Raw genomic sequence first — 56,299 nt, 5'->3', positions numbered from 1 at the left:
AGCGGGTGATGTGGGGCTATGCCCGCCACCCCAACCATGCCGGGGTGCTGATGGTGGGCCTTGGGTGCGAGATGAACCAGATTGATTGGCTGCTTGAGGCATGGGGGCTGAAACAGGGGCCAACGTTTCAGGCGATGAACATTCAGGGCGTGGCCGGGTTGCGCCGAACCATTGAGGCGGGCGTTGAAAAGGTGCGCGCCATGTTGCCCATCGCCAATGAATGTGTCCGCACCGAATGCCCGGCGTCGGAACTGAAAGTGGCCCTGCAATGTGGCGGGTCCGACGCCTGGAGCGGGATCACCGCCAACCCCGCGCTGGGCTATGCCTGTGATTTGCTGGCGGCCCAGGGGGGCACTGGCGTGCTGGCCGAAACGCCCGAGATTTACGGCGCCGAACATCTGTTGACCCGCCGCGCGACAGACCGCGCCACCGGCGATAAACTGATCAACCTGATCAGGTGGTGGGAGGATTACACCGCCCGCAACAAGGGCAGCATGGACAACAACCCAAGCCCGGGCAACAAAAAAGGCGGGCTGACCACCATCCTTGAAAAATCTCTGGGTGCGGCGGCAAAGGGTGGCACCTCGCCCCTGATGGGCGTTTATAAATACGCCGAGGAAGTCACGGCCAAGGGATTCACGTTCATGGATCTCGCCGGGCTATGACCCGGCCAGCGTGACCGGCCAGATCGCCGGGGGGTGCAACGTGGTGGTGTTCACCACCGGACGCGGCAGCGCCTTTGGCTCCAAACCGGCGCCGACGATCAAGGTCGCGACCAACAGTGAAATGTATGGCCGCATGACGGAAGACATGGACGTGAACGCCGGTGAAATGCTGTCAGGCGGCGTGACGCTGGAACAGAAGGGCCGTGAGATATACGAGATGATCCTGCGCGTCGCCTCGGGCGAGGCCAGCAAATCCGAATTGCAGGGCCTTGGCGATTACGAATTCGTCCCATGGCAAATCGGGGCGGTGATGTGAAACGGATCGCCGTTGCCGGCTTGGGTTTGATCGGGTCGCGCCATGCGGGCGCGGTTCTGGCCCATCCGGGGGCGAGCCTTGCCGCGGTGATTGATCCTGATGCCGGGATGCGCGCGGCATACGACGCACCGGGGTTTGCGCGGCTTGAGGCGGTGGATGTGCCGCTTGACGGGGTGATCCTTGCCACGCCCTCGGCGCTGCATGCCGATCACGCCTGTGTGGCGCTGGCGCGGGGCTGGCCTTGCATCGTTGAAAAACCGCTGGCCTCTGATCTGGCGGGGGCCGACCGGATTGTCGCCGCGCAACGCGACAGTGGCCTGCCGGTGCTGACCGGGCATCACCGCCGGTATCACGCCAACGTGCAGGCATTGCGCGCCATGGTTCAGGGGGGTGCCATCGGACGCCCGGTCATGGCCACCTGCCTCTGGGCGATGAAAAAGCCTGATCCCTATTTCGAAACATGGCGGCAGGGGCGCGACGGTTCCCCCGTGATGATCAACTTGGTGCATGAGATCGACCTGCTGCGCTTTGTTCTGGGCGATCTGGCCCGGGTGCAGGCCTTGGGCGGTGCCGGATTGCGCGGGGCAGACCGGGTGGAAAGCGGCGTTCTGTCGCTGTTGTTCCGTTCCGGGGCCGTGGGCAGCATCGCCTTTTCCGATACCACGCCCAGCCCATGGGGGTTCGAGGCGGCGACGGGCGAAAACCCCAACATTGCCACGACGGGGCAGGATATGTTGTTCATCACCGGGACCGAAGGCGCGGTGGCGTTCCCTTCGCTGGCCCTGTGGCGCGGCGCTGCGGATTGGTCACAGGCGCCACAGCCAGAGGTTCGAAACGCCCCCAGGACCGATGCCCTGACCGCGCAACTGACCCATTTCATCGCAGTGCTGAAGGGCGCCGAAACACCGCTGATTGACGCGGCGGATGCCCGCGAAACGCTGGCCTTCACCCTTGTCGCGCAACGGGCGCTGGAACAACAGGGCGTACTGGCATGAGCGTTGCGGTCATCGGGCGCGGGTTGTTCGGCAGCGCCGCCGCCCGGCATCTGGCCATGGTGGGGCAGGCTGTTACCCTGATCGGCCCTGCTGAACCGGTGGACAAGCGGGCGCATCGTGGTGTTTTCGGTTCGCATTACGACGAAGGGCGGATCACCCGGCGATGCGCCAGTGATCCGTTTTGGGTGGGTGTGTCAGCCGCGTCAATCGGGCGCTATGCCCGGATCGAGGCCGACAGCGGCGTGCGGTTTTTTACGCCATCCGGCGCGGTGATGGCGGGGGATGGTGCGTGGATGGGCCGGGTGCGCGATGCCTGCGCGGCCCATGGTATTGTGCCCGATTGGTTGGACGGTGAATCGCTCTCTGCGCGCTTTCCGTTCTTTGATCTGCCCGACGGATATACCGCCAGCCATGAACCCGTACTGGCGGGTCATATCAGCCCCCGGCGGCTGGTTGCGGCCCAAAGTGTCGCGGCACGCAAACACGGCGCGGCGGTTCTGGAGGCCACGGTGACGGGGCTGGAGGAACGGGGCGATCATGTTCTGGTCGCGACCGACGGCGACACCTTTCGGTTCAATCGGGTGCTGGTGGCCGCCGGCGCGATGAGCGACAGCCTGCTGGCCCGCCCGTCACGGAACGATGTTTATGCCCGCACCGTCGCCCTGTTCGAGGTGGACGAACAAGAGGCCGCCCGACTGGCCACCATGCCCTCACTGATCTGGCAGGCGCCCGAAGATCCCTATCTTTTGCCGCCGATCCGCTATCCCGATGGGCGGATTTACGTCAAACTTGGCGGTGATCCCGAGGATGTAAAGCTGCCCGATCCCGCCGCCATCGGTGACTGGTTTCGGGGCGGCGGCAATGGCGATGTGCGCGACAGGCTGGAAGAAATGATCCGCATTTTGCTGCCCGGGCTTGCCATTCGCGCCGTCACCATGGATGCCTGCGTCACCACATGGTCGCCCGACCGCCTGCCGGAAATCCGCCCGATCACGGCGCGGATCGCGGTTTGCACCGCCGGCAACGGCGCGGGCGCAAAATGCAGCGATGAAATTGGCCGTCTTGGGGCGGCCCTGATAGTGGACAAGACAGGAGAAACGACATGACACAGATCGGATTTATCGGCCTCGGGCTGATGGGGGCTGCCATGGTGCAGCGGTTGCAGGACAAGGGATATGCCGTGACGGTTCTGGGCAACAAGACCCGCACCCGTATCGACAAGGCCATCGCCAATGGCGCGACCGAGGCAAAGACGGCCCGCGATCTGGCCGCCGCCAGCGATATCGTGATGCTGTGCATGGGCACCTCGGAACAGGTGGAAAGCCGGATGTTGGGCGATGACGGCGTGATTGCGGGGCTGACGCCCGGCACCGTGGTGATTGATTTCGGCACATCCCTGCCGGGATCGACCGTTGCCTTGGGCGAAAAGGTGGCCGCCGCCGGGGGGCATATCTTGACGCGCCGCTGGGGCGTACGCCAACCCATGCGCTGGACGGCAAGCTGAACATCATGGGCGCAGGCGACAAGGCGGCCTATGACAAGGTGAAACCGGTGCTGGATGATCTGGGCGAAAACGTGTTTCATCTGGGCAAGCTGGGGTCGGGCCACACGATCAAGCTGATCAACAATTTCTTTGCCATGACCACGGCCAATGCCATGTCCGAAGCCTTTGCCATGGCCGACACCATGGGGGTGCCGCGCCAGGCGGTTTACGATGTGATGTCAGCCGGGCCGCTGCATTCGGGGATGATGGATATGGTCAAGGCCTATGCCGTGGACGGTAACCCCGAACTGTTGGCCTTTGCCGTGGCGAATGCCAACAAGGACGTTGGCTATTACGCCCGCATGGCCGAGGATGCAGGCGTGGACAGCATAATGTCAACTGCCGCGCGCAAAGGGTTGGGTCTGGCAGTGGACGAGGGCTGGGGCGACAGATTGGTGCCGGAAATGGTCGATTTCTACAGCGCCCGGTTCAAGGGCTGAACAAGTGGCATGAGGGGCGGCATCGCCCCTCATGCTGTTAAAGCGTGGCGGCCAGCCGGGTGCCCTGATCAATGGCGCGCTTGGCGTCCAGTTCCGTTGCCACATCCGCGCCGCCGATAATATGGGCGGTGATGCCGCGTTCGGCCAAAACATCGGCCAGACTGCGTTCGCTGATCTGACCGGCGCACAGAACCACCGTATCACAAGCAATCAACTGTGGATTTTCCCGCGCCTCGCCATAGGAAACATGCAGGCCGCCGCCGTCGATCCGTTCGTAATTCACACCGCCGATCATTTTCACATTCTTCATCTGCAACGTCGCGCGGTGAATCCACCCCGTGGTCTTGCCCAGCCGCTTGCCCAGCTTTTCGGCCTTGCGCTGCAAAAGGGTGATCTGGCGGGCGGGTGGTTCGGGATGCGGGCCTTCGGGCGACAGCCCGCCGCGCTGCGCCGCAGGGTCGGTGATGCCCCATTCCGCCATCCATGCATCGCGGTTCAGGGTCGGGCTTTCGCCTGCCTCGGCCAGGAATTCGGCCACGTCAAACCCGATACCCCCGGCCCCGACAATGGCCACCCGTTTGCCCACAGGTGCGCCATGGCGCAGCACATCGACGTAATTCACCACGTTCGGCCCGTCCTGCCCGGGAATCGCCGGATCGCGGGGCAAGACACCGGTGGCGAGGATCACATGGTCAAAGCCGCCCAGCATGTCCGCCGTGGCCTCGGTATTCAGGCGCAGTTCAATACCACGCTCGGCCACCATGGTTTGATACCACTCAACCAGCCCGTGAAATTCTTCCTTGCCGGGGATCACCCGCGCCATGTTCAACTGTCCACCGATCCGGTCCGCCTTGTCGAACAGGGTTACCGCATGCCCCCGCTCGGCCGCGGCCAGTGCTGCCGACAGGCCCGCAGGCCCGGCGCCGATAACGGCCACTGTGCGGGGGGTGTCAACCGGTGCAAGAACCAGCTCGGTTTCATGACAGGCGCGGGGGTTGACCAGACAGGATGACATCTTGCCGCTGAAGGTGTGATCCAGACAGGCCTGGTTGCAGGCGATACAGGGCGCGATCTGCGCCGCCTTGCCGCCCGCCGCCTTGGATACGAAATCGGGGTCGGCCAGAAACGGGCGCGCCATGCTGACCATATCGGCGCAGCCATCGGCCAGCACTTGCTCGGCCACATCCGGCGTGTTGATCCGGTTCGAGGTGATGATGGGGATCGAAACCTGACCCATCAGTTTTTGCGTGACCCATGAAAAGGCCCGGCGCGGCACCGAGGTGGCAATCGTCGGCACCCGCGCCTCGTGCCAGCCGATGCCGGTGTTCAGGATGCTGGCGCCCGCGCTCTCGATCGCGCGGGCCAGTGTCACCACCTCATCCCAGGTTGATCCCTGCGGAATCAGATCAATCATACTCAGCCGATAGATCAGGATGAAATCATCGCCAACAGCGGCGCGCACCCGGCGCACCACCTCAACCGGCAGGCGCATCCGGTTCTCATAAGCGCCGCCCCAACCGTCGGTGCGTTTGTTGGTGTGGGTGACCAGAAACTGGTTGAGGAAATACCCCTCGCTGCCCATCACCTCGACCCCGTCATAGCCCGCCTCGCGCGCCCGGGCGGCGGCGGTGGCGATATCGGCAATCTGCTTTTCGATACCTGCCTCGTCCAATTCCCTGGGCGGAAAAGGGGAAATGGGCGATTTCACCGGCGATGGCGCAACGCATTCTGGCGAATAGGCATAGCGCCCGGCGTGCAAAATCTGCATCGCGATCCGCCCGTCGGCGTCATGCACCCGGTCGGTCACAATCCGGTGGTTGGTGATGTCCTCGGGAGTGAACAGCCCCGCCGCGCCGGGAAACACCCCGCCTTCGCGGTTGGGGGCCATGCCGCCCGTCACCATCAGGCCCACACCGCCCCGCGCCCGGGCCGCGTAAAATTCGGCCACGCGGTTCCAGTCTTTCGTTTCTTCCAGACCGGTGTGCATGGACCCCATAAGCACACGGTTTTTCAACGTCAGATGTCCCAGTTCCAGCGGCGCCAGAAGATGCGGAAATTCGCCCATGCCAAACCCTTTCGAATGTGGGGGCAGCATTCCTGCTTGGCCCGCGCAAGTCACCCCAAACGCGGCGTCACCCGGGCAAATGGTGTCAGGCGGTTTCCAGACAATGACGCCGGAACGCGCGTTTGAGCATGTCCAACTCGGCGCGCAGCAGCTCGACCTCGGCGCGGATATCGCCGCTCAGGGCGTCGCCCATGGCGATGCTGAACGATCCCAGCATCACATCGCTGGCCTGGTCGCGGATCAAAAATGTCTGCACCCCGTCCGACAGGGCCGCCGCAGGGATCGGAACGCGCAGGTGCCACTGGCCCGGGTTTGCCGGATCGGCGGTCAGGGCAACATCGTCAAGGCGCTGTTCCATATGGGTGACGGCGATGTCGGGCGTTTGATCGGTGCCGGTGACGACACCTTCCCAGATGCCCTCGGAAACCCGGGTGGCGGTCAGTTGCAAATCAGACATGGTCGGTTCCCCCGATGATCAGAGTTCGGCGCGGGGCCGACGGGTGATGGCAAGATCGCGCAGGATGATCTGGTTCATTTCCGGGCCTTCAAAGATGAGATCAATCCACATCTTTTCAACCCGTTTTTCGTTCAGCCGGGTATAGGCCAGATCGAATTCCACCGACATCTCATGCGCCCCAATGGGCAGTTCACGCACGATCTGTTCGGTGTTGGGCCCGTGCTGCACGTTGAGGCGGGCAAAAACCTCAAGCGGTTTTTCGATTTCGATGATGGTATCCAGCCGCACGATATGGCGCTTTTGCAGCCCGTCAACCGCCCCGTGGGGCAGGTCGATCACCAGCGACAGGAACGAACCGTCAAAACGAAACACATCCATGCGCAGCCCGAAGGGGGCCAGATCCTCTTCGCGTTGGTTGCGCAACTGGCGATAGGTCAGTTCGGAAATCCGGCAATCGTGGAAAATCGTCGCCTCATCCCCGATCTGGGTGCGGCTTTCCACCGCCACGGCACCGGGAACAGGCAGCGACCCGCGCCATGGCTGCGGGCGATAGGCCCAGTCGGTGCCAAGCGGTTTCTGAATGGCATTGCTGCCGATACGGGGCAGGGCAAGCCGGCCATCGGCGGCGTGCAGCACCCGGTCGATCCGGTTGCGCAGGGTTGCGGCGCGGTCGCGCAACCGGCGCAGGGTGGGCAAATCCAGGGTGTTCGCCTGATTGGCCTGCCGGGTCCAGCGGCGCAATGCGCGGATATCCAGCATATGCCCAATCCGAAGTGCCAGCCGGTCTTTCATCACGCCCTTTCTTCGCCTGCCCATCTTACCCTGGCGTCAGGAGGGTGCCGAAGGGCAAACGAAATCGTTTGCCCCCGGCAGGTCAGTTCTTGCGATCACAGGTCCATATAGATGTGACGTTCCTCGTCGGCACCGGGGTGGGTAACGGCGCCTTTATAGGTCGGGCCGACCAGTTTTGCGAATTTCCAGACCGCGCCACTGCCATAAAGCGTTTCACGCGGGCCTGCCCAATCGGCGCGGCGCTGTTCCAGTTCTTCGTCGCTTACGTTAAACGACAATTCGCCGGTGATTGCGTTCAGGGTGATGATATCGCCATCCTTCACCAGCGCGATCGGCCCGCCAAGGGCCGCCTCTGGCCCCACATGGCCCACGCAGAACCCGCGTGTGGCCCCCGAGAACCGGCCATCGGTGATCAATGCCACCTTCTTGCCCATCCCCTGCCCAGACAGGGCGGCGGTGGTGGACAGCATTTCGCGCATCCCCGGCCCGCCTGCGGGGCCTTCGTTGCGGATCACGATGACCTCACCCTCTTCATAGGTGCGGGCCTGCACGGCGGCGAATGCGTCTTCCTCGCATTCAAACACCCGGGCCGGACCCTGGAACATCTGTTCCTGCCCGGTCATGCCGGCCACCTTGACGATGGCGCCTTCGGGGGCAAGGTTGCCCTTCAACCCGACAACGCCGCCGGTCTTGGAGATGGGGGCGTCCACTGGATGGATCACCCGGCCATCAGCCTCGCGGTCGATCAGGTCGAGTTCCTCGCCCACCGAACGGCCAGAGGCAGTGATGCAATCTTCGTGGATCAGGCCCGCCTTGCGCAATTCCTTCATCACCACGGGCAAGCCGCCCGCATCATAAAGATCCTTGGCCACATATTGCCCGCCGGGTTTCAGATCGACAAAATAGGGCGTGTCCTTGAAGATTTCACAAACGTCTTCGAGAAAGAAATCAATTCCGGCCTCGTGGGCCATGGCGGGCAGGTGCAGCCCGGCATTGGTCGACCCGCCGGTGCAGGCGACCACGCGGGCCGCGTTTTCCAGTGATTTCAGGGTCACGATGTCACGGGCGCGGATGTTTTTTTCAATCAGGTTCATCACCGCCTGGCCGGATGCCTGCGCATATTGATCGCGTGATTCGTAAGGTGCGGGCGCACCGGACGAATTGAACAGCGCCAGCCCGATTGCCTCGCTCACACAGGCCATGGTGTTGGCGGTGAACTGTCCGCCGCAAGCCCCGGCGCTGGGGCAGGCGACGCGTTCAAGGATGGTCAGCGCGGCATCGGACAGGGTGCCGTTCTGATGGCGGCCCACCGCCTCGAACATATCCTGCACGGTCAGATCGCGGCTGGCGAAATCTTCGGGCACATCGGCCCCCGCGGGCACCTTGCCCGGCAGGATCGACCCGCCGTACAGAAACACCGACGGCGTGTTCAGCCGGATCATGGCCATCATCATGCCTGGCAGCGATTTGTCGCACCCGGCAAGGCCGACAAGCGCGTCATAACAATGACCGCGCATGGTCAGCTCAACCGTGTCGGCAATCGCCTCGCGGGATGCGGCCGAGCTGCGCATTCCCTCATGGCCCATGGCGATGCCATCGGTGACGGTGATGGTGGTGAATTCACGCGGGGTGCCGCCCCCGGCCTTGACCCCCAGTTTGACCGCCTGCGCCTGACGGCTGAGCGAGATATTACAGGGCGCCGCTTCGTTCCAGCAGGTGGCAACGCCAACAAAGGGTTGGTCAATCTGCGACTGGTCCAGACCCATGGCATAGTAATACGACCGGTGCGGCGCCCGTGCCGGACCTTCGGTTACGTGGCGGCTGGGCAATCTGGATTTGTCGGTTTTGCCTTTCAGCATGGCGGCCTCCTTGAGCATGTGTTGCCTGTTGGAATAGGCGAGCAGGCGATTTTCCACAAGGCTGATTGCTCTGCCCCGGCAAGGCCGCTAGCGTCGCGGGCATGTGGATGAACCTCGATATCCTGACCGCCTCGGGCGTCTGCCCGTGATGCGCCCGCCCGCGTTCCGCGCCTATGTGCGCCCGGCCCGGCGCGCGCCGCAACTTTGGCGTCTGGTTCTGGGGTGTATCGTCATTGCCCTTTGTGCCGTCCTGTGGACACTGGCCCCCGTTGGCATCGCCTGGCTTTCCCTTGGGCCGGACCGGGCGTTGAACTTTGCGCAAGGGTTGCAACAGCCGGTGACGCCCCGCGCCACCCTGATCCTGCTGGGCAGTTTTGCGGGCATGGTGATGGGGGCTGCGCTGGCTGTGTGGCTGTTGCATCGCCGCCGCCCGCGCACCTTGTTTGGTCCCCGGGTGCGGGTGCTGCACGATTTCGCCCTGTCCGCCGGTGTGGTTCTGGGTATTTATGCCATCGGTGTCGCGCTTTGGCTGATCTGGTTCACTCCGCAGCCCAATCTGGCGTTTGCCCGCTGGCTCTGGCTGTTGCCACTGGCGCTGACGGGGGTCGCGCTGCAAACCCTCGGCGAAGAATTGGTGTTTCGCGGCTATCTGATGCAGCAGTTGGCGGCGCGGTTTCAAAGCCCGCTGATCTGGATGCTCCTGCCCGCCCTTGCCTTTGGGGCTGTTCACTACGATCCGGCCACGTCGGGCGCGAATGTGTGGATCATCGTCGGTTCGGCCACCCTGTTCGGGCTGGTCGCCGCCGATCTGACCGCCCGCACCGGCAGCCTCGGCGCTGCATGGGGGGTACATTTCGCCAATAACGTGCTGGCGATTCTGGTGATTTCGACGAAAGGCACGATCACCGGCCTTGCCCTGATGCTCACCCCTTATGCGGTTGATGATCCGGGCATTGTGCGCCTGCTGGTGCTGGGCGACATGGCGCTGCTTCTTGTCGCCTGGTGGGGGCTGCGCCGCCTGCTGTGATATGGGGCCGATTGCATTCCGGGTCACCGGGCCTTATGTCAGCGGCACGCGCAAAAGGGGCCACCGATGAACTGGATTTCGAACTACGTCCGTCCGACAATCAATTCGCTGTTTTCGCGCCGCGAGGTGCCCGAGAACCTGTGGACCAAATGCCCCGAGTGCGGCACCATGCTGTTTCACCGCGAGCTGAGCGAAAACCTGAACGTCTGTTCCAGCTGCGATCACCACATGACGATCGGCCCTCGTGCGCGGTTCAAGGCGTTGTTCGATGGCGGCACCTTTGTCGAAGTATCGGTGCCTGCGGTCACACCCGACCCACTGCAATTTCGCGATCAAAAGAAATACCCCGACCGGCTGAAAGCTGCCCAACGTGACACCGGCGAAGCCGAAGCGATGCTGGTGGTCGAGGGCGAAATCGGGCGCACCCCCATCGTGGCCGCCTGTCAGGATGCCCGGTTCATGATCGGCTCCATGGGAATGTATGTGGGCAACGCGTTTCTGGCCGGGTGCGAGCGCGCCGTCGCATTGAACCGGCCCTTTGTGGTGTTTACCGCCGCCGGTGGCGCGCGGATGCAGGAAGGTATCCTGTCGCTCATGCAAATGCCCCGCACCACCATCGGCATCCAGATGCTGCGCGAGGCGGGCGTCCCCTATATCGTGGTTCTGACCGACCCGACCACGGGGGGCGTTTCGGCCTCTTACGCGATGCTGGGCGACATCAACATTGCCGAACCCAACGCCCTGATCTGTTTCGCCGGGCCCCGGGTGATCGAACAGACGATCCGCGAAAAGCTGCCCGAAGGCTTCCAGCGGGCGGAATATCTGCTGGATCACGGGATGCTGGACCGGGTGATCGCGCGCGGTGACATGCGCGGAGAGCTGATTACCATAACCCGGATGCTCATGGGGCTGCCCCCGGCCGTGGCGGGCGATCTGCCAGCGCCCGAAACCCCCGTCGCGGAACCCGAACCGGCGGCCGAGGAAACGCCCGCCGCCGAACCGCAGCCCTGACCATGGCCGCGCCCGAACCGGCGGGATCGGATGCCATCCTCGCCCGGATGATGGCGCTGCACCCCAAGATCATCGACCTGACCCTTGAACGCATGTGGCGGCTGCTGGCGCGTCTGGGCCATCCCGAACGGGATCTGCCCCCGGTGATCCACCTTGCCGGTACCAACGGCAAAGGATCCACCCAGGCGATGATCCGCGCCGGGCTAGAGGCATCGGGCAAACGCGTTCACGCCTATACCTCGCCCCATCTGGCCCGGTTCCACGAACGTATCCGCCTTGCCGGAGCCCTGATCGACGAGGCACACCTGACCGATGTTCTTGACGAATGCTATCGCGCCAACGGTCCTGACCCGATCACTTATTTCGAAATCACCACCTGCGCGGCGCTCCTGGCCTTTGCCCGCACCCCGGCTGATTTCACCCTGCTTGAGGTCGGCCTCGGCGGGCGGCTCGATGCCACGAATGTGGTGGATAAACCCCGCCTGACGGTGATCACGCCAGTGTCCATCGACCATCAGCAATATCTGGGCGACACCCTGCCCGAGATCGCGGGCGAAAAGGCCGGTATCCTGAAACGTGGTGTGCCCTGCGTCGTCGCCCCCCAAGACGATGCCGCCATGCAGGTGATCGAAACCCGCGCGGCCCGCCTTGGCGCCCCGCTCATCGCTCAGGGCCAGCACTGGCATGTGACCAGCGAACGCGGTCGGCTGGTTTTTCAGGATGAAACCGGCCTGCTCGATCTGCCGCCGCCCAACCTGCCCGGACCACACCAGTTCGATAACGCCGGCACCGCGCTGGCCGCCCTGCGCCACCTGGGATGCACCGAAGCAGCCTGCGAGGCGGCGATCACCACCGCCCAATGGCCCGCCCGGATGCAACGTCTCACAATTGGCCCGCTCGTCGATCTGGCAGGCCCGGCGCACCTCTGGCTTGACGGCGGCCACAACCCCGCCGCCGGTCAGGCCATCGCGGCCACTCTGGCCCAGATGCCTGATGCCGAAACCCACCTGATCTGCGGGATGCTGAACACCAAAGACATCAGCGGTTTCTTGCGCCCGCTGACGGCCCACGCGCACCACCTGCACGCGGTGGATATCCCGGGCGAACCAAACACCCTGCCCGCCGAAACCACCTGCGCCGCCGCCAAATCCGTGGGTCTCAGCGCCTCGACAGCCCCCTCACCCGCCGCGGCAATCCGCGCCATCACCGCCCAAGCCCCAAACGCCCGCATCCTGATCTGCGGCTCACTCTACCTTGCGGGACGCATCCTTCAGACCAACGGCTGAAGCTCCGGGCTTTTTACTGATAAAAATACTCTCGCCGAAGGCCCTGCTTTCGACCTACACAACGCCACAAGGCGCAAAAAGACCGTGCCACAGGCGGCAGCAAAATATCGAATGGCGCGTCAGCGCCGCCTTTGGGTCAACCGCCCCATCCCTCGCTCTGCATCTCGCGCAGGCGCGATGCGGTCCGCTCGAATTCAAACGATCCGGCACCCTCCAGATACAGCCGCTCCGGCACATCGGCTGCGGATGCGATCAACCGCACCCCGCCCTCGTACAACGCATCGACAAGGGTGACGAACCGCTTGGCCTCGTTATAATTCTCGCTGCTCAGGCGGGGGATGCCGTCCAACACCAGAATGCGCACGGCATCCGCCACCGCCAGATAATCAGCAGGCCCCAAAGGCCGCCCGCACAGATCCCAGAACGTGGCCCGCGCCACCCCGGCGCAAAACTGTGGCAGCTCCACCTGCCGCCCTTGCACATGCAGGATCAGCGGCGCCACGTCTGCGGTTGCAAGTTCAGCCCACAGCGCATTCATCCCCGCCCGCGCTTCGGCATTGTCGGGGCTGAAATACACCTGTGATCCGGCCAAACGATCCTGCCGATAATCCCGCTGGGCGGCCAGTTCGTGAACAACCATATGGGTGTTGAGAAACCCGATGAACGGCACGAAAAGTTGCCGGTTCAACCCGTTCTTGTACAGATCGTCCGGCATCCGGTTGCTGGTGGTGACAATCGCCACCCCGGCGTCAATCAGCATTTCAAACAACCGCCCGACGATCATCGCGTCGGTGATGTCGGTGATCTGCATCTCATCCAGACACAACAGCCGGGTGTCCTGCGCCACATCCTGCCCTACAGGTTTCAGCGCATCGTCCACCCCTTGTTTGCGGGCGGCGATCATGCCCGCATGAACCTCCTGCATGAAGGCGTGAAAATGCACCCGCCGCTTTTCGGCACTATCGACCGAGCTGAAGAACAGGTCCATCAACATGGATTTGCCGCGCCCGACGCCGCCCCAGATATAGAGGCCCTCAATCGTCTCAGGGGCGCGGCGGGAAAAGAACCCGCTTTTGCGCACCGGCTGGGCGAGGGCATCGCGCAACCGTTCGAATTCGGGAAACACCGCGCGTTGCACCGGGTCATCGCTCAGGGTGCCTTCGGCAATCTGGCGGTCATAAAGTTCGGCAATCGAGGTCATACATATTCCGTCTGACGTTACGCCTGTTTGGTATCCCAGCGGACAGGTATGATCAAAGTCTGTTTCGCCGGGCTGTGAAAAACGCATATAACAGGGGCCGTTTCCCAATTGACGCAGGCCCTTGGCGCGGCAATTGTCGGCGCCATGACACGCGCGCCGCTCATCACCCCCGTTCTGATCGCCGGTTGCGCGGTCATCCTGATCAGTTTTGCGATCCGTGCATCCTTTGGGGTGTTCCAAATTCCCATCGCGACTGAATTCGGCTGGCTTCGGGCCGATTTCTCCATGGCGATCGCGATTCAGAACCTGGCATGGGGCGTGGGGCAACCGATTTTCGCCGCCCTGGCCGAACGGATCGGTGACCGCCGGGCGATCATCCTCGGCGCGGTGGTCTATGCCGCCGGGTTGGTGCTGTCGTCGCTGGCAGTGACCCCGGGGCAGCATTGGATCCTGGAAATCGCGGTGGGCTTTGGCATCGCGGGCACCGGGTTCGGGGTGATCCTCGCCGTGGTGGGGCGGGCCGCCAGTGCCGAAAACCGTTCCATGGCCCTTGCCATCGCCACGGCGGCAGGATCGGGCGGGCAGGTGTTTGGCGCGCCGCTGGCGGAATGGCTGCTGTCGTTTCTGCAATGGCAACAGGTGTTTGTGGTCTTTGCCGCCGCGATCCTTGCGGTGCTGCTGGTGCTGCCGATGATGCGCGCCCCCGTGGCAACCGGCCCGGCGCAGATGGAAGAGGCGATGGCCGCCAACCTGCGTCGCGCCTTTCGCGATCCGTCTTATACCCTGATCTTTGTCGGGTTCTTTTCCTGTGGCTATCAACTGGGCTTTATCACCGCCCATTTCCCGGCTTTCATTACTGAAATGTGCGGCCCCATCGCCGCCGGAGGGGTGCTGAGCAGCCTCGGCATCACCACGACCAGCGCGCTGGGGGCCATCGCGATTTCACTGATCGGGCTGGCCAATATCGGTGGCACGCTTCTGGCCGGGTGGCTGGGCAACCGCTATTCGAAAAAATACCTGCTGGCCGGAATCTATGCCGCGCGCACTGTGGCCTCGGCCCTGTTCATCATGATGCCGATCACCCCCGCCACGGTGGTCATCTTCTCGGTCGTCATGGGCGCGCTCTGGCTGGCGACGGTGCCCCTGACCAGCGGGTTGGTCGCCACGCTTTATGGGGCGCGCCATATGGGCACGCTGTTTGGCGTGGTGTTCTTTTCCCACCAATTGGGCAGCTTCATGGGTGTCTGGCTGGGCGGGCGCCTGTATGATCTGCAAGGGGATTACACGCTGGTCTGGTGGATCGGCGTTGGCGTGGGGGCGTTTTCGGCCATTGTCCATCTGCCGATCCGCGAAGGCGCGCCTCGGCTGGCGGTTGGGGCGTAACGTCGGCCACCGGTGCCAGACAAAATATCGTGTGGCGCGTCAGCGCCGCCTTTGGATCAGACCGCGCCACCCTGCGCGAACGCCGCGCCGTGGCGCCCGACCCAGCGGCCCGTGGCAAGGCAGGCGGTGATCAGATACCCCCCGTGGGCGCGTCCCAGTCGATCATCTCGCCCGCCACAAACACGCCGGGCCGGGCGCGCAGCATCAGCCCATCATCCAGCGCGCCCGCCGCAACGCCGCCCACGGTGGAAATCGCCTCATCCAATGGCCGAAACCCAGCGTGGCGCAGGGGCAGCGCCTTGAGCAGCGCGGCCAGCGCCGCACCGTCGGGCAGGGGGCGCCCGAATTCCTGCAACAGCGCCAGACGCGCCGCATCCAGCCTTAATGCCTTGCGCAGGTAATTCGCGACGCTGGCCTTGCCCCGGGGCCGCTCCAGCCGCGCGGCCACTTTTTCCAGCGGCCAGTCGGGCAACAGATCAAGGTGCAAGGGCACCCCGGCCCGCACCGCAGGGGACAGGCCATAAATGCCGCCACCTTCCAGCCCGCGCGCCGAAATCACGAATTCGCCCCGATGCACCTCGGGGCCGGCATGGATGGCCGTGCCTTTCACCGGGGCGCCAAACACCCGGGCCATGGCCGGGGACCACGCCACCGACAGACCGGCGTTCGAGGGGGCGAAAGGCAGGGTTTCGAAGCCTTGGGCGTTCAGCATCTCGCGCCAGGCCCCGTCTGCCCCCAGCCGCGCCCAACTGCCGCCGCCGAGGGCCAGAACGCAGACATCGGGGGTGATTGTTTGCGCCCCCGCTGGCGTTTGAAACGTATATGCGCCACCCGCCCAGCCGCACCACTGCCACCGGGTTGCGATCTCAACCCCGAGGGTGCGCAATTCGGCCAGCCATGCCCGCAACAGCGGCGAGGCTTTCATGGTGCGTGGAAACACCCGCCCGGTGCTGCCGGTAAACACCTCTTGCCCAAGGCCGCGCGCCCAATCCTGCACGGCACCGGCATCAAAGGCGCGCAGGGCCTCGGCAATCGGATCGGCACCGCCAAACCGGGCCAGCATGGCGTCGATCGGTTCGTCTTTTGTCAGGTTCAGCCCGGATTTCCCCGCCATGAGGAACTTGCGCCCCACGGTCGGCATCCGTTCGGCCAGCGTCACCCGCAGCCCGGCGCGGGCCAATTCCCCGGCCGCCATCAGCCCGGCAGGGCCGCCCCCGATGACCAAAGCCTGCTGTGCCATTATCGCGCGCCTTCTTTCTTGCGCGCGACGTTTTCCCGCCAAAGGGTGAACAGCCCTGCACCAACCACGATCATCACGCCTGCAACCACTGCCGGGCGCATGGTTTCACCCAGAACCAGCACGGCAAGGGTCGAGGCAAAGACCAGTTGCAGATAGGCAAAGGGTTGCACCGCGCTGGCCTCGGCGGCCTCATAGACGCGGATCAACAGGTAATGCCCCAGCGCACCGAACACGCACAGGGCCGCCATCCAGGCCCAATCGGGCGCCGTCATCGGCTCCCAGTACCACAGGCCGACGGGGGTGATCGCCAGCGCGCCGAATATCCCGGTGTAAAAGAAACTGGTCGCGCTGGTGTCGGCCCGGGCGACATAGCGGGTGAGCAGGGCATAAAGCGCGAACATCAGTGCCGCACAGAGCGCGATAAGCGCAGAGGGTGTGAACACGCCCGATCCCGGTTGCAGGATCACCAGAATGCCGATGAACCCGAACCCGATCGCGACCCAGCGCCGCCACCCGACGATTTCACCCAGAACCGGGCCGGACAGGGCGGCAACGATCAGCGGATAAGAAGCAAAGATGGCATGGGATTCCACCAGCCCCAGGTGGACAAAGGCCACGACCATCACACAGATTTCAGCGACCAAAAGGAGGCCTCGAAACGCCTGCACCCAAGGCTGGGCGCTGCTGGCGGCACTGCGCAGCCCCCCGGTGTGGCGCGCGGCCACCGACAGCACGAACAGCGCAAAGAACCAATAGCGCACCATAACGATCATGAAGACGTTGTATTCTTCGGCCAGATATCGCGAGATTCCGTCCTGAACCGCGAAAACGGCCATGGCGATGACCATCAGGGTCACGCCTTTGCGGGTGTCGTTGCCGGTCATGCGGTGAACGCGCAGGCTGTCATGTGCCGCTTGCGCCCATACCCCGGCTGGCGCGTCACGGTGAACCCGGCCCCACTCAGGGCGCGGCGCACATGGCCCGCAGCGGAATAGGTGGCCGCCGTGCCGCCCGGCGCGGTGTGGTCGGCAACGGCCTGCATCAGATCGGGCGCCCAGAGTTCGGGGTTCTTGGCGGGTGAAAACCCATCAAGGAACCAGGCATCAACCTGCCCGGCCCATGGGCCAAGGGTGGTGCGGGCATCGCCGGGGATCAGGTTGAACACCAGCCCGGGTAGGGTGTGGCATCCGGGGCCTGCCTGCCACAGGGGGGCCAAATCGCGGGAAAGGGTGTGCAGTTCGGGAAAGGCACAGTGCGCCTCGGCCATTTCTGCGGGCGACAGGGGAAAGGCCTCGAACGTGGTGAAATGCAGGGTGCCGCTTTGGCCGCTGTCGCGCCAGAGTTGCACCGCGGCCAACAGGTTCAGCCCGGTGCCAAACCCGAGTTCGCCAATGTGAAACCCATCACAAAACCGCGCAGGCAGGGCGTTGCCCGCCAGAAACACATGCCGCGTTTCCGCCAGCCCGTTGTCGAGAGAAAAGTAAGGATCGTCAAAGCGCAGGGACACCGGAAGATGCCCGGCGCGCCATTCGATCTGGTTGTGCTGTTCGCCGCTCATGGTATGCCGATGCCTGGGTGCCGTATTGGCGCGACAATGGGCAAGGGGCCGGGGAATGGCAACGCTTGATGTGACAGTGCGCGGTGCGGGGATTTTCGGGTTGAGCGTGGCCTGGGCCTGTGTTCAGCGCGGCGCAAGGGTGCGGGTGATTGATCCGGGCGGCGTGGGGGCCGGGGCGTCGGGGGGATTGTCGGGGCCTTGGCCCCCCATACGCCCGAGCGGTGGAACCCCAAGAAGGCGTTTCAATTCGATAGCCTGATGATGGCCGGGCCGTTCTGGGCCGGGGTCGAGGCGGCGTCGGGCATGAGCGCGGGCTATGGGCGCACCGGCCGGTTGCAGCCTGTGGCGAATGCGCGGGCGCTGGATCTGGCACAGGCCCGTGCGGTTGAGGCTGTCGGTCTGTGGCAGGGCCGGGCCGTGTGGGAGGTGATCGCGGCGAGTGGCGATTGGGCGCCGGTGTCGCCCACCGGATACCTGATCCGTGACACCCTGAGCGCGCGGGTGCATCCCATGCAGGCCTGTCAGGCGCTGGCCGCGGCCTTGCGCGCCTCGGGATGTGAGGTGGTGGCCGAAGGCCCGGATGAGGGGGCTGTGGTGTGGGCCACCGGGGTGGCGGGATTGGCCGCGCTGGGGGAAACGATCGGCAACGGGGTGAAAGGGCAGGCGGCGCTTTTGCGGTTCGATGCACGTGATGCCCCGCAGATTTTTGCCGATGCGCTGCATGTTGTGCCCCACGCTGACGGGACGGTTGCCATCGGATCGACCAGCGAGCGTGACTATGACGATCCGACCGGCACCGATGCACAGCTTGACGATGTGCTGGCCCGGGCGCGGCTGGCCTGTCCGGTGCTGGCCGATGCGCCCGTGATTGCCCGTTGGGCCGGGGTGCGCCCCCGGGCGCGCAGCCGGGCGCCGGTTTTGGGCGGCTGGCCGGGCCGGGTGGGGCATTTCGTTGCCAATGGGGGATTCAAGATCGGGTTTGGCGTTGCACCGAAGGTGGGGCAGGTGATGGCCGATCTGGTGTTGGAGGGCCGCGACGCCATCCCCGATGGGTTTCGCGTCGCGGTCAACGTGGTGTGATCCAACGGAGGCGCTGACGCGCCACGACATATTTTGTCTGGCGCCCGTGGCGGGCCGCGCGGCGCCGTGGCTGACGGTTCGCTTGGGTGCGGGTGGCTCTTTACGCAGCGATCTTGAGGTGGCAGGTAACATGGAGGCCCGGGGGCAGAGGCATAATGGGAGCGATCACGATGGCACGGCATGGCGGACAGATACTGGCGGATGCTTTGGCCGCACATGGGGTGGCGCGGGTGTTTTCAGTGCCGGGCGAAAGTTTTCTGGCGGCGCTTGATGGGCTGTATGAAAACGGCATCGCCAATGTGGTTTGCCGCCAGGAAGGTGGCGCCGCGATGATGGCCGAGGCCTGGGGCAAGCTGACGGGACAGCCCGGGGTTTTGTTCGTCACCCGGGGACCGGGGGCCAGCAACGCCAGCGCCGGGTTGCATGTGGCGATGCAGGACAGCACGCCGATGGTGGCTTTTGTCGGGCAGATCGCCCGCGCCCACCGTGACCGCGAGGCGTTTCAGGAGGTGGATTACCGGCAGTTCCTTGGCGGGGTGGTGAAATGGGTGGCCGAGGTGGACCAGACCGAGCGCCTGCCCGAATACATCATGCGTGCCTTTCATGTGGCCACGTCAGGGCGCCCCGGGCCGGTGGTTCTGGCCCTGCCCGAGGACATGCTTTCAGCGCTGTGCGATGTGGCTGACCTCGCGCCGACCGTGCCAGCGGTGGCGGGGGTGTCGGATGCACAGGTTGATGCGCTGTGCGGGCTTATTGCCCAGGCCGAACGCCCGCTGATCGTGGCAGGCGGGGCGGGGTGGTCGGATACGGCGGCGCAGGGTTTGCAACGGTTTGCCGAGGCGTGGCACCTGCCCGTCGCCGTGTCGTTTCGGCGTCAAGGGCATATGGACAACCGCTCGCCCGCCTATGCTGGGGATCTGGCGGTGGGAATGAACCCCAAGCTGGCGCAGCGGTTGCGCGCCGCCGATCTGTTGGTGGTGCTGGGGGCGCGGTTCGGTGATATCGTGACGAACGGGTATGAGATAATCAACCCCGCCGCGCCCGGTGTAACCATCGCCCATATCCACCCTGACCCGAACGAAATCGGCCGGGTCTATCGCGCCGATCTGGCAATTCCGGCGCGGGCGGGCGATGTGATTGAACGGCTGGCCGATTTGCCCGCACCGCCCCGCGATGCCACTTGGCAAACCAGGGCGCGGGCCGAATATGAGGCCTGGCAACAGCCAAAGGAAACCCCCGGCGCGGTAAAGCTGGAGCAGATCATCACCTGGCTGTCCGATACCCTGCCCGAGGATGCGATCCTGACCAATGGCGCGGGCAATTACGCCGCCTTTCTGCACCGGTATTTCCGGTTCAAACGGTTTGGCACCCAACTGGCCCCCACCAGCGGATCCATGGGGTATGGGTTTCCGGCGGCGGTGGCGGCGTCGATTGCCCATCCGGGGCGCTGTGTTGTGTGCATGGCCGGGGATGGGTGTTTTCAGATGACCCTGAACGAAATGTCCACAGCGGTGCAGCACGGCGCCACGCCGATCACGGTGGTGGTGAACAACGGGCGCTATGGAACCATTCGGATGCATCAGGAAAACCACTATCCCGGCAGGGTCAGCGGCACCGATCTGGTCAATCCCGATTTTGCCGCATTGGCGCGGGCCTATGGAGGACATGGCGAAATTGTGGAGCGGACCGAGGATTTTCCGGCGGCATTCGCCCGGGCGCGGGACGCAAACCTGCCTGCGGTGATCGAACTGCGGGTGGATTCTGATATCCTGTCCACCGGGCAAAGCCTGAGCGAAACGCGTGCCGCTGCCCTTGAACGGCTTGCCAATCGCGATAACGCATAAGGTGGGGCGCCGCGCCGTCAGGCGCCAAAAACATAGTGTGGCCCGGAACGGGCCGCCGCTGGATCAGACCCGGCTTATTGTGCCAGCCGCCAGCCGGATTGCGCGGGCAAAAACGCTTCGACCGCTGCTGAAACCACCACGCTGATGTCGCCGGTGTCTGGGTTGGTTACGTCCAGCCCGCCCTGCACGGCGCGCACCTGCACCCGGCCCCGGGGCAGCCCGGCGATCAGGGCGTCGCAATCTACGGCACCGGGGTTTTGCGCGCCCACGGTCACACGCACCTCCATCACCTGATGATCCAGTCCCAGTGCGCCGAACAGCGGCAGCGAGGAATGGCGTATCGCATCCTCGATCGCCCGGCGCGCCGCCTTGGTGTAATCCTGCCCGTGCAGATCGTTGCCCATGCCCATTTCGATGATGATCTCGCCGATTGGTGTTGTCGCTCATGATGCCGGCTCCATATCGAAACTGACGGAAATGGCGGCGTTGGCGATGACGGTGGGTTTGCCGCCGTCGCCGCGCGGTATGTCCAGCCCGCCCCGGACCACCCGAAATGCCGGGGTGCCATAGGGAAACACCTGCGCGAGGGCCGTCACATCCACCGCGTCGGGCTGCTGTACCGCGATTTCAACGTCGATCAGCATCGCCTCTTTCGGGAACCCGAACAGATCGGCCAGGTTCACGGAATTATGCCACAGGGCATCACGCAGGGCGCGCTCTGCCGCTTGGGTGTAATCCTGCCGGCGCAGGGATGTGCCCATGCCGAATTCGGTCAGCAACCTTTTGCGTGCCATCGGGTGTTCCTTATGCGCGGCGGGGATCGGCGGGATAGGTTCCCAGAATCGTGATCAGATCGGTGAAATGGTCCAGTTCCTCAAAGGCGCGGATCATGTTTTCATCCTCGGGGTGGCCTTCGACCTCGGCATAGAACTGGGTCGCGGTAAAGTCGCCCCCCACCATATAGCTTTCCAGCTTGGTCATGTTGATACCGTTGGTGGCAAAGCCGCCCATCGCCTTGTAAAGCGCGGCGGGCAAGTTGCGCACCCGGAACACGAAAGACGTGATCATCTTGCCCCCGCCCCGGCGCGACAGATCGGGGGTGCGGGCCATGATGATGAACCGCGTGGTGTTGGTGTCGTTGTCCTCGATATTGGGGGCAATGATCTCCAACCCGTAAATTTCGGCCGCCAGCGCCGAGGCAAGGGCGGTTTGCGACGCATCCCCGCCTGCGGCAACATCACGCGCGGCGCGGGCATTGTCGGGGCTGACCACGGTGCGAATGTCATGGTCGCGCAGAAACCGCGAACATTGCGGCAGAATCACCACATGCCCATGGGCGTGGGTGACACCGGACAAAGGCGCACCGGGCAGGCCCAAAAGGTTCACATGCACCCGGATGAAATGTTCGTCGATGATATGCAACTGGCTGTCAGGCAGCAGGGAATGCACATCGGCCACCCGGCCATAGGTGGAATTTTCCACTGCGATCATGCCCAGTTCACAGGTGCCGTCGCGTACCGCCACGATAGCATCCTGAAAATTGTCACACGGAAAGGGTTCGAATTCGGGGCGGGCCTCGACGCAGGCCTGATGGCTGTAGGCGCCCAGTTCGCCCTGAAACGCGATAAATCCGGCCATGTTTCCTCCAAGATTCCCAAGGCCACCCGCAGTTTTCGCACATTGGGCGTTTGGTCGCGGCTCATATCGCTTGAAAGCAGGGGCCGTAAGGGGATAGGTAGCACGGAATGCAAGAGATAACACGGAACGCGACATGTTCGACACAATGACACTGACCAAGATCGTTGGCGCCTTTTGTGGCGCCCTCCTCGTGTTTCTGATGGGGGGTGGGCCGCTGAAACCCTGTATCACACCGGGGGCGGCCACGGCGAAGATGCCGCCCAGGCCTATGTGATCGACACCGGGGAAGCCGAAACCAAAGAAGCCGATGCCGAGCCCGAAGTGCCCTTTGCCGAAGTGTACGCCTCTGCCGATGCGGCCAAGGGCGAAAAGGAATTCCGCCCCTGCGCGGCCTGTCACAAGGTGACAGATGGCGATAACGCCACCGGCCCGTTCCTTCATGGCGTCGTTGGCCGCCCCAAGGCGTCGGTTCCCGGGTTCAGCTATTCCAGCGCCCTGACGGATCTGGGCGGCGATTGGACCCCCGAAGACCTGAGCCATTTCCTGACCAACCCCAAGGAATACGCACCGGGCACCAAGATGTCGTTCAAGGGCTACAAGGATGTCGAAGACCGGGCGAATGTCATCGCCTATCTTGCCACGCTCACAAACTGATCCAACGGCGATGTTTGATCGTGTTAAGCCGACCGTTCTGCGGTCGGCTTTTTTGTGGCGGCCGGGGCGCTGTGCAATCCTGTTGCGCCCACGGGGCGCCTTGCGCACAATGTGTTCACCACAAGTTCACCGAGAATGATCTTGCGTTGGCCGATGCCGCCTTTACCCTGTGCCACACCATTGTCGCCCCCATTCACCATCTTCCCGTGACGGAGCCGTTCATGCCAAACCCCATTTTTGCCGCCACGCGGCCCCGCGCCATTGCCCGGACCGCCCATGCACAGGACCGGACGCAGCGATGGGCCTGGGGGCTGGGTGCGCTGTTTGTCGGGGCGGGTGTGTTGCTGGGGGCGCAGATGGCGCGGGCGGACAGTGTTCTGGTTGCCACCGGATTTTCCGATCTGGGTGGGCTGGTTTATGAGTCCGATTTCGAACATCTGAATTATGTGAACCCGGATGCCCCCAAAGGCGGCGAGATTTCGACCTGGGCGCGCGGCACCTTTGATTCTGATGAACCCGTTTTCGCGCAAGGGGCGCGCCGCCGCGTTTTCCATTCTGCCCTATGAACGGATCATGACCAGCGTGGCCGATGATCCCTATGGCGCCTATTGCCTGCTGTGCGAAACCCTTGAATATCCGGCCAATCAGGATTGGGTGATTTTCAATCTCCACCCCGAGGCAAAGTTTTCCGACGGCAGCCCCCTGACCGCCGAGGATGTGAAATTCACCTATGATCTGTTCATGGAACAGGGCCTGCCGTCGTTCAGTTCAGCGGTAAAGAACCTGATTCCCTCGGTCGAGGTGCTGGGGCCACACCGGATCAAGTTCAACTTTAACCCCGATGTTCCGCGCAAGGGCCTGATTTCACAGGCGGGCGCCTTTGTGGTGTTTCAGAAGAAATGGTATGAAGATACCGGCGCGCGCCTGGATGAAAGCCGGCTGGACAATTCGCCCGGGTCCGGGCCTTACATGATTGATGAGGTCGAGGTGAACCGCCGGATCTCGGTCAAGCGGAACCCTGATTATTGGGGCGCCGACCTGCCGATCAATGTCGGGCGCAACAATTTCGACAAGATGCGGGTCGAATTCTTTGCCGACAGCAACGCCGCGCTGGAGGGGCTGAAGGCCGGGGCTTATACCTTCCGTCAGGAAACCAGCAGCATTTCATGGGCGAGCAATTATGATTTCCCGGCGATCGACAAAGGCTGGGTCGTGAAAGCCGAACTGCCCGATGGCAATCTTCCGGCGGCCACTGGTTTTGTCTTTAACCTGCGGCAGGAAAAGTTTCAGGATGTTCGGGTGCGCCGCGCGCTTGGCATGATGTTCAACTTCACGTGGACCAACGACACCCTGCAATACGGGTTGTTCAAACACCGCGCATCGTTCTGGCAGAATTCGGTTCTTGCCGCCGAGGGCCTGCCCGAGGGGCGCGAACTGGAATTGCTAAAGGGCCTGGGGGACAAACTCGATCCGGCGATCCTGACCACGCCGGTTCAGCTTCCTGATGACGGTTCGGCGCGCCAGCTTGACCGTGGGGCGCTGCGGGGCGCCTTGAAACTGTTGAAAGAGGCGGGGTGGGCGCCCGGCGCTGACGGTGTGCTGCGCAAGGATGGCAAAGCCCTGCGGGTGGAATTCCTGCAAAACAACCCCAGTTTTGACCGGATCATCCTGCCCTATATCGACAACCTGAAACGGCTGGGCGTCGATGCCGTTTACAACCGGATCGACGATGCCCAATACACCGCCCGCACCCGGGACGGCGATTATGACATGATCTTTGATTCCTACGTCAACGGTCTGGAAGAGGGGACAGGCACCGCGCAGCGCTATGGCTGCAAGGATTCACAGAACAGCGTGTTCAATCCCGCTGCGTTTTGCGATCCGGGGGTGGATGTGCTGATCGACGAAGTGATCAAGGCCGACACGCTTGCGGATATGCAGGCCGGGGTGCGCGCCATCGACCGAATCCTGCGGGCCAAGTATTTCGTGGTGCCGGTGTGGTACAACGACAGCTATTGGGTGGCCTATTACGATATGTTCGAACACCCCGATCCCCTGCCGCCCTATGACCTGGGGCAGTTGGATTTCTGGTGGTACAACGCCGACAAGGCTGCCAAACTGCACGATGCCGGGGCGCTTTGATCTGCCATGGGCGCCTATATTCTTCGCCGGTTATTGCTGATTATTCCCACGCTTTTGGGGATCATGATCATCAACTTTACCCTGACCCAATTCGTGCCCGGCGGCCCGATAGAACAGATCATCGCCCAACTTGAGGGCGAAGGCGACGTGTTTGCCGGAATTTCCGGCGGGTCGGGCGATGCCGGGACCAGCACATTCGAGACGGACAATTATGTGGGATCGCGCGGTCTGCCGCCCGAATTCATTGCCAAGCTGGAAAAGGAATTCGGGTTCGATAAACCGCCGCTTGAACGGTTTCTGAGCATGATGTGGAATTACATGCGCTTTGATTTCGGCGACAGTTATTTTCGCTCGATCTCGGTTATGGATCTGGTGCTGGAAAAGATGCCAGTGTCGATCACCCTTGGGTTGTGGTCGACGATCATAGCCTATCTGGTGTCGATCCCGCTGGGCATTCGCAAGGCGGTAAAGGACGGGTCGAAATTCGATACATGGACAAGCGCGCTGATCATCGTGGCCTATGCGATTCCGGGGTTCCTGTTCGCGATTCTTCTGCTGGTGCTGTTTGCGGGCGGGTCGTATTGGCAGATTTTCCCGCTCAGGGGGCTGACCAGCGATAACTGGAATCAGATGGGACCGGTGCAGCAGGTGTTGGATTATTTCTGGCACATCGCCCTGCCGGTGCTGGCCAGCACAATTTCGGCCTTTGCCACCCTGACCCTGCTGACCAAGAACAGTTTTCTGGACGAGATCAAAAAGCAGTATGTGGTCACCGCCAAGGCCAAGGGGCTGTCGGAATCCCGGGTGCTTTATGGTCACATCTTCCGCAATGCCATGCTCATCGTGATTGCAGGGTTTCCGTCGGTGTTCATCGGGGTGTTCTTTGGCGGGTCACTGATTATCGAAACCATCTTTTCGCTTGATGGCCTGGGGCGGCTGGGGTTCGAGGCGGCGGTGGCGCGGGATTATCCGGTGATCTTTGGCACGCTGTTTTTCTTCGGCCTGATCGGCCTTGTTGTCGGTATCCTGTCAGACCTGATGTATGTCTTTGTCGACCCCCGGATCGACTTTGAGCGGCGCGAGGGCTGAACGATGGATGTCGACGTGCCAAAGCAACCGCGCATGTGGCTTAGCCCGCTCAATCAGCGGCGCTGGCGCAATTTCAAACGCAACCGCCGCGCGCTGTGGTCCCTGTGGATTTTCGGCGTGATTTTCATTCTGTCGCTGTTTGCCGAATTCATCGCCAACGACAAACCGATTTTGGTGGATTATCGCGGCGAATATTTCGCCCCGGTGTTCAATTTCTATCCCGAAACGGCCTTTGGCGGCGATTTCCAGACCGAGGCGGTGTACAGCGACCCCGAGGTGCAATGCCTGATCATCACCGGCGGGTTGGAGGATTGTTTCGATACCCCCGACGCGCTGATTGCCGCAGCAGAGTCGGGGGAATTGGCCGACAACCCCGATTTCGCCAAGGGCTGGGTGCTGTGGCCGCCGATCCCCTATTCCTATGACACGATCAACGATATTGGCACCGCCGCGCCCTCGGCGCCTGACGGCGACCACCTGCTGGGCACCGATGATACGGCGCGCGATGTGGTGGCGCGGGTGATCTATGGGTTTCGCCTGTCGATCCTGTTCACGCTGATCGTTACCGTTCTGACCAGTATCGTGGGCGTCATGGCGGGGGCGGTGCAGGGGTATTTTGGCGGCTGGACCGATCTGATTTTCCAGCGGTTCCTGGAAATCTGGACCAGCACGCCCAGCCTTTACATCATCATCATCCTGTTCGCGATTCTCGGGCGCAGTTTCTGGCTGCTGGTGCTGGTGACGGTGCTGTTCGGCTGGCCCGCCCTTGTGGGGGTGGTGCGCGCCGAATTCCTGCGCGCCCGGAATTTCGAATATGTCCGCGCGGCCAAGGCATTGGGCGTGGGCAACTGGACGATCATGTTTCGCCATATGCTGCCCAACGCCATGGTGGCCACGGTGACCATGTTGCCGTTCATCATCACCGGCACGATCAGCACACTTGCCTCGCTCGATTTTCTTGGTTTCGGCCTGCCGTCGTCGTCGCCGTCACTGGGCGAACTGACCTTGCAGGCGAAACAGAACCTTCAGGCGCCGTGGTTGGGCTTTACCGCGTTTTTCACCTTTGCGATCATGTTGTCGCTGCTGGTGTTCATATTCGAGGGCATCCGCGACGCATTTGACCCCAGAAAGACCTTTCAATGACCGCTGTTCTGAAGGTCCGTGACCTGAATGTCGCCTTCCGTCAGGACGGTGCCGAAACCCACGCGGTGCGGGGCGTGTCGTTCCATGTGGAAAAGGGCGAAACCGTCGCATTGGTGGGTGAATCGGGGTCGGGAAAATCGGTCACGGCGCTGTCCACGGTTTCGCTTTTGGGCGATTCGGCGCGGATTTCCGGGTCGATCACCTATCGCGGGGCCGAGATGATCGGCGCACCCGAGGCCGAATTGCGCCGGGTCCGGGGAAACGACATCAGCTTTATCTTTCAAGAGCCGATGACCTCGCTCAACCCGCTGCACACGCTGGAAAAACAACTGGCGGAATCTCTGGCGTTGCATCAGGGGTTGCGCGGGCAGGCGGCGCGTGACCGGATTATCGAATTGCTGACCCAGGTGGGCATCAACGACCCCGAGTCCCGGCTTGAGGCGTACCCTCACCAGCTTTCGGGGGGCAGCGGCAACGGGTGATGATCGCCATGGCACTGGCCAACGGCCCGGAACTGTTGATCGCGGATGAACCGACAACGGCGCTGGACGTGACCATTCAGGCGCAGATTCTGGAATTGCTGGAAGAATTGAAACGCGACACCGGGTTGTCGATGCTGTTCATCACCCATGACCTTGGAATCGTGCGCAAGATCGCCGACCGGGTCTGTGTGATGAAGGACGGCGAAATCGTCGAACACGGGCCGACGGAACAGATATTCAACGCCCCAAGCCACCCCTATACGCAAATGCTGCTGAGCGCCGAAAGCACCGGGGTGCCGGCCCCCGTGCCGGGGTTTGCCGAAGAAGTCGTGCAGGTCGAGGATCTGCGCATCTGGTTTCCGATCCGATCCGGCCTTCTGCGTAAAACAGTGGGCCATGTGCAGGCGGTGAATGCGGCCAGTTTCGCGGTGCGCGAAGGTGAAACCGTGGGCATCGTTGGCGAATCCGGCTCGGGCAAAACCACGCTGGCGCTGGCGATCATGCGGTTGATCGCCTCAAAGGGGCGCATCACCTTGCAGGGTGAGGATATTTCAAGCGATGCCGTCAAGGGCGCTTCCGTGTCGCGCAAGCGGTTGAAAAAGCTGCGCAGCGAAATGCAGATTGTGTTCCAGGATCCCTATGGTTCTCTTTCGCCGCGTATGACTGTGGAACAGATCATCGCCGAAGGCCTGACAATCCACGACAAGGGAAGCGCCGAAGAATACCGCACCAAGGTGGCCGCGATCATGGCCGAGGTGGGGTTGGACCCGGCGACGATGCACCGATACCCCCACGAATTTTCCGGTGGCCAGCGCCAGAGAATCGCCATCGCCCGGGCGATGATTCTGCGCCCGCGGCTTGTGGTGCTGGATGAACCGACCTCGGCGCTGGATATGACGGTGCAGGTGCAGATCGTGAAACTGCTGCGGGATCTGCAACAGAAATACAAGCTGGCCTATATCTTCATTTCCCACGACCTGAAGGTCGTGCGCGCGCTTAGTCACAAGGTTCTGGTGATGAAGCGGGGCGATGTGGTTGAGCAGGGCGATGCAGAGCGGGTGTTTGACGCCCCTGCAACCGAATATACCCGCACCCTGTTGGCTGCGGCGCTGGATCACAAGATTGGTCAGTCAGGCGTGTAAGGCGCCCGCCCCTTTGAGGGCAGGCTGTCAAAGGCTCAGCCCGGCCCGAGGGTGGTGCAGGTGATCTTGCGCGCTTCAAGCCGGCGACAGGCGAGGGCGGCCATATCCTCGGTCATGCCGACGAAATTGGCATCATAGCCGCCTTTACGGGTCACGACCTTGCGCAGGGCGTCGTCCAGGGTGCCGATTTCGACCAGCGCGGTTTTCAACAGCACGCTTTCGGCCTCGTATTTCGATCCGTATTTCCCGACGTTGATCCCGTAATGGCGCCCGCCCGAGGTGGACACACGGGTGACCACTTCCAGTTTCAACGCGGCCGCGCTGCCCTCGGCAATCAGATCGTCAGGGCGCGGCGGGGGGCCGGCGCTGCGGCGACGATCAGGTCTTCGGGGATTGACGCCGCGCGGGTCACACCGACATCTTCCGCCTGGGCCACCAGAACGGCAGGTTCAGGAGAAACGCCAGGACGGCGCACCGGGCGACGGGATGCCGTTGGCGCCATGACCAGACGAATCGTCTTGCCCTTCAGGTCGGGGTCGGCGTTGGGCGCTTCGGCCACAAGGTTGGGGCGCGCGTTCTTTTTGATCGGTGCATTGCCCGGCGCGCGGGCAAAGCCCAGATCCAGAAGTTCGGCCACCTTGGCGTTGCGCGCCGCACTGGAACGGCCCCCGAACACCGTGGCGATAATACGTTTGTTGCCGCGCGCCGCCGAGGCGACAAGGTTGAACCCTGACGCGCTGGTATAGCCGGTCTTGATCCCGTCGGCGCCGCGATAATTGCTTAGCAAACGCCGGTTGGTGTTGTTCACACGGCGAATGCCCGCATCTTCGGAGCGGCGCGAGAAAAGGTTATAGTACTGGGGAAAATCATAAAGCAGCCGACGCCCCAGCGTTGTCATGTCGCGGGCGGTTGACAGGTGGCCCGATTCCGTCAGGCCATTGGCATTCTTGAAGGTGGTGCGCGACATGCCCAACGCCTTTGCCATGCGGTTCATGCGCCGCGCAAAGGCCGCTTCCGACCCGCCTACGGCCTCGCCGATGGCGGTTGCGGCATCATTTGCAGATTTGATCGCGGCGGCGCGGATCAGATAGCGCAGCTCAATGCGCTGGCCCACTTTCATGCCCAGTTTCGACGGCGGTTCAGATGCGGCGTTTTTGGAAATCCGCACCTTGGTATCAAGCGAGATTTCGCCCCGCCGGATCGCATCGAATGTAAGGTACAGCGTCATCATCTTGGTCAGGGATGCAGGGTGCAGCCGTGTATCGGCGTTGCGCGAATGCAGCACCTCGCCGGTGCGCGCGTCGATCACCATCGCCGCATAGGGCGCGGCGCGCACCATGCTTGGTGCCATCATGACGACAAGAGTTGTGAAGAGCAGTCCTGCCCGGACAAAATGCTTTATTCGTGTTCCCACGGTATACTGCCTTATACTGCCTCATGCGGCCAGATCTGTTGCCTGGTCCGTCGTTAGTGTCACGCTAGCATAATTTTCGGATTCATAAAATCCCCTAATTTCAGTTACTTTCAACGCGAGGTTGAAGTGGTTAATCCACATGTAGGGGGCGAATCGTCAGGACCCCCAAGATGTTTCCGATCGCCGATGATCCGATGCTGCCGCTAGCCTGCCAGGGCCAGCGCAATTGGAACCATCTGCCCGACTGACTCGACTTGATGGAATCTGGGGTGCTGTTCGGGCGGTTCGGCATGTTCCAGCGCCCAAACCAACCCATGAGGCACATGCACACCCCAGCCGCCAAGGCCCAGCACCGGCAGCACATCGGATTTCATCGAATTGCCCACCATCATCCATTGTTCGGGGCCGTCGCCGTGGCGGGTGAAAATGGCGCCATAGGCATCTGCTGTCTTGTCCGAGACAATCTCGACCCCGTCAAAAAGGTCGCCCAGCCCCGATTGCGCCACCTTGCGTTCCTGATCCAGAAGATCCCCCTTGGTGATGATCAGCAGCCGGAAATCGTCACTTAGCAGGCGCAAGGTGTCTTCCACTTCTGGCAGCAATTCGATGGGGTGGCGCAACATGTCGCGCCCGGTGTCCACGAGTTCGCGAATCACCCGGGCGGGGATTTTTTCGTCGGTCACCTCAATGGCGGTTTCAATCATCGACAGAACGAACCCTTTGATCCCGAAACCGTAATGCCCCATATTGCGCCGCTCGGCCGCCAGCAAACGCGCATCAAGGTGATCGCGGGGCACATAATCAGCCAGCAGGTCGGCAAAGCGATCCTGGGTCAGGCGAAAGAAGGTTTCGTTGTGCCAAAGGGTATCATCGGCATCAAACGCGATGGTGGTCAGGGGGCGTGTCATCATGGCTCCGGTTGTCGTTTTGGCACCCTAAGGGGCCGCCCCCCTTTTCACACAGAATGCAGGCCTTATATAGTCGCGTTGAACCACCCTTTGCCGTCTGACCCGGAGTGCGATGTGACCCCGACCCCCATCATGATGTCGGACAAGGATTCGCCGGACGATGGCGATTCCGGCGTCATCCTTGAGACCCGCAAGAAAACCCAGCGCCCGCCGCTGTATAAAGTCATGCTGTTGAATGACGATTACACGCCGATGGAATTCGTCGTGCATGTGCTGGAACGCTTTTTTGGCATGAACCACGCCCAATCGTTTGAATTGATGCTGACGGTTCACAAAAAAGGATTGGCCGTTGTTGGCGTGTTTTCCTTTGAGGTGGCGGAAACGAAAGTGGCGCAGGTGATGGATTTTGCCCGCCGCCACCAGCACCCGCTGCAATGCACCATGGAAAAGGAATAGGGCGCGCGCCCGGCCCATGCTGACACCCCGTCTTGACTTTGCCCTTGATCAGGGGCTGTTCGCCTTGCCTGCCGAAGGGCGGGTGGTTGTGTTTGGCGCGCGCGCCAGTGACGATCTGTCCCGGCTTGGCGCTGTGCAGGTGGTGCAGCGGCTGCGCCCGGATTTTGAGGCTTTGCAGGCGCGCGGGTTGGATGTGGTCACTGCGCCCGAGGGCGAATTCGCCGCCGCATTGGTGGTTTTGCCCCGGGCAAAGGAACAGGCCCGCGATCTGATCGCACAGGCGGTGGCGTTGGTGGGGGATGGGCCGGTCTGGATTGACGGGCAGAAAACCGATGGCGCCGACAGCATGATCCGCGAATTGCGCAAACGCGCCACATTGGGCAACGTGATCGCCAAGGCCCATGGCAAGCTGTTCTGCATCACCGGCGCGGATGTGGCCGATTGGCGGGCCTCGGCGAAACATTTGCCGGGTGGCATGTTGACCATGCCGGGGGTGTTTTCCGCCGATGGCATTGATCGTGGATCGGCCCTGTTGGCCGCCCATCTGCCGCCGCAGATGAAAGGCGTGGTTGTCGATCTGGGGGCGGGCTGGGGCTATCTTTCCGCTGAACTGGCGTCGCGCGACGGGATCACCGAATTGCATCTGGTCGAGGCGGATCTTGCCGCGCTGGAATGTGCCCGCGAAAATGTGACCGATCCGCGTGCCCGGTTTCATTGGGCCGATGCCACGACATTCGCGGTGCCGGGCGGTGCCGATCATGTGGTGACAAACCCGCCGTTTCACACAGGCCGCGCGCCCGATCCATCCCTTGGCCGGTCGTTTATCGCCGCCGCTGCGCGGGTGCTGAAACCGGGTGGCCAACTGTGGCTGGTGGCCAACCGCCATTTGCCCTATGAGACGGAACTTGGCGAACGCTTCGTCAAAATAACCGATCTTGTCCGCGACCCGGCGTTCAAAGTGATCAACGCCGAACGTGTGCGCAGGAAATCTTAACTGTTCGACCCGGAGTGCCGCATGTCCTTTTCCATCGCAGGTAAGACCGCAGTTGTCACAGGGGCCGCCAATGGCATCGGCCTTGCCATTGCCCGGCATTTTGTCGACCGCGGCGCCAATGTCATGTTTGCCGACATGGACGAAGACCGATTGGCCGATGAATGCGGCGAGTCTCATGATGAAAGCGACGCGATCCGGTATTTCTGTGGCGATCTGCGGGAAAAACTGACCGTTGCCAACCTGTTGTCCGCCACGTTGGATGCCTTTGACCGGGTGGATATTCTGGTGAACGCCTCGCGGCAGATGATGCCCACCGACCCTCTGGATCTGGACGATGATTCGGTGTCGATACTGCTTCAGCAGAACCTGATGACCACCCTGCGCCTGTCACAGCTTTTTGCCAAACGGATGATCAAACAGGCCGCCGACGATGGGCACGAAGACCGGCCTGCCGGATCAATCATCAACCTCAGTTCGATCGCCGCGCGCCGGACCCACGCCGATCTGCTGGCCTATTCGGTCAGTTGCGCCGCATTGGATCAGGCCACACGTTCGCTGGCGGTGGCCCTGGCCCCGGAACGGATCAGGGTCAATGCCGTGGCCTTTGGCAGCGTGATGAGCGCGTCCCTGAAAGGCGCGATCAAGGGCGATACCGGAATGCGTGCCGATATCATCGGCCATACCCCCCTGTCGCGCATTGCCAGCCCGGCCGAACTGGCCGAAGCGGTACAGTTTCTGGCCTCGGACGGGTCGCGGTTCATGACCGGCCAGGTTCTGACCGTGGATGGCGGGCGCACCCTGCTGGACGTGGTGGATCGGGCGGCACATTGACCGAAAGGGCGCGCGATGACCAATGATCTGAGCCAGGAGAAAACCCGCGCCGCGACCTGGTTTCGCGACTTGCGCGATACCATCGTTACAGCCTTTGAGGCGCTGGAAGACCGTCAGAGCGATGCGCGCCCCGCCGGACGTTTTGAGGTAAGCGAAACCCGGCGCAAATCCGACGATGGAAGTGACGCAGGCGGCGGTTTGATGAGCGTCATGCGTCGCGGGCGGGTGTTTGAAAAGGTGGGCGTCAACGTGTCGACGGTTCACGGCACCCTTGGCGAACGGGCACAGACGGCCATGGCCGCGCGCAAGGGCATTCCCGGCATGGCCGATGATCCCCGGTTCTGGGCCAGCGGCATTTCACTGGTGGCGCATATGCAAAACCCCAATGCCCCCGCCGTACACATGAATACCCGCATGTTCTGGACCCCCCACGCATGGTGGTTCGGCGGCGGGTCCGATCTGAACCCCTGTATCGAATTTGCCGAGGACACCGCCGATTTCCACGCCACGCAAAAGGCCTATCTCGACCCCCATGGCGTTGATCTTTATCCCCGGCTCAAAGCGTGGGCGGATGAATATTTCTATATTCCCCACCGCAATCGTGCGCGGGGTGTCGGGGGGATTTTCCTTGATGATCATTGCACCGGTGATTGGGAGGCGGACTTCGCCCTGATTCAGGACATCGGGCGTGCGTTCCTGCCCGCCTATGTGCCACTGGTGGACCGGCGCCGGGAAATGCCATGGGGCGCGGCCGAGAAGGACGCGCAACTGATCCATCGCGGGCTCTATGCCGAATATAATCTGGTCTATGACCGTGGCACGAAATTCGGGCTGGAAACCGGCCACGATGCCAATGCCGTGCTGATGAGCCTGCCGCCCCTGGCGAAATGGGGGTGATCCTAGCTGTCTGAGGGCGGTTTCAGGAATTTTGCCCCGGTGGGTCGCTGGGGCGCGGGGGCGTCGGTGGGCGCGCCATCTGTGACAGGTTTGTGCCCGGCGGCGATGGCTTGCAGCCCCGCCTTGACCTGTTGGCGGGTTGCGGTGCCGCCGCTTTGTTTCTGTATCAGGCTTACCGCAAGATCGGGCGCCAGGCGCAGGGCGGCGCGGGCAAGGCGCAGTTCGACCACGGCATCGCGCAGGCTTTTGTCATCGGTTGTGGCATTTGCCGACAAGGCCCGGCGTTCGGCGTCGGTGGGCGCAACCACCAGAAACCAGCCGGTCACGATCACGGACAGGCCGGTCAGGGCGCTGCGCAAGACAATGAAACACAGATGAAAGACAAAGCGCATGGGCGGACCTTTTGCAACGGATGGCAACAGTCTGCCCGCGTCGGGCGACCAAAAGGCGGCAAGGCCAGGGCGGTGATGGGGCGATCATTGTGCTGCCGGGTTTAAAACCGTAACAACCGGTCTAGATTGATCCGTGGCCGGCATTCGGACCACTGCAAAGGCATTTCCATGACTGACACATCACTGACCGACACATCGCCCGATTCCCGGGCGCGCTGGATTGCCATGGGCGTTTTGCTGGTGGCCGGGTTCATGAACCTGATCGACGTGACCATCGTGAATGTCGCCCTGCCCAGTCTTCAGGCCGCATTCGGGGCCACCCCGGAACAGATCGAATGGGTCGTGGCGGTCTATATCCTTGTCTTTGCCCTGTGCCTGATCCCGGGGGGCCGGTTTGGGGATATCTTTGGGCGGCGCAACGTGTTCATTGCCGGGGTTGTGGTGTTCACCTTTGGGTCGGCCTTTTGCGGGCTGGCGCCTTCAATCGAGGCGCTGCTGGCCGCGCGGGTGGTACAGGGGGTTGGCGGGGCGCTGATGATTCCCCAGACCCTTGCCTTTGTTCCGGCGCTGTTTCCCCCCGAGGAACGCGGCGCGGCCTTTGCCCTGTTCGGGCTGTCGGCGGGGCTGGCCTCGGTCACCGGGCCGGTTCTGGGTGGATTTCTGATCGGGGCTGATATCTGGGGCCTTGGCTGGCGTCCGATCTTTCTGGTCAACATTCCGGTGGGACTGGCGGCGGTCGTTTTGGCGATCAGGGTGCTGCCACGGGTAAAGCGGCGGCGCGATCTGGGCATTGATGTGGTGGGTATCGTTCTGGCCGGTGCCGCGTTGTTGATGGTGATCTTTCCGCTGATCGAAGGGCGCGCGCTTGGCTGGCCCTTGTGGGCGTTTGCGCTGATGGCGGCCTCGGTGCCCATGGCCGCGCTCTTTGCCCGGTGGCAGCGGCGGCAGGCGGCGGCAGGGCGTCCCGAACTGCTCCCGGCCAGTTTGCTGGCCAACCGGACCTATCTGTTGGGGGTGTTCATAACCGCGCTGTTGTTTTCCGGCATCCCGGGCTTTTTTCTGATAACGGCGCTGTTCCTGCAAAACGGGTTTGGCCTGACGCCGCTGGAGTCCGGGCTGACGACGCTGCCGTTTTCGGTGGGGGTGCTGGTCGGGTCTTTGATTGCCGGGCGGTTGGGCAACCGGTTGTTGCGGGTGCGGATCACCACCGGCGCGCTTTGTGTGGCGTCTGGCATGGCGGGATTGTGGATCGTCGTGGGCCAGATCGACCAGGCGGTGGTCAGCAGCGCCTTTATCCCGCCGCTGTTACTGGCCGGGATCGGGCTGAGCACGACGATCTCGCCGTTGTTCAACGTCATACTGTCGTCGGTTTCGGGGGGATACCGGGTCGGCGTCGGGGACGTTGCAAGCGTTTCAGCAGGTGGGCGGTTCGATCGGCGTCGCCATCGTGGGGCAGATATTCTTTACCATGCTGCATGGTGTTCCGGCGGCGGGCAGTGACGCGGCCCATGTCGCGTATGAACGGGCCTTTTCCACCGCCATCACCTATCCGGTTCTGTCGTTCGCGCTGCTGGCCGGGGCGGTGTGGCTGTTGCCCCGGCCCGGTCCGGTCAGGCGCGAAGCGCCTCCAGCATCAGTGTGACGTTGTCGGGATCGGCATCGGGGGTGATCCCGTGGCCAAGGTTAAAGATATGGGGGCCGCCCGAAAACGCGGCCTTGATCCGGCGCACTTCGTCGATCAGGGGCTGACCGCCGGTCACCATATGGCCGGGTGCCAGATTGCCCTGAACACAGCCATCGACCTGCACATTTTGCGCGGCCCATTCGGCGTTGACCGAATTGTCGATGGCCACGCAATCGGCGCCCGTCGCCTTGGCGAACCCGATATAATTATCCCCCGCCTCGCGCGGGAAGGCGATGACCGGCACGCCGGGGTGACGGGCCTTGAGGGCCGCGATGATCTGGCGCGCCGGTTCCAGGGCGTAACGGTTGAAATCGTCACCCTTCAGTGATCCGGCCCAACTGTCGAATAGTTTGACCACCTCGGCGCCGGCGTCGATCTGGGCAGACAGATATTCGATGGTGGCGGCGGTGATCCGCTCCAGCAGCGCCTCGAACAGGGGGCGGTTGCCATCTTTCAGCGCATGGGCCGGCCCCTGATCGGGGGTGCCGCGCCCGGCGATCATATAGGTGGCCACGGTCCATGGCGCCCCGGCAAAGCCGATCAGCGCCACGTCAGAGGGCAATTCGCGCGACAGGATTTTCAGGGTTTCATAGATGGGCGCAAGGTGATCATGCACCGCATCCGCCGGTTTCAACGCATCGAACCCGGCCTGATCGGTGATCGTGCTCAGCCGGGGGCCTTCGCCGGTGACAAACCACAGATCAGCGCCCAGGGCATCGGGGATCAGCAGAATATCGGCAAACATGATCGCCGCATCGAACCCAAAGCGGCGGATCGGTTGCAATGTCACCTCGGCCGCCAGATCGGGATTATAGCACAGCGACAGGAAATCACCGGCCTGTGCGCGGGTTGCCTTGTATTCGGGCAGGTATCGCCCGGCCTGGCGCATCATCCATGCTGGTGGTGTGGGCAGGGTTTCGCCCGCCAATGCGCGCATCAGTAACTTTTCGGCCATGGCATCCCCCATCGGTTTCATCCCCCGGGTGGTCTGATCCAGCGGTGCGATTGTCAAGCGGGTATAGGTTGTCTTGTCAGCGCGGCGCGGCTAGGGATTGGCCATGACAGCACCATATCCCACCCCCGCCCAACCCCTGAAAATCGGCACCCGAGGTTCGCCCCTGGCGCTGGCGCAGGCCCATGAAACCCGCGACAGGCTGGCGGCGGCGTTTGATCTGCCCTCTGAGGCGTTCGAGGTTGTCCCGATCAAGACCATGGGTGACAAGATACAGGATCGCGCACTGCGCGAGCTGGGCGGCAAGGGGTTGTTCACCCGCGAGATCGAAGATGCCCTGCTGTCAGGGGCCATCGACATCGCCGTTCATTCCATGAAGGACATGCCGGTGGAACAGCCCGCCGGTCTGATCCTTGATTGCTATCTTCCGCGCGAGGACGTGCGCGATGCGTTTGTGTCGCTGAACGGTGGCGCGCTGGAGGGGCTGGCCGAGGGGGCCGTGGTTGGCACCTCGTCCCTGCGGCGCCGCTCTCAGGTGTTGTACCGGCGGCCCGATCTGCAAGTGGTTGAATTTCGCGGCAACGTGCAGACCCGCCTGCGCAAGCTGGCCGATGGTGTGGCGGTGGCGACGTTTCTGGCCATGGCCGGGCTGCGCCGTCTGAATGCGACAGGCGAGGTGCCCCATACGCCGATCCCCGAAGATATGATGCTGCCCGCCGTGGCCCAGGGCGCCATCGGGATCGAGCGGCGCAGCGATGACATGCGCGTGGCTGCAATGCTTGAGGCGATTCACCATGGCCCCACGGGGCAACGGCTGGCGGCAGAGCGGGCATTTCTGGCCGCGCTTGACGGGTCATGCGAAACGCCCATCGCCGGGTTGGCCGAACTGGATGGCGGCACCCTGCGCCTGCGCGGGGAAATCCTGCGCACGGATGGGACGGAATGTCTGGCCGATGCGACGGGCGGCGCGATCGAGGATGGTGCCGAAATGGGCCGTGCCATGGCAGCGGGGCTGTTGGCGCGGGCGGGCGAGGGGTTCTTTGATTGGCGTCAGACCTGAACCACCGGCGCCCGCCGGTCGGCCAGAAACAGCGCAACAGCGCTGGCCAGGATGATGACCGCCCCCAGCATCGTTGCCGTGCCATACCCCCCAAGGGTGGTGCCAAGGGCAAAGACGCCGGAACTGAGCACCTGCCCCCCCAGAAACACCAGTGAGATAAGCGATCCACCGGCGCCGGGGCGCTGCGCCATCAGATCCTGCACATAAAACAGCGGCAGCGAAACGATCACCCCCGCCCCCAACCCCGCCGGAATCAGCAAAAGCCAGACCGCCGGATAGGGGCCAAGCAAGGGCAGCGCGAACAGGAAAGCGGCATAGATTGCCGCCCCTCCGGCCAGAACCGGCGCGATGCCGAACCGGTTGGTCAGCCGTGGCAGCGCCAGCATCACCGGCACCTCAAGCCCCGCAACGATGCCGACGAATATCCCCACATCCCCCGGCCCGCGCCCGGGTACATCGTTCAGGATCAAACCGACGGTAATCATATAAAGCGAAACCGCTCCGTTGATACCGATCAGCAGCGCCACCCGCGACATCACCCGCCATTCTGCCAATTCGCGCAATGCCGCGCCAAAGGACAGGCCCGATCCGGCATCCGCCCATTTGGTTTTGCCATCCCGGGGCCATGCGAACAGAAAAACCGCCAGACAGACCGCCCCGGCAATGCCGCTGACCGTATAGATGGCCAAAAGGCCGACCCCCGCATTGAAGGCCACGGCCCACAGGGGCAGCACCACAAGGAACGGCAGGCAGAACACCGCGCGAATGCCGGTCTGAATGGCGGTGCGTTGTCGTTCGGGGTGAACCGATGCCGCCAACCGGGCCAGTGCAAACAACTGCCCGAACAGGGTGCTGGAGGCCGGAAAGAACAGCAGATGCGCCAGCACATAGGCAACGGGATTGTGGGTCAGCGCCACGGCAAACGCCCCCACCACCCCGGCCAGGGCCATGAGGCGGGCCATGGTGCGGCGTTTCGCATTTCGGTCGGTCAGGATGCCCACAACGATCGAGGCGACCAGCGACAGCACCGAACCGGTCATGAAAATGACGGCATAGGCGATGTCGGAAAACCCGAACCGTTCGATCCCGATCAGGGATTGATAAGGCCCGATGGAACAGACCAGCGTGCCAAAGGCCAGCAGAGCAAGCGCGATCAACCGCAAACTGCGGTCACACAGGATGATTTTCAGGGCTGTCACGGCAGAACTTTGCCGGGGTTCATGATGCCAGCCGGGTCAAGCGCGCCCTTGATCCGGGCCATCACATCAAGGGCCACCGGGTCTTTGCGCCGGGCCATGGTGCCTTTCTTGCTCAGCCCGATGCCATGTTCGGCGGAAAAACTGCCGCCCATTTGCGCCACGACACCCTCGACCTGTTGGGTGATCGTGTCGATCCGGGTCTGTCCGGCGGCGCTGGGCCACATGCTCAGATGCACGTTGCCATCGCCCAGATGCGCCACCAGCATACCTTTGCCGTCAGGATCGACGCTGCGATAGGCGGATTCCGCAGCGGGCAGAAATTGTTCGAGCCGATCAAGGGGCAGGGCCACATCCATCAGCAAAACGGGCTGGTGCATGACCGAAACTTCGCCGGCGTCTTCGCGGCGCGCCCACATTTCGGCGCGCTGTGCCTCATTGCGGGCAACCACGGCGTCCAGAACGCTGCCTTGTTCGATCATCTCGCCAAGGGTGTGTTCGACAAGATCAACGATGGGCAGCGTGCCGGCCTCGGTCAATTCGGCGTCGCGGGCGGCGGTTGCGCCGACTTCGACCATGATATTCACGTCATGGCGTTCGTCGAATGGCGCCCGCGCGCCCGGGCGCAGGGCAAGCTGACTGTCGATATAGCTGGCGGGCATATATTCAAACGCCTCAACCGCGCCGCCCGTGGCCGCCTGAAGCCGGTTCAGCAGGGTCAGGGCATCGCCAAGGGACGGCAGCGCAACCATGGCGGTGGCATAGGCCGCAGGTTTGGGTTGGAGTTTCAGAACGGCGGCGGTGATGATGCCCAGCGTTCCTTCGGCACCGATGAACAGATCGCGCAGATCAAACCCCGAGTTGTCCTTGCGCAGCTCGCTCATCAGGTTCAGCACCTCGCCCGTGGGCAGAACCACCTCGATGCCCAGCACCTGTTCACGGGTATTGCCAAACCGCACCACGTTCGACCCGCCCGCATTGGTGGACAGGATGCCGCCGATCAGGGCCGATCCCCGCGCGCCCAATGTGACCGGAAAGACCAGCCCGTGGTCGCCCACGGCGTCATGCAGGGCCGACAGGATCACGCCGGATTCAACGATGGCGATGCGGGCCTCGGGGCGGATTTCACGAATGGCGCGCAGCCGGTCAAGCGAGATCACCAACTGTCCCGGCGCATTGGTGCCCCCCACCAGCCCGGTATTGCCCGACGCAGGCACCACCGGCGTGCCGCTATCATGGGCCAGTTTCATGATTGCCGCCACTTCGCCGGTATTGGCGGGGCGCAGAACCGCGAGGGGCTGGCCTTTGTAACTTCCGGTCCAATCGCTGGCCCAGGGGGCGCAATCCGCGCCGGTCAGGCAGTGGGCCGGGCCGGTGATGGCGCGAAATTGTTCGATGATGTCCATTGTATTGCCCTCCGGTTGTTGCGCCGCACTGTTTCCCAAGCGGCGCTGATGATCCAGCCCTATTCCGCGCCGCCGAACCATGGCACATGGGGATATGGCATACGTTGTTCGCTATCTTTCCCACCCGCAGGTCATCATTGACCCGGCCAGGGATATTCCCCTGTGGTCGCTAAGCGATATTGGCCGGGATCGGGTTGGTGCATTGGCGCGCTCTGGGGGATTGGCGGGCACGCGCAGGATTATTTCCAGCAATGAAACCAAGGCCGTTGAAACCGCAGCGCCACTTGCCACGGCCTTGGGTTGCCCGGTCGAAATCCGCGAGCGGATGCACGAGAATGACCGCAGCGCCACCGGGTTTCTGCCCCCTGCCGAATTTGAACCGGTGGCCGATCAGTTTTTCGCCGCGCCCGATCACAGCGTCCGGGGCTGGGAAACGGCACGCGCGGCGCAGGCGCGGATATTGGCCGAGGTCGAAATCTGCCTTGCGGCGCATGGGGGCGGTGACGTTTTGTTTGTCGGGCATGGCGGGGTGGGAACGTTGCTGTATTGCGCGCTGGCGGGGGTGGCGATCAGCCGCATCCACGATCAGGGGACGGGCGGTGGCGGTTGCTTTTTCGAATTCGATGGCAACGATCGCACCCCCTTGTCAGGCTGGCAGCCGATGGAGGCGCTAATTCGTGCCCTCTAGGCCCACCGCGTCGATCAGTTCCAACACTTTCGGCCCAAGATCCTGAACAATCAGGGTCACGCCTGCGGCGTTGGGGTGAATGCCGTCGGGTTGAATGTATTTGGCCAGTGTCGCCTGCCGGTCGTCCATGGATTCGAGGGCGCCAAGGAAATTGGGCGCATAAAGCGCGCCGTGGGCCGTGGCCAATTCCGGGTACATGGCATCGAAATCGCGCTGAAATTCGGGGCCAAAGTTGCCCGGTGCCGCCATGCCGATCAGCAACACAGGCAGGTGATGGGTGTCGATCTTGCTCAGGATCGCGTCAAGGTTGGCGCGGCTGTTGGCCGGGTCGATGCCGCGCAACAGATCGTTGCCGCCAAGGGTGACGATCACCGCCTGAACTTCGGGTGTCAGGGTCCAGTCCACCCGCGACAGGCCGCCTGCCGTGGTGTCGCCCGACACACCGGCGTTCAATACTTTGGCATCTGCCCCCTGTTCGGCCAGCCATGCGTTCAACTGTGGCACAAAGCCCTGACCCGCAGGCAAACCATACCCCTGCGTCAGGCTGTCGCCCAGGGCGGCGATGGTCACGGGGGCGGCCAATGCGGGTGTTGCGCCAATGCTCAGCGTGGCGGCAAGGGCAAGCGCGAACTTGCGTATTCGCCCCGCTGCCCCATATCCCACACAGGCGCCCCCGCCGAACCGAACAAAGGTAGACCTGATGCAAGACCCGATTCTGTCGCTCAGCGACATTACCCTGTCCCTTGATGGCAATGCCGGGCGGGTCGATATCCTGAAAGGGATTTCCCTGGATGTGGCGCGGGGTGAAACACTGGGGTTGATCGGGCCTTCGGGGTCGGGCAAATCGTCTCTCCTGATGTTGATGGGCGGGCTGGACCGCGCCACCGGGGGCCGTGTGCGGGTGCTGGGGCAGGATATCACCGATATGGGTGAAGATGCTCTGGCGCGGTTCCGCCGTGAACATATGGGGGTGGTGTTCCAATCCTTCCACCTTATTCCGACGATGACGGCGTTGGAAAATGTCGCAACGCCGCTGGAACTGGCCGGGGTCGAAGATGCGTTCGAGCGGGCCGAGGCCGAGCTGGCGGCGGTGGGGCTGGGCACACGCAGCGGGCATTACCCGTCGCAGATGTCGGGGGGCGAACAACAGCGGGTGGCGCTGGCCCGTGCGGCGGCGCCGCGCCCGGCGGTGTTGCTTGCGGATGAACCAACAGGCAATCTGGACGGCACCACCGGACAGGCGATCATGGATCTGCTGTTTGGGTTGCGTGACCGGCACGGTGCCACGCTGATCCTTGTCACCCACGCGCCGGAACTGGCCGACCGCTGTGATCGCAGGGTCCACCTGGAAGATGGGCGCATCGCCCCCGAACAGCACAGCGCAGCGGCGGAATAGGGACGTTGCGCCAAAGGGGCATTGCGCCGCAGGCACCTTTACGAACCGTGACACTGTGCCATACTATTGCGCCAACATGAATTGGGCAGGCCCGCAATGCTGATCAGAGTCGGCGATGAGCGCACCACGCATATTGATCTGGTTCTGGCGGGCCTGCTGTCTTCGATTGCGGGGGCGCTGAACGCTGTCGGCTTTTTGATCGCCGGGTCGTTCACGGCAAACATGACGGGGAATATCTCGGCTTTTGCGGATTACCTTGCAAATGGCGCGGTTCTTGTTGCGTTTTCCTTTGCCGGGTTGCTTGCCGCTTTTGTTGGCGGGGCTGGTGTGGCCGCCCTTGCGATACAGGCGGGGGAACGAAAAAGAGTGCGTTCCGTCTATGCCCTTGCGATTGCCAGCGAGGCGGTGATCCTGCTGGTGCTGGGCGCGGTCTTTGCGATGGCGCCCGCCAATTCGCAGGAAACGTTTCTGGTGTTCGTTCTGAGCTTTGTCATGGGGTTGCAGAATGCCGCCACGACGATGATTTCGCGGGCGCGGGTGCGGACGACCCATGTGTCGGGGATGGCAACCGACATCGGGATCGAATTGGCGGCCCTGGTCGCTGGCGACGGGGCGCGGCGCGAGGCCCTGCCGAAACTCGGGCTGCACAGTCTGACCCTCGCCTGCTTTGCGGTCGGGGGTGTTTGTGGGGCGCTGTTGTTCGGGTTCGTCGGGGTTTGGCTGTTTGTGATCGCTGCTGTCGCATTGCTGGTGATCGCCGTGCCCGAGGCCCTGCGCGCGCACCGTGCCTGATCATGCCGGGGTTTGCCGGTTTGGGGGAACGATGCCCAGAAACGACCCGATTGTATACCACGGTCTATTGTCACTGCGCGCCGATCTTTCTAGGTTGCGCTGAATCTAACGTATAGGGGGCCAGAATGGCAGAGCGCAGGGAAATTCACGGTCTGAAGGTTGATGCCGCACTGGCCGATTTCATTGATACCAGGGCGTTGCCCGGCACAGGGGTGGACGGCGATGCCTTCTGGGCGGCGTTTTCGGCGTTGTTGCATGACCTGGGGCCTGAAAATCGTGCCTTGCTGGAAACGCGGGAAACGATCCAGAAACAGATTGATGACTGGCATATCGCGCGGCGCAATCAACCCCACGATCACGCGGCTTATGTCGATTTCCTGCGTGAAATTGGCTATTTGCTGCCCGAGGGTGGTGATTTTCAGATTGATACCGCCAACACCGACCCCGAAATCGCCACGGTTGCGGGGCCGCAGCTGGTGGTGCCGATCACCAACGCCCGCTATGCGCTTAACGCCGCCAATGCCCGCTGGGGCAGTCTTTATGACGGGCTGTATGGCACCGATGCCATGGGCAGCGCGCCGCCAAAAGGGGCCTTTGACAAGGGCCGGGGCGCGCGTGTTGTCGCCCGCGCCCGGGTGTTTCTGGACGAAGCGTTTCCCATTGCCGGGGGCAGCCATGCCAACGCGCGCCGCTATCACGTTGAGGATGGCGCGCTGTTGGTGGATGACATGCCTTTGGCCGCACCTGCCAAATTTGTTGGCTTTCGCGGCGATGCCCGCGCGCCCGAGGCGGTTTTGCTGGTCAACAATGGCCTGCATGTGGAATTGGTGTTTGACCGGACCCACATGATCGGCGCCCGCGATCAGGCCGGACTGGCCGACGTAAAGCTGGAAAGCGCGATGTCGGCGATCATGGATTGCGAAGATTCTGTCGCCTGTGTCGATGCCGAGGACAAGATGCAGGCCTATGGCAACTGGCTCGGCCTGATGAAGGGCGATCTGACCGACGTATTCGAAAAGGGCGGGCGTCAGGTGACACGTCGCCTGGCCGATGACCGCACCTATACCGGGCCAGATGGCAAGGATGTGACGGTAAAGGGCCGTGCTCTGATGCTGGTGCGCAATGTCGGCCACCTGATGACCAACCCGGCCATTCTGGACCGGGACGGAAATGAGGTGTTCGAAGGCATGATGGATGCCATGATCACCACCCTGATCGCCATGCATGATTTGCAGCGTGACGGCGGCAACTCGCTGCACGGATCGGTCTATGTGGTAAAGCCCAAGATGCACGGCCCCGCCGAAGTGGATTTCACGGTTCGCATCTTTGACGCGGTGGAAAAGGCGCTGGGCCTGCCCGCCAACACCGTGAAACTGGGCATCATGGATGAAGAGCGGCGCACGACCGTGAACCTCAAGGAATGTATCCGCGCGGCGAAATCGCGGGTGGCGTTCATCAATACCGGTTTTCTGGATCGTACCGGCGACGAAATTCACACCTCGATGGAGGCCGGACCGTTTTCGCGCAAGGATTTCATCAAGCGCAAGGCGTGGATCGGCGCCTATGAAAACCAGAATGTGGATATCGGTCTGGAATGTGGCCTGTCGGGGCGCGCCCAGATCGGCAAGGGCATGTGGGCCATGCCCGACATGATGGCAGCGATGCTGGAACAAAAGATCGAACACCCCAAGGCCGGTGCGAATTGCGCCTGGGTGCCATCGCCCACCGCTGCCACCCTGCATGCGCTGCATTACCACAAGATTGACGTGTTCGCGGTGCAGGAAACGCTGCTGAAAGGCGGGCGGCGGGCCTATGTGGATACGGTTCTGGATATTCCGCTGGCCACCTATCAGCAGTGGACCGACGCGCAGAAACGGCACGAGGTGGAAAACAACGCCCAGGGCATTCTGGGCTATGTGGTGCGCTGGGTGGATCAGGGGGTTGGCTGTTCCAAGGTTCCCGATCTGAACAACGTCGGCCTGATGGAAGACCGTGCCACCTGCCGCATTTCGGCCCAGCATATCGCCAACTGGATGCATCACGGCGTGGTGTCGCGCGAACAGGTGCAGGCGGCGATGGAGAAAATGGCCGCCGTGGTCGATGGGCAGAACGCCGATGATCCGGCCTATCGCCCGATGGCCCCGGGGTTTGATGGCATCGCCTATCAGGCCGCCTGTGATCTGGTGTTCAAGGGGCGTGAACAACCCTCGGGATATACCGAGCCGGTGCTGCACGCCCGTCGTTTGCAACTGAAGGCGCAATAAGATGGTGGCCGATGTGCTGAAATTGTGCCTCGCACAGATGACATCGGCCAACACCCATGGCCCCAACATCGCCTTTGTCCGCGATGCCGCCGCAAAGGCGGCCGGGGCAGGGTGCGATATGCTGGCCCTGCCCGAAGTGGCGGGGCTGTGCAACCGCGATGGCGACAGCGCGGGCAAACAGGTGGTGGCGGCGGGCGATGATCCGTTCATCGCCGCCTGCCGTGACGTGGCTGCCGCCCATGGGTTGTGGATCAACACCGGATCGACCCCGGTTTTGGGGCCGCAGGGGAAATTCCTGAACCATGGCTGTCTGATCGACAATACGGGTGCCATCCGGGCGGAATATGACAAGATTCATCTGTTTGATGTGTTTCTTGACGGCAAAAAGCCCATAGGCGAATCCGAACGCTTTGCCGCCGGGACGCGGGCGGTCATGCCTGAAACGCCTTGGGGGTTGATGGGGCTGTCGATCTGCTATGATCTGCGGTTTCCCCATCTTTACCGCGGCTATGCCCGGGGCGGGGCCGGGGTCTTGTTTATCCCTGCCGCGTTCACCGTGCCGACAGGGCAGGCCCATTGGCACGTCCTGTTGCGCGCCCGGGCGATTGAAAACGGCGCCTTTGTGATCGCCCCCGCGCAGGTGGGCAGGCACGCGGACGGCAGGCGCACCTATGGCCATTCCCTGGTCGTGTCGCCCTGGGGCGAGGTTCTGTGCGATATGGGCGATGCCGGGCCGGGGCTGGCCATGGTTGATTTGCCGCTGGAACAAGTCACCGCCGCGCGCCGACAGATCCCGTCGTTGCAGAATGAACGCGCCTTCGATCCGGCCCCCCATGATGGCTGAACGTCGCGCCGTCTGGGTGGCGATGGGGGCGTTGGTGGTGGTGTTTCACCTTGGGTTGGTGGCCTATGGCCTTGTGCCCAATCTGGTCAGCCGCCCGTTGCATATGGCGCTGTTGTTGCCTTTTGTATTCATTCGGCCTGCGGTGGGCGGTTGGGCACGGATCAGCGGGGCGGCGATTGCCGGTTTGGGCATTGCCCTGTGCGGCTGGATTGCCCTGAACCATGCCGATCTGCGCAATCAATACGGCTTTCTTGAGGGCAACGCCCAGATCGCCATGGCGCTGGCGCTGATTGCCATCGCGGTTGAGGGGGCGCGGCGGATGATCGGCTGGCCCCTGCCGTTGGTGGCGGTTTGCGCGCTGCTTTATGGGTTGTTCGGGCAGTATATTCCCGGCCAGTTCGGCCATTCCGGCACGCCATTGCCCAGCTTTCTGGGAACACTGACCATTGCCGAAGGCGGCCTTTGGGGCAGCCTGACCGGCGTTTCCGTCAGTGTCGTGGCGATTTTCGTGATCTTTGGCGCGGTGCTGAACGCGGGTGAGGCGGGGCAGGGGTTCATGAATGTGGCTGCTGCCGCTGCGGGGCGGCTGAACGGTGGCGCGGCCAAGGTTTCGGTGCTGTCCTCGGCCTTGTTCGGCTCCATTTCGGGCAGCGCCAGCGCCAATGTGGCCAGCACCGGCGCCATCACCCTGCCCGCAATGACCAGGCTGGGATACCCCAAACGGCTGGCCGGCGCGGTCGAGGCGGTGGCATCCAGCGGCGGGCAGATCATGCCGCCCCTGATGGGGGCCGGCGCATTCGTGATGGTCGAACTGACCGGCGTTCCCTATTCGCAGATCATGCTGGCGGCGATCCTGCCCGCGATCCTGTATTTTCTGGCGGTCTGGATGGGCATCAACGCCTATGCCCAACGGTATGATCTGAAAGGTGTGCCCGAGGATCAGCGCCCGACCCGGCGCGCGGTCTGGATCACCTCGGCGTTTTTTGCGGTGCCGTTCACCGTGCTGCTGGTGGCGATGTTTGCTCTTGGGTTCACGCCGCAATATGCGGCCAGCCTTGCGATCATGGTTGCCGCCTGCGCGCTGTTCTTTGATGTGCGCCCGGGCTTTGATGCGCGGCAGGGGCTGGTGCGGCTGGGGGATGCCTGTATTGCCGTGGGCCGTCAGGTGGCGATGATCGGGTCGATCATCATTTGCGCCTCGATCATTATCGGCGTGCTGGGCATCACCGGGCTGGGGGTGAAACTGACCTCGGTGATCCTGTCCGGGGCGGGGGGATGCTGTGGCCTGCCCTGTTGCTGACGGCGCTGGCCTGCCTGCTGCTGGGCATGGAGGTGCCGACGACCGCCGCCTATGTGATCTGCGTATCCGTCGCAGGCCCGGCCCTGACGCAACTGGGGTTGGAGCCTCTGGCCGCACATCTGTTCGTGTTCTGGTTTGCGCTGCTTTCGACCATCACACCGCCGGTCTGCGGTGCAGTGTTCATTGCCGCCGGGATGGTGGGCGAAAACTGGCTGAAGGTTGCGGTTACGGCGATGGCACTGGGCGTTGGATTGTATCTGATTCCGCTGGGGATGATCGCCAATGAAAACCTGATCCGCCTTGGCAGTGATCCGCTTTGGGCGCTTTGGGCCTTTGTGCGGGTTGGTGTGGGGTTGACGCTGATCTCATACGGATTGATCGGGCGCAGGGGGCGTTGCGCCGCGCCGGATTGATTGGCGCGGGGCTGGTGGCGATTTTCGTTCAGGGTGTGGTTTAGGGCGCTGCCCAGGTCGGAAACGGGGCAGGGTGGCCTGCTCAGACTGTGAATCGGCATGCGAAATTGCCCCACTTAGGTGGGTTATGAGCGAGTAAAATTGACCCACCTGTTTCGTTAACATCGGCGCTTCAAGTGCGGAGGGAAGAGCAGGTGTTATTGATGGAAAGTGTATCGAAGATCCGTCTGTGGGTGCTGGTTGAAGGGCGCAGTATCCGGTCTGTTGCGCGGGCGACGGGATTATCGCGCAACACGATCAAGAAGTATCTGAAGGATGAGAGCCCGCCGAGCTACCAGCGCCAAGCCCCGCCGGTTCGGCACAAACTGTGCAACGGGTTTGATCTTCGGCTTCAGGAGCTGTTCGAGCAGGACCAGAAGCGACCACGCCGGGAACGGCGAACGGCCGTGAGGCTTTACGAGCAGCTTGTCTCGGAAGGTTATCCTGGTTCCTATTCGCCGGTTCAGCGATTTGTCCGCGATCTGAAGCAGGCCGGTGCCGGTTCGGGCGAGGCTTTTATCCCGCTTTATTTTGCGGCAGGTGACGCGCTGCAATTTGACTGGAGCGAGGAACGGGTTGTCCTGGGCGGTGTCGAGCGATCGGTGAAGGTTGCCCACTTCCGCCTGTGCCATAGTCGCAAGCCCTTTGTCGTCGCCTATCCCGGCGAAGCCCAGGAGATGGTGCTGGATGCCTTTGTGCGGGCGTTGTCCTTCTACGGCGGGGTCCCGCGACGGGGTGAACATCGACCCACCGAAGGTGGCAAACCGTCCGGGGGACGGTTTGAGATGTGAACGGGCGGAGCCCCGGGATTATCGACCCACCGAAGGTGGCAAACCGTCCGGGGGACGGTTTGAGATGTGAACGGGCGGAGCCCCGGGATCATCGACAATCCCAAAACGATGGTGACCTATGTCTCCCGCTCGAAGGACCGGATATTCCATCCGCGGTTCCTCGCGTTGATGAACCACTATGTCATGGAGCCGCCGTCCATTGGGCTTGAACCAATGGCGCCCTTCTGGACGGCCCTGCCCCCCGCGTCGGGCTGGGAGAAGGGTCAGGTCGAGAACCAGGTCCAGTTTTTGCGAGGCCGGTTGTTTGCCCCAATGCCAGCCTTCGATGATCTGGATGGGCTGAACGACTGGTTGCGCCTGCGCTGCGAGGAGCTGGCAAATCGCGCTCATCCTGAACATTCGACCCGCACGGTTGCAGAGGTTTTTGAAGATGAACGCGCCGGGCTGCGCCCCCTGGGGCGGGCTTTTGATGGCTATGTGGAGAAGACGGTGCGTGTCCGCTCCACCTGCCTGGTTCAATATGCCAGCAATCGCTACAGCGTGCCGTCCCGGTTTGCAGGCCAGCATGTCTCCTTGCGCGCCTATGCGGGCCGGATCGTGCTGGTGTCAGGCCAGAATGTCATTGCCGAACACAGGCGCCGCTTCACCCGCAACATCAGCTACTTTGAGCCGTGGCATTATGTTCCTCTGCTGGATCGCAAACCCGGTGCCTTGCGCAACGGGGCGCCCTTCGTGGATTGGCAACTGCCAGATGCCATGCATCGGATCAGGGAACATTACATGGCCGGCAAAGGTGGGGATCGGGAGTTTGTCGATCTGCTTCTGCTGGCCCAGGATCACCGGATCGAGGTCGTCGAGATTGCGTGTGATCTGGCGGTGGAGCAAAACACCCTGCGCCTGCCCGCCATCATCAACCTGATTAACCAGCTGGTCGAGCCGGTCATCACCTCCTTGAGCGAAACATACGTCTATCCACAGCTGACCCTGCGCCCGGAGGCCGATTGTAAGCGCTATGAAACGCTGTGCTCGGCAGAGGGGGCCGTCATATGAACGCTCTCATTGATCAACTGACCGCCCTGAGGCTGCATGGAATGGCAGCTTGCGCACATGATTTGCTGTCCGCGCGCAAGCCGCCCAGTCTGACCACAGCGATAAAGCAACTGATCGACGCAGAAACTGTAGAGCGCCGGGTGCGCTCCATCTATTAGCTGACAGGCGATGCTTTGCATCGCCGAGAGGCCAGTATCAAATGCGCATCGCGAAGTTCCCGCATCACAAGGACTTCGCCACCTTCGATTACGGCGCGGCAGCCGTCACCAAGGCCCGGATCGAGCCCTTCTGCTCGGGCCAGTTTACCGAAGAGGCACACAACCTCATCCTGGTGGGTGGAACCGGAACAGGCAAAACCCACATCGCCATCGCGCTTGGAACCGCCTTGATCAACAACGGCAAAAAGGCCCGCTTCTTCAACGCCGTCGATCTGATCAATGCCCTCCCTCTCATGCATGTAAACATGCACTGCCGGGCAGTGGATCAAGGAACAGGCCGATGGCAACGCCGGGAAGATCATCCGGCAACTGTCGGCCCTGGATTGCGCCATCATCGACGAGTTGGGCTACATCCCCTTCCCGAAATCCGGCGGCGCACTGCTGTTCCACCTGATCAGCAAGCTCTACGAGAAAACCAGCGTCATCATCACCACCAATCTGGAGTTCGGGGAATGGGTCGCTGTCTTCGGCCCCTCTCATCGCTGCAAGCAGCGACTGCCGGGCAGTGGATGCCAAGATGACAACCGCGCTCTTGGATCGCGTCACGCACCACTGTGCCATCATCGAGACCGGCAACACCTCATACCGCTTCGCGCAGAGCAAAAGCCGCAGAGAAGAATAACCGCACCGCAAGCAAAGCCCACAGACGGACTCGCTATATGAGGGCGGCCCGCCTGAGGGCTTTGCCTCCCAATAGGCGGGTCAAAATCAAATGCTGAAACCGGGTCAGTTTTGAACGCTCATTGACACAAAAGGTGAATGATGCCTTCGCGCAAGGCTATCTGACCACGCCCATCCGCGAATGGGCGACCGCACTTTGCCAGTCCAATGAGGCCGCTTTTGACAATTTCATTGCCACGTCTGTTCCCATGTTCGGCCATTTGACAAAACCATCAGGCTTGCGCGCACAGCCGCCCCACACGCAAAATCACGGGTGGGCATCGTCCGTTGAGGAAACGGCGATCTGCGCACAACTGGGCCTGAAACCCGGTTCGCTTTCAAGTTGAGATCGGCAGGCCGGGGGCGATCATGGCCCGGCTTGCTGCACGTTCCGCAATCCCCCTCTGCGGAACGCACAACACTCCGGCTGGCGGTTTCCTCTGCCCAGCCGGAGTGTTTCCCCCGACCGACAAGGCCCTACCCGACATGCCGCAAGATGATCCGAACTATCCGCTGCCCCCGGCCCAGGTTGACCCATTTGTTGACGTTCTGGGCTATCCCCTTGCGATCCGGTTCCTGCTGGAATTCGGCGGGTCCGAAGTGGCGCTGTCCGCCACGCCGCGCGGTGACGGCATGGTATCCCGCGTGATCGGGGCCGAAAGGGAAACCGCGTTACAGGCCCGGTGCGGCCTGAAAATCTATCGCGTTCCGCTGGCATCGCGCTGGCTGGCGCTCTGCCTCTATGCCGAGGGCGAAACCACCGCCGGTATTGCCCGCCGTCTGCGCACCAGCGACGTGAGCGTCCGCCGGTGGACCCGCGGCACCAACACCCCACGCCCGCCCCGCCATGTGATCGAGAATAGATAATGGATGATATTGACAGAGAATGTGACCGGAACGTGCCGCGCAGCGATTGGCGCAAGGCGCTTCGGGATGCGCGGTCAGAGCTTGCGCAGGCGAAGGCATTGACATCCGGTGTTCTCGCCGCACAGGCCTGTGCACTGGCCGATCTTGAACTGGCCATGGAAGGGGCGTTTAACGAAGGCTTAAAGACCCTGCCCGAACCCACCGTTCCGCCCACCGAACACCGCCGCAATCACCGCCCCGGCAAAATGGCAAAGCGGGACGCCGACCCGGAATTGCGCGCCTTCGTCACCGCACGGCTCGACAGGCTGACATTCCACGAGATCGCCAACGACGTGCGCACCCACTTCCCGCCCGACCGCCGCGTCGGCAAAAGCGCAATCCATGCGTGGTGGCAAAAATCAGGATCACCGGGCGGTCCCGGATAGCCACAGGACTACCGGCTTAGTCCGGTATCAAACCTTGTGAAACTACTGTTCAGAGCATGTGAACACACACAGTGTGTTCGCCTGCCGGCACATCCTCCCCCCAGCATTCAACATAGGACAGGGCGCCGTGTTGTTTGAACAGGGCCGACATCTGGCGCGATATTTCAGTATATTCGGCCTTGCGCGCCGTTTTGACCGGGGCGACCATTGCGTCAATGTACATGTCCGTTCTCCTGTTGGGGCAAGGGCAGGGTCATGTGTGGGGCGGGCGCCGTCAAATCTTTTCTGTGGCGGGGGCGGTTTATCGCGCCTTGCCGGCGATCAGCCCTTGTAACGGCGCAGGGTGTCGCCCGGCTCCAATTTGGGCGTTAGTTCGATGCGCTGACCGCCTTCGGTCACTTGCCCGCTGGCCCGGTCCGCGATGATCTGCGCGGCGGCACGGCCAATCTCGATCCGCCCAGCATCCATGGTGGCGAGCTGTTTTGGCAGGCCGCGCAGGAATTCGACACCGTTGAACCCGGCCATCCCCAGTTTGCCGGGCACGTCGATCCCTTTTTCAAGACAATACAAAAGCCCGCCCGCGCCAATCATATCGTTGGAGAAATAGAGGAAATCGAGATCGGGATCGCGGGCCAGAATCGCCTGCGTCATCTCGCGCCCCTTCAGCAGGGCCGATCCGCCCTCATAGAATTCCTGTTCGACCACCTCCAGCCCGGTCTTGGCCAGCGCTTCGGTAAATCCTTCGAAACGTTTGCGCGCCCGGAAATCCAGCGGCATCTTGGTGCCGAGGAATCCGATCCTTTCAAACCCCTGTTTCACGATGGCCTTGGCCATTTCGCGCCCGGCCCGCCGATGAGAAATGCCCACGACCGCATCCACCGCTTCGCCGTCCACATCCATGATTTCGACCACGGGAATGCCGCTGGCGCGCAGCATGGCCATGCTGGCGTCGGAATGTTCCAGCCCGGCGATGATGATGCCCGAAGGTCGCCAGGACAGCATTTCGTACAGAACATCCTCTTCCCGCTCTGGGTGATAATTCGTAACCCCCACCACCGGCTGAAGCTCGGTATCATCCAGCACGTCGGAAATGCCGGTCATCACCTCGGGGAATACCATGTTGGACAGGCTGGGAATGATCACCGCCACCAGATTGACCTGCGATGAGGCCAGCGCACCGGCAATCTTGTTGGGCACATATCCCATGCGCTTGGCCGTTTCCAAAACTTTGGTGCGTGTCGCCGCGCTGACATCTCCGCGATTGCGCAACACCCGGCTGACGGTCATTTCACTGACCCCGGATTCCTCGGACACATCGCGCAGGGTCAGTTGACGGCGGTGGGGCAACAGTGGGTCTGATGGCACAGGGGCGGTCCTTTGTGAGTATGGGATGTGTTACCTGAAAACCATGGGGCAGGCCAAGCCCTTTGGTGTATGGCCGCGGCAATGGCCACCGGGATTGGCCCCACCTGACAATCCGCTCTGCCAATCCGCCCCGGTTTCGGGATGACACGCCCCGAACGCCATTGTATGAAACCACAGTCAGGCCCGGCCCCGTGGCTCAACTGGATAGAGCAGCCCCCTCCTAAGGGGCAGGTTGCAGGTTCGAATCCTGCCGGGGTCACCAAAAAAACCAATAAAATATGGCGTTTTCTCAAATGCTTTCGAAAGTGGTTGCAGCAACGCCCGTTTGATTTCCCGCGAAATCTGGGGCGGCAGACAGGATTTCTGTACAAAACCTGTACAAGTTGAGGCCGGTTTCGGGCGTGGCGAGGCCCTGCAATGAGCTGGCGCGTCGCGAATGAATGCGCCGACCGCCGCTTTGGCAGCGCCGCGCGCAAGCAGATCATTATGTTTCTGGCCGACAAGGCGAGCGACGATGGTTCCGGCATCTGGTGTTCCAAGGGCACAATCCAGCGGCACACCGAGCTGGGGGAGATCACGGTCAAGCGAACTGTCCGCGAGTTCCTGAAGGAAGGCATCTTGATCGAGACTGGCGCACGGACCTGTAAGAACGGATTCACAGTCGTTTACCGGATCAATCTGGCCAAGGTTGAGGCGCTGGAACCGACCACAGAGCCCGAGATTGAGACGGGGTCCACAGTGGACGGGGTACGGGGTCCACGGTGGACCCCAAACCACCCTAAAACCACCCTAAAACCATCCTTAACCCGTCTGATTCAACGTGCCTCAAAAGCACGCGAACTTGATCAGGGACCTCACCGGCGGATTTCCATCAGGGCCAGCGGCAGAAAGATGTCGCACAAACAGGCCGGGCATATGAAAGCAACCGATCAACGCAACGAGACAAAATCAGCCATTGCCATAGGGGGGCACATATGAATCAGAAATTAGCTGATTTGGGAATCCTGAACGTCAACAGCCCTTAGCATGGGCCAGAGCCTATTGGTCGGGGTAGGGGGCGTTGCTTGTCCTTCAGCCGAGGCGAGCCGGTCACGGCATTTTTCCAGCAGAAAATCTATGAACAGGCGGACCTTGGTGTCTTGCAGCCGCCGATGGGGGTAGAGGCACCCCAGCAGGGACGATTCAGGCGGGGTTTCGGGCAAGACTTCGACCAGCGCGCCGTTCGCCAGATGCTCGGCGATATCAAAGCGCGGCTTGTTGATGATGCCGCGCCCGGCCAGTGCCCAGTTGGTCAGAACATCGCCATCGTCGGAATCATAACTGCCGGTGACATCCAGCCGGAGTGGCCCGTCGGGTGTTTTCAGGGTCCAGAACCATTCCGGTGATCTTGGATAGCGCAGCAGCAGGCAATTGTGCGCGTGCAGATCATCGGGCGTTTTGGGCACGCCGAAGCGCTCCAGATAGGCCGGTGCGGCGCAGAGGGCATGATGGGTGTCCATGATCTTGCGTAATTTGAGGTTCGAATCCGGCGGGCGCCCAACAAAGAACGCGACATCCAGACTGTCTTCGAGGATGTCCACCTTGCGGTCCGACAGGCGCAGTCGCACGGACACATTCGGATAGGCATCGACAAATTCCGGGATCAGCGGCGCGACGATTCGTTTGCCCACGCCCAAGGGTGCCGTGACCCGGACCGTGCCGTGCAGATGTTCGGAATAATCCGAGATGGCGGCCTCGGCATCCTCCAGGGATTGCACCACCAGACGGGCGTGGTCGTAAAATGTCTGACCCACTTCGGTCGGGGTCAGTTTCCGGGTGGTGCGGTTGAACAGCCGCACATCCAGACGTTTCTCCAATTCCTTGATACGATTGCTGGCAACTGCTGGCGTCAACCGCAGATCGCGCCCCCCGCCGTGATACTGCCCAGTTCGACGACACGGACAAA

Annotated in this window: 47 protein-coding genes, 1 tRNA gene and 11 pseudogenes (2 of these 59 running past the window's edge); 38 read left to right on the top strand and 21 right to left on the bottom strand. The window is 62.5% G+C overall.

Annotated elements, in window-relative coordinates:
- From AC0L7P_RS01500 to AC0L7P_RS01480, 5 genes and pseudogenes are all read left to right on the top strand, one after another.
- Nucleotides 1–981 (top strand): annotated as a pseudogene (locus AC0L7P_RS01500) (UxaA family hydrolase); it begins 523 nt to the left of the window's first position.
- On the top strand, nucleotides 957–1,976 hold the full coding sequence (locus AC0L7P_RS01495) for a Gfo/Idh/MocA family protein (protein ID WP_473434177.1): 1,020 nt from the start codon (nucleotides 957–959) through the stop codon (nucleotides 1,974–1,976). The pseudogene AC0L7P_RS01500 and the gene AC0L7P_RS01495 overlap by 25 nt, the downstream one beginning before the upstream one ends.
- The gene (locus AC0L7P_RS01490; RefSeq protein ID WP_473434176.1) at nucleotides 1,973–3,082 is read left to right on the top strand and encodes an FAD-dependent oxidoreductase; all 1,110 of its coding nucleotides are present in this window, start codon (nucleotides 1,973–1,975) and stop codon (nucleotides 3,080–3,082) included. Before AC0L7P_RS01495 ends, AC0L7P_RS01490 begins: the two co-directional genes overlap by 4 nt.
- A pseudogene (locus tag AC0L7P_RS01485) lies at nucleotides 3,079–3,506 on the top strand (NAD(P)-dependent oxidoreductase); the annotation flags it as partial. The gene AC0L7P_RS01490 and the pseudogene AC0L7P_RS01485, both read left to right, overlap by 4 nt.
- Complete coding sequence (locus AC0L7P_RS01480; RefSeq protein ID WP_473435517.1) at nucleotides 3,486–3,959, top strand: NAD(P)-dependent oxidoreductase; 474 nt, start codon at nucleotides 3,486–3,488, stop codon at nucleotides 3,957–3,959. The pseudogene AC0L7P_RS01485 and the gene AC0L7P_RS01480, both read left to right, overlap by 21 nt.
- Before the next feature lie 37 nt (nucleotides 3,960–3,996).
- Here the strand turns inward: AC0L7P_RS01480 and AC0L7P_RS01475 are convergent, their stop codons facing one another.
- From AC0L7P_RS01475 to ilvD, 4 genes are all read right to left on the bottom strand, one after another.
- Nucleotides 3,997–6,024 carry an FAD-dependent oxidoreductase gene (locus tag AC0L7P_RS01475; RefSeq protein ID WP_473434175.1) on the bottom strand — a complete coding sequence of 676 codons (2,028 nt, stop codon included), beginning with the start codon at nucleotides 6,022–6,024 and terminating at the stop codon, nucleotides 3,997–3,999.
- 85 nt (nucleotides 6,025–6,109) lie between these two features.
- Nucleotides 6,110–6,481 carry a hypothetical protein gene (locus tag AC0L7P_RS01470; protein ID WP_473434174.1) on the bottom strand — a complete coding sequence of 124 codons (372 nt, stop codon included), beginning with the start codon at nucleotides 6,479–6,481 and terminating at the stop codon, nucleotides 6,110–6,112.
- An 18-nt stretch (nucleotides 6,482–6,499) separates the two neighbouring features.
- Entirely contained in the window at nucleotides 6,500–7,273 is a 774-nt protein-coding gene (locus AC0L7P_RS01465) for a DUF6478 family protein (protein ID WP_473434173.1), read from the bottom strand.
- Between the two features lie 95 nt (nucleotides 7,274–7,368).
- A complete protein-coding gene (gene ilvD / locus AC0L7P_RS01460; RefSeq protein ID WP_473434172.1) occupies nucleotides 7,369–9,132 on the bottom strand; it encodes a dihydroxy-acid dehydratase in 1,764 nt (587 codons plus the stop codon).
- Nucleotides 9,133–9,280: 148 nt separating this feature from the next.
- On the opposite strand from ilvD, the gene AC0L7P_RS01455 reads away from it, so the two are divergent.
- The 3 genes from AC0L7P_RS01455 (at nucleotide 9,281) to AC0L7P_RS01445 (ending at nucleotide 12,456) form a co-directional block, all read left to right on the top strand.
- Complete coding sequence (locus tag AC0L7P_RS01455) at nucleotides 9,281–10,159, top strand: lysostaphin resistance A-like protein (RefSeq protein ID WP_473435516.1); 879 nt, start codon at nucleotides 9,281–9,283, stop codon at nucleotides 10,157–10,159.
- Nucleotides 10,160–10,225: 66 nt separating this feature from the next.
- On the top strand, nucleotides 10,226–11,170 hold the full coding sequence (gene accD, locus AC0L7P_RS01450) for an acetyl-CoA carboxylase, carboxyltransferase subunit beta (RefSeq protein WP_473434171.1): 945 nt from the start codon (nucleotides 10,226–10,228) through the stop codon (nucleotides 11,168–11,170).
- A 2-nt stretch (nucleotides 11,171–11,172) separates the two neighbouring features.
- Nucleotides 11,173–12,456: a bifunctional folylpolyglutamate synthase/dihydrofolate synthase gene (locus AC0L7P_RS01445; RefSeq protein ID WP_473434170.1), complete on the top strand. Its 1,284-nt coding sequence runs from the start codon at nucleotides 11,173–11,175 to the stop codon at nucleotides 12,454–12,456.
- Nucleotides 12,457–12,592: 136 nt separating this feature from the next.
- On the opposite strand, the gene zapE is transcribed toward AC0L7P_RS01445, so the two are convergent.
- Nucleotides 12,593–13,657, bottom strand: coding sequence for a cell division protein ZapE (zapE, locus tag AC0L7P_RS01440; protein ID WP_473434169.1), 1,065 nt, complete (start codon nucleotides 13,655–13,657; stop codon nucleotides 12,593–12,595).
- Nucleotides 13,658–13,801: 144 nt separating this feature from the next.
- Here zapE and AC0L7P_RS01435 point away from each other — a divergent pair, with 144 nt between their 5' ends.
- Nucleotides 13,802–15,040, top strand: coding sequence for an MFS transporter (locus AC0L7P_RS01435; RefSeq protein ID WP_473435515.1), 1,239 nt, complete (start codon nucleotides 13,802–13,804; stop codon nucleotides 15,038–15,040).
- A 56-nt stretch (nucleotides 15,041–15,096) separates the two neighbouring features.
- Here the strand turns inward: AC0L7P_RS01435 and AC0L7P_RS01430 are convergent.
- The 3 genes and pseudogenes from AC0L7P_RS01430 to mnmC2 form a co-directional block, all read right to left on the bottom strand.
- Nucleotides 15,097–16,280: pseudogene (locus tag AC0L7P_RS01430) on the bottom strand (TIGR03862 family flavoprotein).
- Nucleotides 16,280–17,164: a DMT family transporter gene (locus tag AC0L7P_RS01425; protein ID WP_473434168.1), complete on the bottom strand. Its 885-nt coding sequence runs from the start codon at nucleotides 17,162–17,164 to the stop codon at nucleotides 16,280–16,282. The pseudogene AC0L7P_RS01430 and the gene AC0L7P_RS01425 overlap by 1 nt, the downstream one beginning before the upstream one ends.
- Nucleotides 17,161–17,838, bottom strand: a complete 678-nt coding sequence (mnmC2, locus tag AC0L7P_RS01420) for a tRNA (5-methylaminomethyl-2-thiouridine)(34)-methyltransferase MnmC2 (protein WP_473434167.1) — start codon at nucleotides 17,836–17,838, stop codon at nucleotides 17,161–17,163. Before mnmC2 ends, AC0L7P_RS01425 begins: the two co-directional genes overlap by 4 nt.
- A gap of 55 nt (nucleotides 17,839–17,893) precedes the next feature.
- Here mnmC2 and AC0L7P_RS01415 point away from each other — a divergent pair.
- Nucleotides 17,894–18,918 (top strand): annotated as a pseudogene (locus AC0L7P_RS01415) (NAD(P)/FAD-dependent oxidoreductase).
- A 170-nt stretch (nucleotides 18,919–19,088) separates the two neighbouring features.
- Nucleotides 19,089–20,762 carry a thiamine pyrophosphate-binding protein gene (locus tag AC0L7P_RS01410; protein ID WP_473434166.1) on the top strand — a complete coding sequence of 558 codons (1,674 nt, stop codon included), beginning with the start codon at nucleotides 19,089–19,091 and terminating at the stop codon, nucleotides 20,760–20,762.
- A gap of 74 nt (nucleotides 20,763–20,836) precedes the next feature.
- Here the strand turns inward: AC0L7P_RS01410 and AC0L7P_RS01405 are convergent, their stop codons facing one another.
- Genes AC0L7P_RS01405 through AC0L7P_RS01395 form a run of 3 tightly spaced genes read right to left on the bottom strand, consistent with a single transcriptional unit; the run spans nucleotide 20,837 to nucleotide 22,400 of the window.
- Nucleotides 20,837–21,172 (bottom strand): Lin0512 family protein, encoded by a 336-nt coding sequence (locus AC0L7P_RS01405; RefSeq protein ID WP_473434165.1) that lies wholly within the window; start codon nucleotides 21,170–21,172, stop codon nucleotides 20,837–20,839.
- Nucleotides 21,173–21,205: 33 nt separating this feature from the next.
- Nucleotides 21,206–21,556, bottom strand: coding sequence for a Lin0512 family protein (locus AC0L7P_RS01400; RefSeq protein WP_473434164.1), 351 nt, complete (start codon nucleotides 21,554–21,556; stop codon nucleotides 21,206–21,208).
- A gap of 10 nt (nucleotides 21,557–21,566) precedes the next feature.
- Nucleotides 21,567–22,400: a prephenate dehydratase gene (locus AC0L7P_RS01395; RefSeq protein WP_473434163.1), complete on the bottom strand. Its 834-nt coding sequence runs from the start codon at nucleotides 22,398–22,400 to the stop codon at nucleotides 21,567–21,569.
- A 133-nt stretch (nucleotides 22,401–22,533) separates the two neighbouring features.
- Between AC0L7P_RS01395 and AC0L7P_RS01390 the strand changes: the two are divergent.
- From AC0L7P_RS01390 to AC0L7P_RS01370, 5 genes and pseudogenes are all read left to right on the top strand, one after another.
- Nucleotides 22,534–23,054, top strand: a pseudogene (locus AC0L7P_RS01390) (c-type cytochrome).
- A 221-nt stretch (nucleotides 23,055–23,275) separates the two neighbouring features.
- A pseudogene (locus AC0L7P_RS01385) lies at nucleotides 23,276–25,196 on the top strand (extracellular solute-binding protein).
- Nucleotides 25,197–25,202: 6 nt separating this feature from the next.
- Nucleotides 25,203–26,285 (top strand): microcin C ABC transporter permease YejB, encoded by a 1,083-nt coding sequence (locus AC0L7P_RS01380; protein WP_473434162.1) that lies wholly within the window; start codon nucleotides 25,203–25,205, stop codon nucleotides 26,283–26,285.
- A gap of 3 nt (nucleotides 26,286–26,288) precedes the next feature.
- Entirely contained in the window at nucleotides 26,289–27,428 is a 1,140-nt protein-coding gene (locus AC0L7P_RS01375) for an ABC transporter permease (protein WP_473434161.1), read from the top strand.
- Nucleotides 27,425–29,052 (top strand): annotated as a pseudogene (locus AC0L7P_RS01370) (ABC transporter ATP-binding protein). The gene AC0L7P_RS01375 and the pseudogene AC0L7P_RS01370 overlap by 4 nt, the downstream one beginning before the upstream one ends.
- 35 nt (nucleotides 29,053–29,087) lie before the next feature.
- Here the strand turns inward: AC0L7P_RS01370 and AC0L7P_RS01365 are convergent.
- Nucleotides 29,088–30,406 (bottom strand): annotated as a pseudogene (locus AC0L7P_RS01365) (D-alanyl-D-alanine carboxypeptidase family protein).
- A 263-nt stretch (nucleotides 30,407–30,669) separates the two neighbouring features.
- Nucleotides 30,670–31,374 carry an HAD family hydrolase gene (locus AC0L7P_RS01360; RefSeq protein ID WP_473434160.1) on the bottom strand — a complete coding sequence of 235 codons (705 nt, stop codon included), beginning with the start codon at nucleotides 31,372–31,374 and terminating at the stop codon, nucleotides 30,670–30,672.
- Between the two features lie 132 nt (nucleotides 31,375–31,506).
- On the opposite strand from AC0L7P_RS01360, the gene clpS reads away from it, so the two are divergent.
- The 4 genes from clpS to hemF are packed head-to-tail and all read left to right on the top strand — an operon-like array spanning nucleotide 31,507 to nucleotide 34,552.
- On the top strand, nucleotides 31,507–31,830 hold the full coding sequence (gene clpS, locus AC0L7P_RS01355; RefSeq protein ID WP_473435514.1) for an ATP-dependent Clp protease adapter ClpS: 324 nt from the start codon (nucleotides 31,507–31,509) through the stop codon (nucleotides 31,828–31,830).
- Between the two features lie 16 nt (nucleotides 31,831–31,846).
- Nucleotides 31,847–32,824, top strand: a complete 978-nt coding sequence (locus tag AC0L7P_RS01350; RefSeq protein ID WP_473434159.1) for a class I SAM-dependent methyltransferase — start codon at nucleotides 31,847–31,849, stop codon at nucleotides 32,822–32,824.
- A gap of 21 nt (nucleotides 32,825–32,845) precedes the next feature.
- Nucleotides 32,846–33,655: an SDR family NAD(P)-dependent oxidoreductase gene (locus tag AC0L7P_RS01345; RefSeq protein WP_473434158.1), complete on the top strand. Its 810-nt coding sequence runs from the start codon at nucleotides 32,846–32,848 to the stop codon at nucleotides 33,653–33,655.
- A gap of 15 nt (nucleotides 33,656–33,670) precedes the next feature.
- Nucleotides 33,671–34,552, top strand: coding sequence for an oxygen-dependent coproporphyrinogen oxidase (gene hemF, locus AC0L7P_RS01340; protein WP_473434157.1), 882 nt, complete (start codon nucleotides 33,671–33,673; stop codon nucleotides 34,550–34,552).
- 2 nt (nucleotides 34,553–34,554) lie between these two features.
- Here hemF and AC0L7P_RS01335 read toward each other — a convergent pair whose 3' ends face one another.
- Nucleotides 34,555–34,944, bottom strand: coding sequence for a hypothetical protein (locus tag AC0L7P_RS01335; RefSeq protein WP_473434156.1), 390 nt, complete (start codon nucleotides 34,942–34,944; stop codon nucleotides 34,555–34,557).
- Between the two features lie 168 nt (nucleotides 34,945–35,112).
- Between AC0L7P_RS01335 and AC0L7P_RS01330 the strand changes: the two genes are divergently transcribed.
- Entirely contained in the window at nucleotides 35,113–36,444 is a 1,332-nt protein-coding gene (locus AC0L7P_RS01330) for an MFS transporter (protein WP_473434155.1), read from the top strand.
- A complete protein-coding gene (locus tag AC0L7P_RS01325) occupies nucleotides 36,392–36,586 on the top strand; it encodes a hypothetical protein (protein ID WP_473434154.1) in 195 nt (64 codons plus the stop codon). Before AC0L7P_RS01330 ends, AC0L7P_RS01325 begins: the two co-directional genes overlap by 53 nt.
- On the opposite strand, the gene hemE is transcribed toward AC0L7P_RS01325, so the two are convergent.
- Complete coding sequence (gene hemE / locus AC0L7P_RS01320) at nucleotides 36,555–37,583, bottom strand: uroporphyrinogen decarboxylase (RefSeq protein ID WP_473435513.1); 1,029 nt, start codon at nucleotides 37,581–37,583, stop codon at nucleotides 36,555–36,557. The genes AC0L7P_RS01325 and hemE overlap by 32 nt on opposite strands.
- A gap of 103 nt (nucleotides 37,584–37,686) precedes the next feature.
- Between hemE and hemC the strand changes: the two genes are divergently transcribed.
- Nucleotides 37,687–38,640, top strand: a complete 954-nt coding sequence (hemC, locus tag AC0L7P_RS01315) for a hydroxymethylbilane synthase (RefSeq protein ID WP_473434153.1) — start codon at nucleotides 37,687–37,689, stop codon at nucleotides 38,638–38,640.
- Here the strand turns inward: hemC and AC0L7P_RS01310 are convergent.
- Together AC0L7P_RS01310 and AC0L7P_RS01305 are read right to left on the bottom strand one after the other, a co-directional pair.
- On the bottom strand, nucleotides 38,631–39,839 hold the full coding sequence (locus AC0L7P_RS01310) for an MFS transporter (protein ID WP_473434152.1): 1,209 nt from the start codon (nucleotides 39,837–39,839) through the stop codon (nucleotides 38,631–38,633). The genes hemC and AC0L7P_RS01310 overlap by 10 nt on opposite strands.
- Nucleotides 39,836–41,242: an FAD-binding oxidoreductase gene (locus AC0L7P_RS01305; protein WP_473434151.1), complete on the bottom strand. Its 1,407-nt coding sequence runs from the start codon at nucleotides 41,240–41,242 to the stop codon at nucleotides 39,836–39,838. Before AC0L7P_RS01305 ends, AC0L7P_RS01310 begins: the two co-directional genes overlap by 4 nt.
- A 94-nt stretch (nucleotides 41,243–41,336) precedes the next feature.
- On the opposite strand from AC0L7P_RS01305, the gene AC0L7P_RS01300 reads away from it, so the two are divergent.
- A complete protein-coding gene (locus AC0L7P_RS01300) occupies nucleotides 41,337–41,930 on the top strand; it encodes a histidine phosphatase family protein (protein ID WP_473434150.1) in 594 nt (197 codons plus the stop codon).
- Here the strand turns inward: AC0L7P_RS01300 and AC0L7P_RS01295 are convergent.
- Nucleotides 41,913–42,593, bottom strand: a complete 681-nt coding sequence (locus AC0L7P_RS01295; RefSeq protein WP_473434149.1) for an arylesterase — start codon at nucleotides 42,591–42,593, stop codon at nucleotides 41,913–41,915. The genes AC0L7P_RS01300 and AC0L7P_RS01295 overlap by 18 nt on opposite strands.
- 37 nt (nucleotides 42,594–42,630) lie before the next feature.
- Here AC0L7P_RS01295 and AC0L7P_RS01290 point away from each other — a divergent pair, with 37 nt between their 5' ends.
- From AC0L7P_RS01290 to AC0L7P_RS01235, 12 genes and pseudogenes are all read left to right on the top strand, one after another.
- A complete protein-coding gene (locus AC0L7P_RS01290; RefSeq protein ID WP_473434148.1) occupies nucleotides 42,631–43,326 on the top strand; it encodes an ABC transporter ATP-binding protein in 696 nt (231 codons plus the stop codon).
- 96 nt (nucleotides 43,327–43,422) lie between these two features.
- Complete coding sequence (locus AC0L7P_RS01285; RefSeq protein ID WP_473434147.1) at nucleotides 43,423–44,118, top strand: YoaK family protein; 696 nt, start codon at nucleotides 43,423–43,425, stop codon at nucleotides 44,116–44,118.
- A 125-nt stretch (nucleotides 44,119–44,243) separates the two neighbouring features.
- Nucleotides 44,244–46,382, top strand: coding sequence for a malate synthase G (locus tag AC0L7P_RS01280; RefSeq protein WP_473434146.1), 2,139 nt, complete (start codon nucleotides 44,244–44,246; stop codon nucleotides 46,380–46,382).
- 1 nt (nucleotide 46,383) lies between these two features.
- Nucleotides 46,384–47,226 (top strand): carbon-nitrogen hydrolase family protein, encoded by an 843-nt coding sequence (locus AC0L7P_RS01275; protein ID WP_473434145.1) that lies wholly within the window; start codon nucleotides 46,384–46,386, stop codon nucleotides 47,224–47,226.
- Complete coding sequence (locus AC0L7P_RS01270) at nucleotides 47,219–48,526, top strand: TRAP transporter permease (protein WP_473434144.1); 1,308 nt, start codon at nucleotides 47,219–47,221, stop codon at nucleotides 48,524–48,526. Before AC0L7P_RS01275 ends, AC0L7P_RS01270 begins: the two co-directional genes overlap by 8 nt.
- Entirely contained in the window at nucleotides 48,502–48,939 is a 438-nt protein-coding gene (locus AC0L7P_RS01265; RefSeq protein WP_473434143.1) for a TRAP transporter large permease subunit, read from the top strand. The genes AC0L7P_RS01270 and AC0L7P_RS01265 overlap by 25 nt, the downstream gene beginning before the upstream one ends.
- Before the next feature lie 203 nt (nucleotides 48,940–49,142).
- Nucleotides 49,143–49,712, top strand: a pseudogene (istA, locus tag AC0L7P_RS01260) (IS21 family transposase); the annotation flags it as partial.
- Nucleotides 49,713–49,835: 123 nt separating this feature from the next.
- Nucleotides 49,836–50,819 (top strand): Mu transposase domain-containing protein, encoded by a 984-nt coding sequence (locus tag AC0L7P_RS01255; RefSeq protein WP_473434046.1) that lies wholly within the window; start codon nucleotides 49,836–49,838, stop codon nucleotides 50,817–50,819.
- Nucleotides 50,816–51,659 (top strand): annotated as a pseudogene (locus AC0L7P_RS01250) (ATP-binding protein). Before AC0L7P_RS01255 ends, AC0L7P_RS01250 begins: the two are co-directional and overlap by 4 nt.
- A gap of 121 nt (nucleotides 51,660–51,780) precedes the next feature.
- On the top strand, nucleotides 51,781–52,044 hold the full coding sequence (locus AC0L7P_RS01245) for a phage protease (RefSeq protein ID WP_473434142.1): 264 nt from the start codon (nucleotides 51,781–51,783) through the stop codon (nucleotides 52,042–52,044).
- Between the two features lie 139 nt (nucleotides 52,045–52,183).
- Complete coding sequence (locus AC0L7P_RS01240) at nucleotides 52,184–52,564, top strand: helix-turn-helix domain-containing protein (protein ID WP_473434141.1); 381 nt, start codon at nucleotides 52,184–52,186, stop codon at nucleotides 52,562–52,564.
- Nucleotides 52,564–52,989, top strand: a complete 426-nt coding sequence (locus tag AC0L7P_RS01235; protein WP_473434140.1) for a hypothetical protein — start codon at nucleotides 52,564–52,566, stop codon at nucleotides 52,987–52,989. The genes AC0L7P_RS01240 and AC0L7P_RS01235 overlap by 1 nt, the downstream gene beginning before the upstream one ends.
- A gap of 49 nt (nucleotides 52,990–53,038) precedes the next feature.
- Here the strand turns inward: AC0L7P_RS01235 and AC0L7P_RS01230 are convergent, their stop codons facing one another.
- Together AC0L7P_RS01230 and AC0L7P_RS01225 are read right to left on the bottom strand one after the other, a co-directional pair.
- The gene (locus AC0L7P_RS01230; protein WP_473434139.1) at nucleotides 53,039–53,212 is read right to left on the bottom strand and encodes a DUF1428 family protein; all 174 of its coding nucleotides are present in this window, start codon (nucleotides 53,210–53,212) and stop codon (nucleotides 53,039–53,041) included.
- Between the two features lie 98 nt (nucleotides 53,213–53,310).
- A complete protein-coding gene (locus AC0L7P_RS01225) occupies nucleotides 53,311–54,354 on the bottom strand; it encodes a LacI family DNA-binding transcriptional regulator (RefSeq protein ID WP_473434138.1) in 1,044 nt (347 codons plus the stop codon).
- Nucleotides 54,355–54,539: 185 nt separating this feature from the next.
- On the opposite strand from AC0L7P_RS01225, the gene AC0L7P_RS01220 reads away from it, so the two are divergent.
- Nucleotides 54,540–54,616: transfer RNA gene (locus tag AC0L7P_RS01220), tRNA-Arg, on the top strand.
- A gap of 155 nt (nucleotides 54,617–54,771) precedes the next feature.
- A complete protein-coding gene (locus AC0L7P_RS01215; protein WP_473434137.1) occupies nucleotides 54,772–55,332 on the top strand; it encodes a hypothetical protein in 561 nt (186 codons plus the stop codon).
- 8 nt (nucleotides 55,333–55,340) lie between these two features.
- Here the strand turns inward: AC0L7P_RS01215 and AC0L7P_RS01210 are convergent.
- Nucleotides 55,341–56,299: pseudogene (locus tag AC0L7P_RS01210) on the bottom strand (LysR family transcriptional regulator); it runs 27 nt beyond the window's last position.

Source organism: Oceaniglobus sp. K40-3, from assembly GCF_055808395.1.
This window is presented reverse-complemented; position numbering and strand designations above follow the sequence as displayed.

Excerpts from the sequence above, each read along its gene's own strand:
- AC0L7P_RS01495 (WP_473434177.1), top strand. The coding sequence starts at position 957 with ATGGCAAATCGGGGCGGTGATGTGAAACGGATCGCCGTTGCCGGCTTG.
- AC0L7P_RS01490 (WP_473434176.1), top strand. The coding sequence starts at position 1,973 with ATGAGCGTTGCGGTCATCGGGCGCGGGTTGTTCGGCAGCGCCGCCGCC.
- AC0L7P_RS01480 (WP_473435517.1), top strand. The coding sequence starts at position 3,486 with ATGGGCGCAGGCGACAAGGCGGCCTATGACAAGGTGAAACCGGTGCTG.
- AC0L7P_RS01475 (WP_473434175.1), bottom strand. The coding sequence starts at position 6,024 with ATGGGCGAATTTCCGCATCTTCTGGCGCCGCTGGAACTGGGACATCTG.
- AC0L7P_RS01470 (WP_473434174.1), bottom strand. The coding sequence starts at position 6,481 with ATGTCTGATTTGCAACTGACCGCCACCCGGGTTTCCGAGGGCATCTGG.
- AC0L7P_RS01465 (WP_473434173.1), bottom strand. The coding sequence starts at position 7,273 with ATGAAAGACCGGCTGGCACTTCGGATTGGGCATATGCTGGATATCCGC.
- ilvD (WP_473434172.1), bottom strand. The coding sequence starts at position 9,132 with ATGCTGAAAGGCAAAACCGACAAATCCAGATTGCCCAGCCGCCACGTA.
- AC0L7P_RS01455 (WP_473435516.1), top strand. The coding sequence starts at position 9,281 with ATGCGCCCGCCCGCGTTCCGCGCCTATGTGCGCCCGGCCCGGCGCGCG.
- accD (WP_473434171.1), top strand. The coding sequence starts at position 10,226 with ATGAACTGGATTTCGAACTACGTCCGTCCGACAATCAATTCGCTGTTT.
- AC0L7P_RS01445 (WP_473434170.1), top strand. The coding sequence starts at position 11,173 with ATGGCCGCGCCCGAACCGGCGGGATCGGATGCCATCCTCGCCCGGATG.
- zapE (WP_473434169.1), bottom strand. The coding sequence starts at position 13,657 with ATGACCTCGATTGCCGAACTTTATGACCGCCAGATTGCCGAAGGCACC.
- AC0L7P_RS01435 (WP_473435515.1), top strand. The coding sequence starts at position 13,802 with ATGACACGCGCGCCGCTCATCACCCCCGTTCTGATCGCCGGTTGCGCG.
- AC0L7P_RS01425 (WP_473434168.1), bottom strand. The coding sequence starts at position 17,164 with ATGACCGGCAACGACACCCGCAAAGGCGTGACCCTGATGGTCATCGCC.
- mnmC2 (WP_473434167.1), bottom strand. The coding sequence starts at position 17,838 with ATGAGCGGCGAACAGCACAACCAGATCGAATGGCGCGCCGGGCATCTT.
- AC0L7P_RS01410 (WP_473434166.1), top strand. The coding sequence starts at position 19,089 with ATGGCACGGCATGGCGGACAGATACTGGCGGATGCTTTGGCCGCACAT.
- AC0L7P_RS01405 (WP_473434165.1), bottom strand. The coding sequence starts at position 21,172 with ATGGGCATGGGCAACGATCTGCACGGGCAGGATTACACCAAGGCGGCG.
- AC0L7P_RS01400 (WP_473434164.1), bottom strand. The coding sequence starts at position 21,556 with ATGGCACGCAAAAGGTTGCTGACCGAATTCGGCATGGGCACATCCCTG.
- AC0L7P_RS01395 (WP_473434163.1), bottom strand. The coding sequence starts at position 22,400 with ATGGCCGGATTTATCGCGTTTCAGGGCGAACTGGGCGCCTACAGCCAT.
- AC0L7P_RS01380 (WP_473434162.1), top strand. The coding sequence starts at position 25,203 with ATGGGCGCCTATATTCTTCGCCGGTTATTGCTGATTATTCCCACGCTT.
- AC0L7P_RS01375 (WP_473434161.1), top strand. The coding sequence starts at position 26,289 with ATGGATGTCGACGTGCCAAAGCAACCGCGCATGTGGCTTAGCCCGCTC.
- AC0L7P_RS01360 (WP_473434160.1), bottom strand. The coding sequence starts at position 31,374 with ATGACACGCCCCCTGACCACCATCGCGTTTGATGCCGATGATACCCTT.
- clpS (WP_473435514.1), top strand. The coding sequence starts at position 31,507 with ATGATGTCGGACAAGGATTCGCCGGACGATGGCGATTCCGGCGTCATC.
- AC0L7P_RS01350 (WP_473434159.1), top strand. The coding sequence starts at position 31,847 with ATGCTGACACCCCGTCTTGACTTTGCCCTTGATCAGGGGCTGTTCGCC.
- AC0L7P_RS01345 (WP_473434158.1), top strand. The coding sequence starts at position 32,846 with ATGTCCTTTTCCATCGCAGGTAAGACCGCAGTTGTCACAGGGGCCGCC.
- hemF (WP_473434157.1), top strand. The coding sequence starts at position 33,671 with ATGACCAATGATCTGAGCCAGGAGAAAACCCGCGCCGCGACCTGGTTT.
- AC0L7P_RS01335 (WP_473434156.1), bottom strand. The coding sequence starts at position 34,944 with ATGCGCTTTGTCTTTCATCTGTGTTTCATTGTCTTGCGCAGCGCCCTG.
- AC0L7P_RS01330 (WP_473434155.1), top strand. The coding sequence starts at position 35,113 with ATGACTGACACATCACTGACCGACACATCGCCCGATTCCCGGGCGCGC.
- hemE (WP_473435513.1), bottom strand. The coding sequence starts at position 37,583 with ATGGCCGAAAAGTTACTGATGCGCGCATTGGCGGGCGAAACCCTGCCC.
- hemC (WP_473434153.1), top strand. The coding sequence starts at position 37,687 with ATGACAGCACCATATCCCACCCCCGCCCAACCCCTGAAAATCGGCACC.
- AC0L7P_RS01305 (WP_473434151.1), bottom strand. The coding sequence starts at position 41,242 with ATGGACATCATCGAACAATTTCGCGCCATCACCGGCCCGGCCCACTGC.
- AC0L7P_RS01300 (WP_473434150.1), top strand. The coding sequence starts at position 41,337 with ATGGCATACGTTGTTCGCTATCTTTCCCACCCGCAGGTCATCATTGAC.
- AC0L7P_RS01290 (WP_473434148.1), top strand. The coding sequence starts at position 42,631 with ATGCAAGACCCGATTCTGTCGCTCAGCGACATTACCCTGTCCCTTGAT.
- AC0L7P_RS01285 (WP_473434147.1), top strand. The coding sequence starts at position 43,423 with ATGCTGATCAGAGTCGGCGATGAGCGCACCACGCATATTGATCTGGTT.
- AC0L7P_RS01280 (WP_473434146.1), top strand. The coding sequence starts at position 44,244 with ATGGCAGAGCGCAGGGAAATTCACGGTCTGAAGGTTGATGCCGCACTG.
- AC0L7P_RS01275 (WP_473434145.1), top strand. The coding sequence starts at position 46,384 with ATGGTGGCCGATGTGCTGAAATTGTGCCTCGCACAGATGACATCGGCC.
- AC0L7P_RS01270 (WP_473434144.1), top strand. The coding sequence starts at position 47,219 with ATGGCTGAACGTCGCGCCGTCTGGGTGGCGATGGGGGCGTTGGTGGTG.
- AC0L7P_RS01265 (WP_473434143.1), top strand. The coding sequence starts at position 48,502 with ATGCTGTGGCCTGCCCTGTTGCTGACGGCGCTGGCCTGCCTGCTGCTG.
- AC0L7P_RS01240 (WP_473434141.1), top strand. The coding sequence starts at position 52,184 with ATGCCGCAAGATGATCCGAACTATCCGCTGCCCCCGGCCCAGGTTGAC.
- AC0L7P_RS01235 (WP_473434140.1), top strand. The coding sequence starts at position 52,564 with ATGGATGATATTGACAGAGAATGTGACCGGAACGTGCCGCGCAGCGAT.
- AC0L7P_RS01230 (WP_473434139.1), bottom strand. The coding sequence starts at position 53,212 with ATGTACATTGACGCAATGGTCGCCCCGGTCAAAACGGCGCGCAAGGCC.
- AC0L7P_RS01215 (WP_473434137.1), top strand. The coding sequence starts at position 54,772 with ATGAGCTGGCGCGTCGCGAATGAATGCGCCGACCGCCGCTTTGGCAGC.